A 45,031-nucleotide genomic window follows, 5' to 3' on the forward strand; every position below is an offset into this window, starting at 1 on the left:
AGCTCACCGGCCTCGAGCTGTGCGCGCGGGTCCGCGAGGGGTGGCCCGACATCCCCACGATTGTCCTGACGGAGCGCCCCGACGCCCAAACGGTCGTCGCGGCGCTGCGTGCCGGGGCCTTCGATTTCGTGACCAAGCCCGTCGACATGGACAGTGTCTCGAGTCGGCTCGCGCGTGCGCTGCAGCGGGTCGGGCTCGCGCGCGAAGTCTGCCAGATGCGGAGCACGCTGAGTCCGACCGGCACCACGCTGATCGGCGATAGTCCTGCGCTCGCGGCCACCCAGAGCCTGGTGGCGAGGATCGCCGACACCGACGTCCCCGTGCTCGTGACCGGTGAGAGCGGGGTTGGCAAGGAACTCGTCGCCCGCGAACTGCATCGGCAAAGCCGCCGGGAGTCCGAACCTTTTGTCGCCGTCAATTGCGCGGCGATTCCCAGCCAATTGCTAGAGAGCGAGCTATTTGGCCATGTCCGCGGCGCGTTCACCGGGGCCAACCGAGCCCGGGATGGACTGTTCGTAGAGGCGGGCGGGGGCACATTGTTTCTCGACGAGATCGGCGAGCTGCCGATCGAGACCCAACCCAAGCTGCTGCGCGCGCTGCAAGAGCGGCAGGTCCGCGCGGTCGGCAGCGATCGCAGCGCGGGCTTTCACGCGCGCGTCGTGACCGCGACGAACGTCGACCTCGAGACGCAGATCGGGCTGGGCCGGTTCCGCGAGGATCTATTTTACCGGATCAACGTGGTCAATGTTCACATTCCGCCCTTGCGGTCGCGCGGGCGGGACGTGCTGCTGTTGGCCCAGTATTTCCTCGATCGCGCCGCGACGCGCAGCGGACGACAGATCGAGGGGATCAGCGTGTCGGTGGCCGCCAAGCTGCTGGCCTATGATTGGCCCGGCAACGTGCGCGAGCTCGAGAATTGCATCGAGCGCGCGGTCGCCCTGGCCCGCTATGACGAGCTCACGGTCGCCGACCTACCTGAGCGGATCAGCCGCTACGAGCTGGGCGAACAACTAGACGAACAGCTGCCCGACCCGCCGGTGCCCAAGGAATGGATCACGCTCAGCGAGCTCGAGGGGCGCTATATTCGCGAGGTCGTCCGCGCGGTCAAGGGCAACAAGAGCCGCGCGGCCGAGATTCTGGGGTTGGCCCGCCGCACGCTCTACCGCCGTTTGGATCGGCTAAACGGTGACACCTCCAAATCCGACTTCCGCCCCAAGCTGCAAGAAGGTCCCTAGAGCGCCCGTGGTGCAATGCCTCGCACCGCCACGGGTTCCTAGCCTAGGCGAGCGAGCGTAGTGCCCGCTCGCCACCTTGGCGACCACCCCTACAGCTTCGCGATGAATTCGTCCGCTTGCTCTTCGGCCCACTCCTTGGTCTTGCCGTAGCGTTGTTGCAGCTTGGCCACGAGTTGCTCTCGCCGACCTTTTGCTTGCTCGAGATCCGAGTCCGTCAGCTTGCCCCACTTGGTGCGGGCCTTACCCACGAGCTCGTTCCACTTACCCTCGACTTGTGTCCAATTCATGATGGTTATCCTGCTGTTGAGGTCTAGTCTAGGCTAGGAGCCCGTGGTGCAATGCCTCGCACCGCCTCGCTTGGCCTTTTCGCCGAGGGCAGTGTTGCCGAAACTTGCAGTACGCCCGGTACAGCTGCGTTTCAGCGCCTCGCCCTCGACGAAAATTCCTGCGCGCTCCTAGGGCGACTCCTCGTGTCCCTCGTGTTCCATATCATCGACTTCGAGTTCGTTGTCGACGCGAACGACGCCGTCGACAGCAGAGGCGATCCGCTCGGCCGTGTCTTTGGCCAGCTTGTCTTCGACGATGCCAGACAGGTAGACGACGCCCTCGACGACGTCGACGTCGATGTTGAAACGTCGGACCTCGGGGTCACCGAGCAGCCGCGCGCCGACGGCGGCCGAGATCGCAGCGTCGTTGCGGGAGCTCCCGGGATTGTCGGGATCGGACTCGAGCATGAGCTTGTTGATGACCTTCTTGACGCCGGTCGTGCTCTCGGCGACGCGAGCCGCGGTGTCGGCGGTGGCCTGATCTTCAACCTGTCCGCGCAGCGTCACGACGCCGTTGAGGGCGTCCACGTCGATGTCGAAGCGCGAGACATCGGGATCTGCGCTGAGTCGCCGCCCAACCCGGGACGCGAGCGCTGAGTCATCGGTCTGAGCTGAGACCGTTTGAGTGGTCGCGCAGGCAGAGAGACCTACGGGGGCGAGGAGGATCAGCAGCGGCAGCAGGGGGATTGAGATGATTCGTTTCATGGTGCTCTCGTTTGTGTGGTTCTCGCTGAACCCGCGGTTGGGTTGTGCAAGATCAGAGCCACCAGTGCCGCACACCCTGAGTTCGATCCGGGTCATGCACGGCACTGAGGCCCAATGGCAGTGTCGCAGCTCCTCGCCCTTGGGCCTCAGCTCCGCACCTAACCCGGAACGAACTCAGGGTGTGTGGCACTAGAGCGCCAATCAGTTTGAATTCACGACGCCAGGCACATCTGGGACCGCCCCTGCCGTTGTCGGTCGGCGCTCGCAGTATGCCGGATACAGCTTCGGCCTCCCTCCTAGGCAGGAACGGCCCCAGACGCACCTGACGACGCGACTCCAAACTGATCGGCGCTCTAGCAACTGGCGCTCAGGCTGCGCACCTGCCGTCTCAACCAGCTCCGCGCTGTGTCGAATTGGCCGCATTGATCTTACCTGTGCCTAAACGTCACATATGGATCGGCGGGAACTGCTCAATTGCTGACCCGACAGGTTTGCGCGATAGCGGTGCCATCTCAGCGTGAAAACGCGCAAGCCAGATGCGAATGGTTGTGGAACACTCGAACGAGGAGAAGCTGATGACTGATCCCAACAAATCCCCCCGTGTGTTCGTGTCCATGCTGTTTGCGTTTGCAGCCGTCGCCAGCTTTGCGTTTGGCGCCTGTCGGCAGGACGACGACGTTGATGATGGGTCCGGCGCGTCGTTCGACGTGCAGAACTCGTGCGCCGACTACTGTGAGCAGCGGAAGCTGTGTAAAGACGAGACCAACGAAGAGACGTGTCGCAATAACTGCGAGGACGCCATGAGTGACTGTCAGGCTGACGAGCAAGACGAGGCGCTCGACAAGCTCGACCAGTGCGCCAACGAGAGCTGCGACGACTTTCTTGGGTGCACGATCAACGTTGGCGCGCAGTGCATATTTGGGATCTGATCCCGCCTATGCGCTCGCGGTCTGGTTGAGGGTCTCCATGACCACATTGCGCCCCGTGATCGCGGAGACCGTCAAATACCCCGAGAACAGCGCGGCCCCGATCCCGGCGGTGACCACATCCTGACCGGTCAAGTACAGGTTTGGGATCGGTGAGCGTGGGCGCAAGAACTTGCCCTCGAACCGGCCGGGGTCGTGGCTGAGCCCGTAGATCTCACCGTGCTGGTATGCGGTGAAGTGCTTGGTGCTCAGCGGCGTCGAGAGCTCGTGGTAGGCGACGGCGTCGCGGGTCTGCGGCTCGACCGCGTAGAGCTGCTCGAGCATGCGCTGGGAGAACGCGGCCTTGTAGGCTTCGTAGTCGTCACCGCGCTTCTTCCACGGCTTGGCGTCCCACTTGGCGAAGCGCTCCCACGGGGCCAGCGTGATGATCTCGATCGTGCTCTTGCCGGGGTAGCGGCGCTCGAAGTCGGGATCTTTGGCGCCGGGGAACGAGATGTAGATGACCGGGAACGGCGCGTCTTCATCTTCGGTGAAGCGCTGGACGTTGCGATCGTGATCGTACTCGTTGGCCGGGTAGATCCAGTAGTTGGCCTTGGGCAGCTTCAGCGCGGCGGCCGACTGGTTCAGGCCAATGTACAAGCTGAGGTGTGCGGCCGACGGCTCGATTTGTTGCAGCTGCGGGGCAAATCCAACCCGAGCGCGCTCGCCCGCGGGCAGCAGGGCGCCGTAGGTGTTCAGCGCTCCGGCGTTGCTGATGATCAGCTCCGCGCGCAGGACCCTGCCGTCCTCGAGCTTGACACCGATCGCCTTGCCACCCTCGATCACGATCTCGTCCACGCCCGCGTTGGTCAGCAGCATCCCGCCGCCAGCTTCGATCTTGGGCGCGATGGTCTCGGCGAAGCGGGCTGACCCGCCGATCGGATAGTTGCCACCAAAAAAGTAGTGCTTGGCGACCGAGGCGTGCATCGCGAACGCGCTCTGCTTGGGGGGCAGGCCATAGTCGCCGTACTGTCCGGTCAGCACGCCGATCAATTTGGTGTTGTCGGTGATGCCGCGCAGCACCTCGTAGGTGGTCTTGCGGGTGTGGGCCAGGTAGGGCCGGCGCATGAACGGCGCGGCCAAGAACCCGGCGACACCCGACAGCGCCTTCTCGGCGTAGAAGCTGCGGGCGGCCTTGGACGCTGCGAACACCGCGCTGACGTACTCGTCGATCGCCGCGCCGTCTTTGGCGTCGGGGAATTGCTCGCGCAGGCCGTCTTTGAAGTTCTGCACCCCCGCGCGCAGCGGGTACGCTTCATCGCCGAACACGATGCGGTCGTAGACCTCGCCCATGCCCTCCCACTTCAGCTCGCCGTCGGTGACGTGGTTGAACAGCTGGCCGAGCACGCTGCGGTCGCGGTGGACCTCGCCGACGTAGTGCACGCCCACGTCCCACTCGTAGCCCTTGCGCTTGAACGTGTGGGTGAAGCCGCCGATCACATAGTGGCGCTCGAGCACCAGCACGCGCTTGCCCATGTTCGAGAGCAGCGCGGCGCTGGCCAGGCCGCCAAGCCCGGAGCCGATCACGATCGCGTCCCACTGCTCGTCGACGTCGCTCTGCTTGTAGGATCGTCCGACCTTGGTCACGCTGGCGCCTATACCGGACCCGGGGCGCTTGGGCCACCCCCCGGCTGGCCGCGTCGCGTTTGTGTGCTCCGCCGGATGCGTGGCCTTCTGGAAGGGGAGCCTGGGCGCATGGCGATCTGGTTGCGCGGCCGCGTCGTGTTGGGCGACGATCGGGCGTGCGCCGCTTGCCAGTCACCCTGTTCGCGCTCGCGCTGTTGGCTTGCAACGGCACAACGGACACCGAGACCGGGGTTGGCGTGACGCTGGGGGCCACATCGTTGGGCGACGGTGACGGCGACGCCACCGACAGCGGCAGCACGGACGCGAGCGGCAGCGGGCCCAAGCTGGACATGCCCGGCGACGAGACCGAGGGGACGACCAGCGACACGTCTGGCGATGAATGTGCCGACATCGTCGCGACGATCCGCGACTTTCGTGTCGACCACCCAGATTTTCAGGCCTTCAGCGGCGACGTCGCCACGCCGGGGCTGGTCGAGCCCACGCTTGGCGCCGATCAAAAGCCGGTGTTCAGCGGCTTGGCCGTGGACCCGCCGCAGATGACCAGCGTCGACAACTTCGAGCAGTGGTACGCCGACGTCAACGGCGTCAACCAGTCGTTCTCGGTCGCGCTGCCGCTCACGCTCGAGGGCGACGAGCTGCAGGTGTTCGACGATCAGACCTTCTTCCCGATCGACGGGATGGGCTGGGGCGACGAGGGCCTGACCGACAGCATGGGTGGGCCGCACAACTTCTTGTTCACGACAGAGATCCACACCAGCTTCGTCTACGAGGCCGGCCAGACCTTCACCTTCATTGGCGACGATGATCTGTGGCTGTTTGTCGACGGGCAGCTGGTCATCGATCTTGGCGGCCTGCACCCGGCCCAGTCCGGCACCGCGACGCTCGACCAGCTCGGGCTGACGCCCGGCAAGAGCTACCCCATGGACATCTTTCACGCGGAGCGCCGCTCGACCGATTCGACGTTTCGGATCGAGACCACGATCGCCTGCTTCACGCCGGTCGAGTGATCCGCGTGACCGCCTTGTGATGGGGGCGCAGGCGCGGGATGCTGGGCCGCGTGACAGCTGCGAGCGAGCTCCCTTCACAGTCTGATCCCGTCACGCTGGCGTATGTCTGTGCCGAGTTCGCGATCGACGCGCCGCTGGGTGGATTTGTCAGCGAGCCGGGGTTGCAGGCCGGTGACGCGCTTCGATCCGCGAGCGATCAGGGCCGGGCGATGGTAGCGATCGGGCTGGTGTATCACCGCGTGTTCGTGACCCACGAGGTCGAGGACGACGGGCAGTTTCGAGTCGTGGAGGCCAACGTCGACCTCGCCGCGAGCTCGCTCGAGCGCGTGACGGGATCCGACGGCGAGCCGTTGTGGGTGACCGTCGCGCACGCGGATGAGCAGCTGAAGCTTGGGGTGTGGGCGCACATGATCGGCGGGATTCGGCTGCTGTTGCTCGACACGCACGCCGCGGACAACAGCGCCAAGGCGCGGGAGCTGTGCATGCGGCCCCGCTCTCCGGGCTCGGCGGCGCGGGCCCGGCAGGACGCGCTGCTGTCCAGCGCCAGCGAGCCAGTGCTTCGGGCCATGGGGATCCCGGCGCGGATCCAGCATCACGCGGGAACGCAGACAAGCCAGGTTCGCGCGCACCTGCCCAGCTGGGTGGCCGACGACGTGGTCTCAACGCTGGAGCTGCGCAGCTCGCCGATCCGCGGGGCCGATCTGGCCGCGAAGGTCGACGCGCTCAAGACCCGCGCGCTGTGGAACCTGCGGGCGCGGGCACGCGAGCGCATGGTCGAGCGGCTGTACGCCCGGGGGCTGCCGGCCGGGGACTCGGACGCGCTGTGGATCGGCTGCGCGGGGCGGCTGGGCGCCGGGCTGCGGCCGGATCTGTTGTTTCATGATCTCGCGCGGCTCGGTCGGCTGCTCGATGATCCGCTCCGGGCCGTGCGGATGGTGTTCTCGGGCGCCGCCGATGCTGACGACGCGGTCGGGCAGGCGCAGCTGGCCAAGCTCGTCGAGCTCTCGTGTGACCCGACCTTCGAGGGCCGGATCGTGTTCGTGCCCGACTGGGGGCTCGAGGTCGCGGGGCTCCTGGTCGAGGGCGTCGATCTATGGTTGGGCACCGGCACCCGCGGCCGGCCGGGTGAGAGCTGGGGCGTGCGGGCGGCCGCCAACGGGGCCTTGAACGTGTCGATCGCCGAAGGTTGGTGGCGCGAGGTCGCCAGCGAACCAGGGCATCAGCTCGGCTGGACCCTGGGTGGCGAGCGCATGTTCGACGAGCAGGCAGCGCAGGACGCCGTCGACTCGCGGATGCTGTACGCGATGCTGGAGACCGAGATCGTGCCAAGCTTCTACGACTGGGACGGCGAAGCGATCCCCCAGCGCTGGGTGCAACGCATTCGTGCCTCGATGCGGACGATCCCCGCCGCGTTCGACGGCCAGCGATAGGCGCCCTCATGCGTTCGCCCGGGCTGGGCCAGCTCCCTGCGTGGTCCCCAAAAATTACCGCTCGGAAAACGCTAGCGAGGGTGGTGTCTACCTCCGCGTGCCGAAACAACTCTTTGTGTTCCTGTGGCTGGTGGCCGTGGTTGGCTGCGCGGATCGGGCGATTGGCGGGGGCGACGAGCTGTCGGTTGACGGCCCGCCGCCTGGCGAACTCTACGGCGAGTGTATGGACGCGAGCGACTGCTTTGACGAGTGGTGTGTGCATCCCGCCAGTGAGCCGGGGTTCTGCACCTACCCATGCGCGCAGGGCTGTGAGACGGAGCTGGGCGGGAACACGACCTGTCTGACGGTCGACGGTGAAGGGGTGTGCGCGCTCGATTGCGGCGCAAACGGGTCCTGCCCGGCAGGCATGCGCTGCGAGAAGATCGAGTCGGGCGGCGATCCTCGATCGATCTGTTTTTGAGCGACGCACCCCGGCGTATCATTGGGCGATGCCTCGCCCGATCCTGCCTTGCGTGTGTTTGGTCCTGCTCGTTGGCGCCTGTACGGGCGATGACACGGTCGATGAGAGCCTTGGCTACGGGACCGGCACCGAAGAGATCGCGACGACGACCTTCACCGGGGACGGCGATGGCGACCCGGGCGACGGGGACGGGGACGGCGACGGCGATGGCGATGGCGACGGCGACGGCGACGGCGACGGCGACGGGGACGGGGACGGGGACGGCGATGGAGACGGCGATGGGGACGGGGATGGGGACGGCGATGGCGATGGCGACCCGCTCGCCGAGCGGCCCGTCATCTACCAGCTGGTCGTCCGCCACTTCGGGAACAGCAACCAAACGCGAGCGGTCGATGGCTCGCTGGCCCAAAACGGCGTCGGCAAGTTCAACGACATCGACGACGTCGCGATTGACGAGCTCGTTGGCTTTGGCGTCACCCACGTGTGGCTGACGGGCGTGCTACGCCAGGCGACGCTGACCAACTACCAGGGCTACGGCATGCCGGCCGACGACCCTGACATCGTCAAGGGCCGCGCGGGGTCGTTCTACGCGGTCCGCGATTACTACGATGTGAGCCCTGACTACGCGATGGATCCAACCATGCGCATGCAGGAGTTTGATCAGCTGGTCGCGCGGATCCACGCCGCGCAGCTGCGGGTGCTGATCGACTTCGTGCCGAACCATGTCGCGCGCAGCTACGCCTCGGTCGTGCAGCCCGACGCCGACTTTGGGCTTGACGACGATCAGAGCGTGTTTTTCGCGCCCAGCAACAACTTCTTCTATCTGCCGGGCCAGAGCCTGAGCCTGACCAAGCCGCCGGGGTGGAACCCGCCGGGGTTCAGCTTCGACGGCGCGTTTACGCCCGAGGACGGCAGCCCCGGGAACACGCCAAAGGTCACCGGAAACAACCAAAGCTCGCCGACGCCGTCGGACACCGACTGGTACGAGACCGTCAAGCTCAATTGGGGCTTTGACTTCGCCAACAATGTAGAGGCGTTTGATCCAATGCCCGACACCTGGGTGAAGATGGACGCGATCATTGCGTATTGGCAAGACCACGGCGTTGACGGGTTCCGCTGCGACTTTGCCCACTTTGTCCCAGCCCCGGCGTGGACCTGGCTGATTGAGCAAGCCCGGGCGCGGGATCCCCAGGTCTACTTCATCGCCGAGGCGTACGCGGATCTCGACGGCTTGCTGGCCGCCGGGTTTGACGCCGTCTATCACGACGCGTCCTACGACGAGCTCAAGCGGCTCTACCAGGGCAACGCGTCGCAGAGCTCGTACGCCAATGTGATGCTCGCGCTCGACGACGCCGCGCGGCCCCGGTATGCCCAGTACCTAGAAAACCACGACGAGCGGCGGATCGCCTCGCCGATCGTCCAGGGCCCCAACCCCGACGACTCCGGGTTTGGCTCGGCGGCCGCTGGGTATCAGCTGGCGCCGCTGGCCTTCCTGTACGGCAACGGGCCCGTGCTGGTCTACAACGGCCAGGAGGTTGGCGAGGTGGGCGGCGGCGAAGAGGGGTTTGGCAAGGACGACGGACGGACCTCGATCTTTGACTATTGGTCGCTCGAGCAATTGTCGAAGTGGGTCAACGACGGGGCGTTCGACGGCGGCGGGTTGGCGCCCGAGCAGGTCGCGCTGCGGAAGTTCTATGCGGACCTGCTCGCGCTCGCGCAGGACCCTGCGGTGCTGGGATCGAGCTATTGGGGGCTGGAGTACTTCAACAATCCAGGCATGTTTGGGGACTGCCCGGATGGGTTCTATACCTTCGCTAGGTTCGAGCCGGGCGCGGGACGGCTGGTGGTCGTGGTCGCCAACTTCGCGCCGGGGCAGGCGGCTGCTGGGCCGGTGCGGCTGCCCCAGGACCTGCTGGATGCCGCGGGGTTGGCCGGGGATCTGGTGGTGCGAAGGGTGCTCGATCGCAGCGGGGCGGTGGACGTGATGGTGGGTAGCTTGGCGGCGGGGGAGCTGGTGGGTGACGGGTTTGCGGCGGATGTCGCGGATCAGAGCGCGTATGTGTTCGTGATCGAGTAGCTTCTCCGTTTTCGCACCCTCGGCCGCGGGGCGCATTTGATGCGCGCGAGGTGTGGTGGGCAGCACGGCGACTCAGGGTGCGCCGTGGGCGCGGCTGATGGCGTGCCCAAGAATCCCGTTCGGGTCTATCATGCAGTCACCTGGTGACGAATTGTCTGTCGTGGAGACATCCGTGAACTGTGGGGCCGCGCGTCGGAGGCTGCTGGCCGTGTTCGTGTCTGCGTGTCTGTGCGGCTGCTTGATCGAACCGAATACTCTGTTCGATTCGGGGGGACGCGACGGTGACCACGGCGTGGGGACGAGCGAGACAGCAGGCGATCCCACGACCGGAGATGGTGACGGTGATCCCACGACCGGTGATCCCACGACCGGCGATGGTGATGGTGATGGTGATGGTGATCCCACGACCGGCGATGGTGACGACTGCAGCGATCTCGAGGCTCCCGGGAGTGATCAATGCCCTGGGGAATGCACCAGCTGTCGGGGCAACGTCTGCGTGATCGAGTGCGCGGGCGAGTCCCAGTGCGAAGGCCAAGACATCGTCTGCCCCCAGGACTACGAGTGCGAGGTCACCTGCGAGGGCACCGACGCCTGCGACACGGGCAGCGTGACCTGCCCAGATCTCTACGCGTGCACCCTGACCTGCGAAGGGGGCAACGACGCGTGCGGCGACCTCCCGATGAGCTGTGGTCAGGGCTCGTGCACGATCAACTGCGGCGAGGCGAGTGGGGTCTGCAAGGGCGCGTCGATCAAGTGCGGAGCGGGGGCTTGCAGCGCGACCTGCTTGGACCCGACACAGCCCCCCAGCATGCCAGGCTGTGACGCGGCCTGTTCTTGCTCGCCGTGCTGAGCGTCGCGTCCGGCTCGCGGGCGACTTCGTGTCTCTACGGCTGCCGCAGCGGCCCGCCGACGCCGCGGACACCCGTAGGCGCGATCGGTCCCGAGCGCGCCGGTCCTCCACTAGCGATCGCCTCATCTCGGGCCTGGGCGTACAACATCAGCCCAAGCGTGGTGATGAGAAACGCGATCGCGCCAAAGATCGGTTGCAGCAACGAGATGTATCCGATCGTCAAGATCTGTCCGCCGATCCACGCGACCGACAATCCACCCATGACGAGGTGACCCCACATGGACCACGGCCGCCGGGCGAGCGTTGCGATTGCGACCAGCGCGGGAAATACCCCGGTGAGTGTCAGCAAGAAAAGGGCGGGGACCACATAGTTGCTAAACGGCGTGCCATCCAGCGACGCTGTGCTCCACCCCAGACTGGCGCCGTCAGGTGCTGTCAGCAACGCGACGCCGGCCATGAACCCGCCGACCGCCAGCGCGAACTCCAGCACGACGATCATACCTTCGGTGGGTGAAATTCGGGCGTCCATTCCGGTAGCCTAGCGCTTCGCACCAAAGGGCTAGCCGCAACGTCTACCCCGTGCGTGCTTGGTCGCGCGCAGTGGGTGCACGCGACCAATTGCGCGACCAATTGCGCGACCGAGTGCCAGTATTAGCGAGACCGCAGGACGGTCGTGGGATCAATGACGCCAAGTGCCCGCCGCCACAACGGCGCGGATAGGGGGAGTTCGCCGCGGACCCCCGCGAGGCCCTTGTGCCAGACACTGGTGCTGAACTCGGGCCGCTCGGGCATCGGCACGCTGGGGTCGCCAAGCGCCGCGGCCACGTGCATGGAGGTGAGCCCGGCGAGGCTGGGCGCGCGCGGATGCAGCCGACGCGCGAACGCTTCGCGAGTCTCACCGTAGCGGCGCGTGAGCCCGGCGTCGCTGAGCATGTCAATTGCCGCGCGGTAGCCAACCCGGGGCAGGTGCTTTTGCGCGGCGTACTTGGGGATCACCCGGCGCCAGATCTTGGCGACGTAGAGGACCAACAATGCAGCGAGCAGGAAGAACAAGAACCCAAAGGCCACGTCGCGGCCAAAGTTGCGGCGCTCGGCGGGCTCTTCGCCGTTCTCGCCGGCTTCGTCGGTCTCGTTGCGGGCCATGTCGCCGAGCAGGTCGGCGAGATCGTCGTCCATGGGCGTGCCGGGTGGATCCAGGTTTTGCTCGGCGGCGATGTCGAGGATGACCCAGCCAACGCCCTCCAGGTAGAGCTCGGGCCAGGCGTGAGCGTCGCCGCCACGGATCACGATCGTCGAGCCGCGCCGCTCGTCTTCCGTGATGTGGTACCCGGTGCCAACCCGCGCGGGGATGCCCAGGCTGCGCCACATGTACACGGCGGCGTGGGCAAAGTGCACGCAGTAGCCAATTCGATTGCCAAACAGGAAGTCGCCGGCTGGCTCGGGCACGCCGGCGTGGCGCTCGGCAGTTGAATAGGTCAGCTCGCGGTCCATCCACAGCTTGATCGCCAGCGCGCGCATGAATGGGTCTTGGTTGTACTGCGCGGGCAGCTCTTGAATCAGCTCATTGGCGAGGTCGCGATAGCGCGGGTCGTTGGGCAGCGCCGTGTAAAATTGCCATTGCGCGTCGGTCCAGCTTGGGTCCCCAGGCGCGTGACCAATGAGCTGCTCGAGCTCGTAGTCGGGCGCGAGCGAGACGAAGCTGTACGCTCGCAAGAACCGCGCGGGGTTGGGGTTCAGCTCCGGCTTCATGGAGATCGGGGACTCCAGCGCGAACGGCTGGGCGTGCTTGGCCAGCAACACGACGTCGGCGTGGACAGTCGTGTGCAGGGCTTCTGGGGGGATCTCGGGCACGTTCGTGGGGCGGGCCGGAAATCGCCGCAGGATGTCTTTGTCGACGTCTGGCCGAACCGGGGCGACGAGGCGTGAGCCGTTGAAGTGGGACCACGCGTCCTGACGAAAGTAGAAGGCTTGGGTGGGCGGGTTGTAGTCGTCGCCAAGCAACACCACGGCCATGGGCGCGGGCTTGGTGCCCTCGGATGGTTGTTGATCCAAGTTGGGCTGCTGCTGCTGCTGGCCCTGACCGCCGCCTTGTTGGTCTTGCTGTTGTTGGCCTTGGCCCTGGCCCTGCTGGTCTTGCTGCTGCTGGCCTTGGCCCTGGCCCTGCTGGTCTTGCTGTTGCTGCTGCTGGCCGCCGCCTTGGCCTTGCTGATCTTGCTGCTGACCCTGGCCGCCGCCTTGGCCTTGCTGGTCTTGCTGCTGCTGACCCTGGCCGCCGCCTTGGCCCTGCTGCTGGTCTTGTTGCTGCTGACCGCCGCCGCCTTGACCCTGCTTGTCCTGGTCTTGCTTTTGGCCCTGACCCTCGCCGTTGTCGGGCTTCTTGTCGCCACCGGGGCCGTAGCCGTCGCTGTCTGTTGGCTTGGGCGGATCGCCGATCTGCGACTCGGTCAGGCCGAGGTCGCTGTTGGCCTGCGGCTGCGGCAGACCCTCTACCTGAAGCAACAGCAGGGCGAGCAGGACAATGGCCCCGAGCCCGCCGATCGACGCCAGCGACACGCGCCGCTCGGACTCGGCGACCAGCAAGCTCGCAAGCACGACGACCGCGATCGCGCCGATCGTCAGGAGCACGTCGGCGGGATCGTAGCCGTGCTGCCAAGCCCAGTCGGACAGCCACAGCGGGCGGGCGATCACGCCTTCGCGGTGGCTGGCGAACATGGAGGCCACGCTGGCGCCAACAACCGCGAGCTCGAGGCCGATCAGCGCCTTGTGGCGGGCGGCCATGACCCGCAGCGCGCCCGTGACCCCGAGCGCCAGCACGAAGAAGCGCATGACCGAGCTCAGCCCCAGCGTCGCGCCGGGACCAATTGTGGCGGGGATCAGGCGGATCTCGGTCACGAAGTCCGCGAACCACCACCCAAGCCCGGCGAAGCTGACGATCGCCAAGACCAGCGCGATCAGGCGGGTCTTGGTTCGCGCGAGCAGCTCGCCGCCCGCGACACCCGCGACCGCGCCGAGCATCGCGGCGACCAGCCCTGCCGAGGTGGTAATGCCCCACGCGAGCGCGAGCGCAGCCATGGCCATGGCGCCCGCGCGGATCAGGTGCCGGCTCGAACGCAGCCAGGCGACCACGCGCTCACCGATGGTCTTGGGCGGCTTGACCGGGCGGCCGGTGTGCTCGGCCTCGAGCCGCTCGAGCTCTTGCTGTAGTTCGCGTCGACCCATCGATATTGGCTCTCTTTTTGTATCGCAGACCCCAAAGGCGCGCTGGGCGATGCACGGCGCGGAGTTTGGGTCTGCGCTACTGGTTTCCCTTGGCTCCTAGCGCGGTGAGATGCCCGCCCGCGAACACGCGACCAGCGGCGCGATCGACCACGATCACGTTGCCGATGCTGGACAGCGTGCGCACGACCTCGCCGACTTGTTCGGTGGTGACCGGGGCGGTCGCGCCCGGCGGGATGTCGGGGGCGGCTTCACGGATAGCGAGCCGCGCCAGCCACTTGCGCTTGGGTGGGGGCGTGATCCCGTCGGTGCCAACCACGAAGTCGATCCGGCCGCCGCGCCCACCCACGTGCTTGCACTGCTCGGTCACGCTGGTCAGCCAGGGACCCGGGCGGCCCGGCACGAACACGACCGCGCGGCCGATGCTGGCCGCCTGACCGCGGCGCTGCAAGAACGCGCCAAGGCCCTTGCCGCCGACGGGCTCTTGGACCTCGGCCGAGCGCGCGAGCACGTCGACGGCTTGATCCTTGCGGGTCGCGTCGTCGTTGCTGCCGTCGGCGCCCAGCACCCAGTCGGTGCCCAGGGCGCCAAGCTCGACAGCCAGCCGCGCGGCGCCGGCCGCTGGCTCGTCGCTGCCGCCGGCGACCAAGTACGCGCAGGTCTGACGGATCGGGCTGAGCGCGCGCTCGGGTGCACGCACGACCAGCTGACGGGTGCGCGCGAACACCTTCCACAGCACGAAGCGGATGGGATCGCCCGGGGTGTAGGCGCGCAGATCGTAGAGCTCGCCCTCTTGCGGGCCCTCTGGGTGCGAGATGTCGTCGCCGCCGGCCATCCCGCGGATCACGTCGACGCGCTGGAGCTGACCCACCGAGGGCACGAAGCGGACCTTGCGTTGCTCGGCCACGCGCAGGCGGATCTGCGAGAGCCCAAAGATGTCGCCGATCTCGAGCTCGCGGACCACCGCGCCAACCCGGCCGCGCCGCGAGGCGATCACCTCTTCGCGCAGGCGCCCGCGCTGGGGCACGATGCGGACCTGGGCCTCGGGCTCGAGCCAGCGCCAGCTGATTGCCACGAACGGCAGCCAGCGCAGGCGCGGCAGCCAATACCCGGTGGCCACCGGATACCCGCACTCGACGTCGAGCGAGCCCTCTGCCGGGCGGTTGCGCTGACGCAGCCACAGCACCAGCGCGCCGGTCAGCGTGGCGAGCAGGCCGAGCGCCGCGATCCCAACCCCGACGGCGCCGACGACCAACAGCACCAGATCGATCTGGCCAAACCCGTAGTTGATCAGCGCGTGCGCGCAGCCCAGCGTGACCAGCAGCCCCAGCGGGGTGATCGGGAACGGGCCCATCGCGCGGGTCATGAAGCGCTTGGCCGAAGCCCAGGCCCGGCTGAGCTTGGTGTTGCGGGACGGGCGGGCTTTCGCGGAGCGGGGCACGATAGTTGCGCGAAGGCTAGCAGTATTTTTGACCCCCACAGAGACTTTGGACTTCGCCGACTGCAGCCGCTTCGCGTCTGGTCGCTTCGCTCCTCGGGGCTGGCTGTTCCACAGTATATTACCCCCACAGGGACCGTGGCACTTCGCCGACTGCAGCCGCTTCGCGTCTGGTCGCTTCGCTCCTCGGGGCTGGCTGTTCGCGGTCGCATGTTTGGCCCCCTGGAAGGGGGCTCGGGTGGCTTCGGCGAACGCTGGGGCAGGGGGATCCTCGAGCCTCCACAGACACCTTGGCACTTCGCTGGCTTTGGTCGCTGGAAGGGGGCTCGGGTGGCTTTGGTCGCTGGAAGGGGGCTCGGGTGGCTTCGGCGAACGCTGGGGTAGGGGGATCCTCGAGCCTCCACAGACACCTTGGCACTTCGCTGGCTTTGGTCGCTGGAAGGGGGCTCGGGTGGCTTCGGCGAACGCTGGGGTAGGGGGATCCTCGAGCCTCCACAGACACCTTGGCACTTCGCTGGCTTTGGTCGCTTCGCTCCTTGGGGGCTCGAGGGGATGGCTGGGGGGCGTTCGGTCGCGCTAGGGACGCTTTTTCGGGGGCTCGGCGTGATAGGGTCCGGCCTGTGACGACCTTGCCGCGGCCGTGGGCTGTTACCTTTGTGTTGGGTGCTGTCGGGTTGGCCGCGCTGTGGGTGACGGCTGGCTCGAGCAGGCCGGCTCAGGCGTCGCCGACGGAGTCGCTTCAAAATCCGCTGACCTTGGACTTTCAGTGCTCGGGCTGCCACCAGTTCGCGAACAACCCGCTCGCGGAGGATCTGCCGCCGCATGCTCCGGCGGCGTACTTTGGCACGCTGATGGCCAACGCGGCCCGGGATCCGGTGTTTTGGGCTGGGGTCGCGCTGGCCTCGGACGACTACCCCGGCGAGACCGAAGACTGCGTGCGTTGCCATGCGCCGCGGGCGTTTCTCGAGGGGCGCGGCGACGCGATCGCCATGGATGAGCTGATCCCGCCGGACTTCAACAGCGTCAGCTGCGAGGTCTGCCACCGGGCGATCGATGACGGCGTCACGCCGCCGGGCAACGCTCGCTTCGTGCTCGATGACACGCTCGTCGATGGCGAGCCGGCGCGGCGCGGACCGTGGGGGTACGTCGATCCCGAAGGGCCCCCGCTGCCGCCCCATCCGATCATTCAGGACCTCGAATTTCTGCCCAGCTCGCGGATGTGCGGGACCTGCCACGACGTCACGACGGGTCGGGCCCGCCTCGACGATCAGGGCGCGCCGATCGGCGTGAACTTCAACGAGCAGCGGACCTACAGCGAGTGGTTGGGCAGCGTCTACGCGCAGCCCGGCGACGAGGCCCAGACCTGCCAGGACTGTCACATGGCGCTCGTCGAGGTCCCGGCCGCGGGCTGCATGGAGTACGAGAACATCGGCGAGTTCGCCGAGTCCGGGGCCCGGCGACACTTGATGCTTGGCGCCAACATGCAGGCGCTGCGGGTGATCGCGGACAACTCCCCAGGGGCCAACGGCAACGCGATCGACGTCGCGCTGGGGCTGTTCGATGAATTCCTGGCGACCGCCGCCACCCTCGAGGTGCAGTTTCCGGCGGCCGTGGATCTGCAAGCTGGGATCGACGCGCTGGACGTGCGCGTGACCAACAACACCGGCCACAAGCTGCCAACTGGCTACAGCGAAGGTCGGGTGATGTGGCTCGAGGTCACGGCTCGCTACGCGGGGGAGATCGTGTGGTCTTCGGGGCTGTGGGACGGCGCTGAGATCGAGCAAGACAGTCAGCTGCGCAGCTACGAAGGCGTGGCCCAGCGCTGGGCCGACGGGACCCGCAACCACTTGCTGCTCAACGACCACTGGGTTCACGACACCCGGATCCCACCCAAGGGGTTGGTCCAGGACATTCAGACTGATCCGGTCGGTGATCGCTACGCGCCGCTGCCCGACGACACCTGGCCACACTACGATGATCACAGCTATGCGTTTGGCCCGGTGTCAGTCGTGGACGTGACGCCCGACGACGCCAGCGACGACGAGCTCGAGCTCGAGCTGCGGCTCTTGTATGTGATCAACACCCAGAGCTACCTCGACCAGCTGCGCGATGACAACGACGTCAACGACGCCGGGCAGGCGGTCCACGACATGTACATGGACGACGGGGGGCCTGCGCCGATGGTGCTGAGCACGGCCGCGGTCACCGTCCCGCTCACGGGGCTCGAGCAGCCTGATCCTGGCGATGGGGATGGCGATGGGGATCCGGGCGACGGCGACGGCGACGGCGATGGGGATCCTGGGGATGGCGATGGCGACGGGGATCCGGCCGGCATGACCAGCGAGAGCGGCGGCGAAGCGGCGGGTGGCAACGACGACGGCGGCGGGTGTGGCTGCGCGGTCGGTGGCGCGGGCGGTCCGTTGACGCTCGGGGTCGGGTCGCTGCTGCTGTTGCTCGGCGTCCGCCGACGGCGGCGTTGATCTGCCCACGAGACCCCGCAGAACGCCGTCCGCGCCCACGCCTGGCCGGAAGCTTGGATCTTGGGCCCCGGCGCCGTGATCGAATCCCCTGCGTCCTGGCACAACCAAGCCGAGCCCCCATGACCACCTCGCGCTTGATCCTGACCTTGTCCTTGTCGCTCTTCACCGGCCTGACCGTCGCCGCTTGCGATGGCGGCGGCGATGCAGATGGCGGCGGCGCCACCAGCCCCGAGGGGCGCGCCTGCGAGGTCTCGGGCGAGGCCATCACCTGCGACGAGGCCACGGGCACGGCGTCGTACTGCGGCTACATGGAGCTGTACGAGGCCCAGGACAACTACGGCGATCTGTCGCAGGGTCCGTGCATCAGCGTCGAGGAGATCGAGTGCGAGCCCGGCGACTATCGGCACGAGGGCCCGACCAGCGACCCCACCGGCGAAGATCTGTGCCCGGGCATCGACTACCACTGCCAGGTCGTTGGCGGCGAGCCGATCTGGGTCGAGCAGCTGTGCAACACACCGTTGGTGCTGCGCTTCGATCAGCGCCCGATCGAGATGATCGCCCAAGAGTCCACGCCCGCGGCGACCTTCGACATCAACATGCGCCCGAACTCGTGCATCACCACCGACTGGCCGACGGCGGCGACGCCCTGGCTGGTCGTCGACCTCGACGGCAACGGCAGCATCGATGGCGGCAACGAGCTGTTTGGCTCGGGCTCGCGGCTGACCAACGGTCGCCACGCCGAGCATGGGTTCGCGGCGCTCGCCGAGTTCGACAGCAACGCCGACGGCAGCGTCGACTCCAGCGACGCCCGGTTTGGTGAGCTGATGCTGTGGCGCGACTGGAACGCCGACCGCCTGTCGACGTCCGGCGAGCTCGAGCCGCTCGCCAACGCGGGGGTCGAGCGCCTCGCGGTAGATTATTGGGTCCAGACCGAGTGTGACGAGCGCGGCAACTGTGGGGTCCAGCGCTCGGCCTTCGAGTTCGCTGGCGGCAGCGTGGGCGAGGTCGTCGACATCTACCTCAGCTGCCAGTAGCCGGTCGTTGGTCGATCAGGTCGGCATTGCGGGCGCGAGAGCTGTCCAAGCCATCCGAACGAGCCGCTCTCGGGGGCCATGATGTCCTCGCGGACAACATGGCCCCTGGGAACGAACAAACACCCGATGTGGGCGCTAATTCGTGGGCACGATGCGGTAGATGCTGCCGTTCGCGGTGCCGATGAACACGTCACCCCAGGCGTTGCCGCCGAACCCGAGCACGTTGTCGAACACCGGCGTGTCGAGCACCTCGCCGTCGGGATCGAGCAACGTCGTCGTGGTTCCGTCCCAGGTCAGCGCGTCGACGCGGCCGTTGCAGTAGTCGCCGAAGAAGTAGGTGCCGCTCCAGGTGGGGACCTCGCAGCTGCGGTACACGTTGCCGCCGGTGACCGAGCAGTTGTTCTGACCGTGGCCGTAGTCGTGGATCGGGTAGGTCAGGCCGTCGGCGTTGACCTGGCCCGCGGTCATCGGGCTGCCGGCGATGCACGGCGCGCCCTGGAAGCACGAGAAGCCCTCCATGTCGCTCCAGCCGTGGTCCGAGCCGGCGACGACAACGGCGATCTCCTCGCGGGCGTTCTGGCCGACGTCGCCCACGTAGAGCTCGTCGGTCTCGAGGTCGAACGCGAACCGCCACGGGTTGCGGAACCCGAGCGCCCAGATCTCTGGGGCGACGCTGTCGTCACTCAAGAACGGGTTGTCGGCCGGGATCCCGTAGTCGAAGGGCCCGTACTGCGGGCAGCCCTGGCACGAGACCGGGTCCTTGTCGGCGACGCCGGTCGGCTCGACGTCGATGCGCAGCATCTTGGCTAGCAGCACGCCAAAGTCGCGGCCGGTGTTGAACTGATCGTTCGCGGCTCCGCCGTCGCCCATGCCGATGTACAGATAGTCGTCGGGGCCAAACGCGATCATGCCACCGTCGTGGTTGGGCGCTGGCTGATGCAGCTCGAGGACCACGCGCTCGCTCCCGTCGACGGCCTCGTTGGCGTTGAGGTCGATCGTGAACTCGGAGATCCGCGTCATGCTCTCACCTTGCGGCGAGTAGTTGATGTAGACGCGCGGATCGTCGGGGTAGAGCGGGTGGAACGCGAACCCGAGCAGGCCAAACTCGCTCTGGGTCGTGACGTTGACGCTCAAGAACGGGTTGGGCTGCTCGTCGCCCGTGTTCATGTCAACGACCAAGATGTCGCCGCCGCGATCGACCACGTAGAGCTCGTCGGGCTTGGTCGGGTGGCCGGTCACGAGCAGCGGCTCGCCGAGCCCGCTGGCGATCAGCTCGGTCGAGATGCCGCTCGGGTTGTCCACGGCGGTGTAGGGGCAGGGCGGGGGCATCGGGTGGGGGTCGCCGTCTCCGTCGCCATCGCCGTCGCCGTCGCCATCTCCGTCGCCGTCGCCGTCTCCGGGATCGCCATCGCCATCGCCGTCGCCGTCGCCATCGCCATCGCCATCGCCGTCTCCGTCTCCGTCTCCGTCTCCGGTCGTGTCGGTGGTGGTGGTGTCGGCGGGTGTGTCATCGTTGCAAGCGAGCGCGCCAGCGAGGCTCAAGCTCGCGAGCACACAAGAGATGCGAAGGGTATGTCGAGTCATGGCGCAGATGGTCCCTCGCGAGGGCGCGATCGCCAATGCGTGGTCGACGGGGTTGACGCACACCCACGGCCGCTGGGGTGCTCGCGGGCAAGTCGCGCGGCTCTTGCCAACGTGCACAATTCTCACGATCCACGATCTCGCGGCTGCCCCCCTCGGGCCGATTCGTGTTCGCGAGCTTGATATGCTGCACCCGATGGCGCGCAAGATGGTCCGATTTGGCTCGTTGTTGGGTTCTGCAGCGAGCCTGCTCGCGCTCGGGTGCGGCGGCCCGCAGGGTGACAGCAGCAGCAGCAACGGCGACGGCGTGAGCCTGAGCGAGACGGGAATCACCAGCGTTGGCGACGGCGACGGCGACGACAGCCCCGGCGACGGTGACGGCGACTCTGGTGACGGCGACGGTGATCCGGGCGACGGCGATCCGGGCGACGGCGACGGCGCCAAATTCGACCTTGCGAGCTTGCCCGACGCGGGCGGCGACCCGGTGCTGCCAACGATCCCCGAGACCTGCGACCAAGCGCTGATGATCGCGAGCACGGTTGGCTGTGAATTCCACGCCAACAAGATGCAGAACTTCATCGAGGAGCCAAGCTCGCTGGTGCTCGGCAACGTGTCCGAGGACAACATTGCGAGCATCAACGTCTACTTTGGCGCGAACGGAGGCGAGCAGCTGGTCGCTGGCCCCGTCGACATCCCGCCCGGCGGCACCTACGAGTACGTGATGGGCATGCCCGGGCAGCCAGGCACCGGCTCGGTCCACCGGACCGGCGGCGCGTTCAAGGTTGTCAGCGATCGCCCGATCGTGGCCTATCAGCACTCACCGATCATGGCCGAGGCCCACAATGACTCGTCCATGCTGATCCCCGATCACGCCCAGGGTCAAAACTACATCGCCGCAACCTATACCCACAATGTCTCGGGTCCGCCCTATTTCAACGTGGTCGGCATCCACGACAACACCATGGTGACCTGGGAGCCGCCGCAGGCGACAACGGCCGGACCCGGGGTCCCGGCGGTCCCGGCGTTTGGCATGGGTCAGGTCCAGATCAACGCCTATGACATGCTGCAGGTCGTCACGCCCAACGACATGTCGGGCACGATCATCACCACCAGCGAGCCGGCCTGGGTGGTCGCGGCGATGCCCTGCGTCAATGTGCCCAATGGCGTGACCTTTTGTGATCACATCGAAGAGCAGCTGCTGCCGCTCGAGTATTGGGGCATGGAGTACGTCGCCGCTCACGCGCCGCAGCGCGGCAACGAGAGCTACTACTGGCGGGTGTTCTCGGGCGCCGACGCGGTCACGGTGATCACGGATCCGCCGCAGCCCCAGACCCCGGTCGTGCTCGATCGCGGCGAGTTCATCGAGTTCTCGACCCAAGACAGCTTCATCATCCAGGCCGACGGGCCGTTCATGCCCGTGCAGTACCTCGAGGGCCAAAACGGCGGGGCGGGGACCGGGGATCCGGCCTCGTACCAAATGGTGCCAACCGAGCAATTCCTGCCTCGCTATGTGTTTGTCACGGGGTCCGGCTACGACCTCAACTACGTCCAGATCACGCGTCCGCTCGGGGCCGCAGATGTGTTCGTCGATGGTGTGCTCGTTGATGGGTATTATACCGTTGGGGCGTTCGAGGTCGCGGACTGGTCGATCGGCTCGGGCGCGCACGTGGCCGACAGCGCGGCGCCGTTTGGCGTGACGCAGGTCGGCTATACAGACGTGACCTCGTACGCGTACCCGGGCGGGCTGCGGCTGGCGAAGATCAACCCAAATCCGCAGGGCTGAGGCGCGGCGGCCTGGCGCGCAGTGTCACAATGATCCGGCGTAACCCTTGCGCGGATCAACGACCTGCGCCGCGTGCAAAGCTCGCTCAGACTAGAGGCCAAGGAGACCCTCCATGGCCCGATTTGTGACCCTTCCATTCCGACGATGCGCACCCGAAGGCGAGGTGGGTCATCGTGGCACCCCAACGCGCTGAGCCTACCCACAATCGCGACCGCAAGGCCCCGCGAGTGAGGACAGCCGACGCTGAACGAGCGGCGCAAACGGCGATTCAGCGCGGCCTCGATCGTGTGCGCGAAGGCGTGCGTCGGCGCCCGCTCACGGCCGTGGGCGGCGCGCTGCTCGCCGGGTTCGTGATTGGCAACGGCACGCCCCGCTTCGTTGCGCAGACGGCCTTGAGCATGGGCCTGCGTGCGTTACTCGGGCGCGTGTTCGCGGACGGCAGCGCGGCCCTCGATTCGCTCGACTAGCTTGACCCGGACTCCCAAGAATCAAAGCAAACGACAAGGAACGCCATGAACATCGACAATCTCACTGACATCTCGCGCTCGGACGTGCTCCGGGCGCTCGGCCTGGGCCCGCGGGCAAGCGACTACATGTGGCCGGCGCTGGGCGTGTTCGCTTCGGGGCTCGTGTTGGGTGCTGGCGCGGCGCTGCTGTTTGCGCCCAAGTCCGGCGCCAAGCTACGCGCCGAGATCCGCGACGAGCTGCGCACGCAGATCGAAGAGATCGAACGAAAGCTGGGCATGATGAAGACCGACGAGGACGAGCCCGACCCCGACGAGGTGGAAATGAACGAGGAAGAAGGACAAGAGCAGGCCGCCTGAGCGGCGTCAGTCAGTCGGCTGCGGCCGCCCCGGTTGCGGACGGCGGGTCGTGCTCGTGCGCGTTCGAGATGCGCGCGCAGGTGTCCCACACGGCCGCCGCAAATTTGGGATCCGTCGCCGCAGCCGACATCGGTCGCGGCCGCAGCATGTGCAAGTACTCCCCAGCGTGGCCCGCGAGCGCGGGGGCGCAGGCCAGATAGTCAACCGGGGCGGACGCCTCCTCGGGCGACTTGAAGGTCAGCCGCATCAGCGGATCCAGCCACGGCCGCATCCACTTGGGGGCCTCGCGCGCGAGGCTGCTGGCGACCGGGCCGGGACATAGAATGTGGACCGCCAGCCATGGGATCGGCGAGCCTTGCTCACCCTCGGCGATCAGCTGGCGCAGGTGGACCCCGAGCGCGCACAGCTCGAGCTTGCTGCGGCCATACTCGCGCATGCCGTCGCGCACGCCGTATTTGAAGTAAGCACCGATCTCCTCCACCGAGGTTGGCGGGGCCGAGCGGTGCGCTTCGGAGCTGACGATCACGACCCGAGGCTGGGCGTCGTTGGTGGCGGCGGGCCGCAGCACCCCGTCCGCGATGAAGCGCCGCAGCAGCGTGGCGTTGGCGAGCACGTGGACCGCAAACATGACCTCGTAGCCCTGCGCGGACGGGCGGTCGCTCAGCGGCATCAGCCCCGCGTTGAGCACGACCACGTCGAGCCGAATGCCGTCTTTGCGCAGGGCCCCACACAGCTGATCAATGCTGTGGAGATCCGCGAGGTCGACGTGACGCATTGTGATGTTGGGGTTGCCGGTCTCGGCGATCAGCGTGTCCGCTGTGTCCGGGATCCCGCTGCGGCAGGCCAGGATCAGGGTGGCCCCGCGCCGGGCCAGCGACCGCGCCGTGGCCAAGCCCAGCCCCGTGTTTGCGCCGGTCACCAGGCACACCCGGCCATCCATACGGATTGAAGCATCGAGCGGCTTGAGGTCGCCCGCGCGCTTGCGCCTGAGGAGCAGATCGAACGCGCCGGTCAGCGTGGCCGCGATCGGGTTTTGGTGACCGACGCCCGTGGCTTTGGCGTCTTGGGTGGAGCCGGCTGCGCGCGCTGTGTGGGGCCGATTCTCTGACTCGTTCGCTGGCATGGCGGGGATGGATGACGTCGCTGGCATCTCGCGCAGGAACCCGAGCGTATCATTGACGCCCGCGGGTGACAGGCCGAAGTCGGAGAGCTCATAGCGATGCACGCCGTGCCGATTCACCTTGTTGGCGCCGTCGTGCTCGCGCATGCTGGCGACGACCGCGTCCGTGAGTTGCAGACCCGCCGCGGCGTAGATTCGCGCGACCTCGCCAATTGGATCCTCGAGCAGGTCTGCATAGAGCACGTCGCACACGCGCAGCTGACCCTGCTCGCGGACCGAGCTTGCGCGCTGTCCAACATGGCGGATCTTCGCGAGCCAATGCTGCCCGACCTCGAGCGGATCAACCTGATCACTGAAGATGCCCCGCGCGTGCGCGACCATGCTGCAGAACGAGGCCGTGGTCGCCAGCGGGTCGCGGTGGGTCTGGACGATCGTCAGGTCAGCGAACACCTTGGCGAGCGTGTCGAGGTGCTCGAGGTGGTGCGGCGTCTTGAGCACCCACCGCAGCGCCGGCCGCTGCCACATGAGCAGCTGCATGCAGCGCGCGAGGTACTCGTACGCAAATTGGGGGTCCTGCGCCTGGGCCCACGCCGCGTAGGTGGGCACGTGCATGATCGACTCCGGGGTCTGGCTGAGAAAGCACAGATCCAAGAGCAGAATGTCTTCTTCGGGCGCGTCGTACTCGATTGGATGCACGATGAAGAAGTCCGGCGCCATGTAGCTGGCCGCGCCCTGGGCAAGTCGGGCCCGGCGAATCCGCGTGGCCGCGCCGGTCCGACCCTCGGACTGGGTTGGCGCGGGACACAGGGCCTCCCAAGATCGCAGCGCCCGCGTGTCTGGATCCGCGGCGAGCAGCCGGTGGAGCTTGGTCGTGCCCGTGCGCTGAAACCCGGCGATGGCGATCACCGGACCCAGCTCGATCTCGTTGATCTCGGGGTGTTCAGTGAACCATTGCTCGATCCGCAGCCGGGTCTGCAGCGCCTCCAAAATCCGGGTGCGCTGGACCACGGCGCCAAGCGGGTTGAGCTTGGCTTCATGGGTCATGGACCACAGCAGCTGGCGCAGCGGCTCGCGGTAGCGGGGATCCCCAAAGTCCGACAGCCCGGTCTTGTCGCGGGCGGTCTGCTCGAGCTCGTCGATCTCGAACGGCCGCGCCGCGTGAAGCTGGCCAACCCGGTTGAACCAGCGCAGCGGCGCCGGCCGATGGGGGTTGGCGTAGTCGCGCGAGGTCTCGCGCGCGCTCATGACAGCGCCTCGCGCTGCAGCTGGGCGAGGGGGACCACGCGCGTGCCCGGCTGCGGATGCTGCGTGGCGCGGACCCAGCGAAAGCACATCGTCCCCGACTCGTGGCCAAGGGTACGGATCCAGTTTGGCGAGCCGGGGTCCGCGTGGGCAACGACTATGCGCACGGATCCATCGGACTCATATTCTGCGCTGTGCTTGTTCACGTGCACCTGAAAGTGGCGGTAGTCGAGGGACTCCATCCAATAATTGTTGAGCTGAAAATTCCAGTGCTCGCACGCGGGCGGCGTGACCTCTATGACCAGGGCTTGGTCGGGCGCGAGCGCCCAGTGTGAGTGATAGTAGACAATGTTTGGATCGCCGCCGGCCGCCGTTGATCGCTCGGGGTCGAACATGGGCAATTGATTGGAGTGGGACTTGAAGTCCCGCGCCCACTTGGCGAACAACAGCGAGGCCCCCGCGACCAGCGAGCTGGTCGCGCGCAGGCCCTCGTCGAGCATGGCGGGGGTCAGCGGCTGCGGGGTCGCGTCTTGGTCAATACACTCGATCGTCAGCTCTGCCGGCTGCTCGTTCGCGCGATCCAAGAAAGTCTGACGCACCACCAAGGTCCCGCTCTCGGGCGTCATGGGCAGCCAATTGCCCGGCTGCTCCGTCGCGCTGATGATGATCTCGAAGCTGCCGTCGTCCTCCACGTGTAGCTGCGAGCCCTCGATATAGCCGGTCGGTGGCATGCCGCCGCCCTGGCCATAGTGGCCGATCATGCTGCCAAAGCTGAGGTACGCGATCGTGTTGCGCTGGCCCCGAATCCGGTACTCGAGGGCGCCGCTGATCCGCGCCGTCTGGTAGTAATTGTCGGGGTTGTCGCTGCCCATCTTCACGGTCTCGTGGACCACCCGATGCAAGACCGGCCGGGCTGGATCGGCGTATTCGACGAAGGCCTCGAGCCCCGCGCGGGTCAGCCGGGACAGGTAGCGGTAGCCCTCGGCTTGATCAAAGGGGGTCTGCGGCGTGCCCGGAAAGCTGAGCGACGCGCCAGCGGCCTTGAGCGTGTCGCAAAACTCGGCCCAGCTCTGTCCGCTCGTGATTCGGGCGGCGGCTTGGTCTTCGGGGGTCTGGCCCCGCAGCTCCATCCACCAACGCGAGGTCCGGCGATACTGATCCAAGGCAGTGATGAGTGCGCGCCGCATCGCCGCGGTTTACCAGGTTGGACACACGATCTCCACGCGCCGCGGCTTGCGGTTGATCTCGCGCACGCGGTCTTGGATGATCCGCCAATGAGCAGCGAGATCCTCAGTCGGGCGGCCGCCCTGCGAGCCTGGGCGGGCCACCAGGGCTTCGGCGCGACCACGGATCGCAGCGCTCAGACGATCGCGAGCAAGCACACCTGGGTCCGGACGCTTGGCGGTGCGGATCCCTACTTCGCGTTGTTCGCTCGCGGGGCCGCGCCGCAGCTCGAGCCGATCTCCGCGGCCGTGCGCGCGGGCGAGCTGCGCGTGACGCCAGCCGTTCGCGGCTGCATGTACTTGGTCGCGGCCGAGCACGCAGATCTGGCCCTGAGCCTGGCCTACCACGGCAGCAACAAGCGAAACCAACGCGACATCGAGAAGGCCGGCGGCACCGCCAAGCAGATCGACAAGACCGCCAAGGCGATCCTGCGCGCGCTCGAGGACGGGCCCCAGACCACCGCCGAGCTGCGCAAGGGCGCCGCGGCCAAGGCGATCGTGAGCTTTGGCGACAAGGGCAAGAAGGTGGGGCTGAGCTCGTCGCTGCCGATCGCGCTGCGCCAGCTCGAGTTCGACGGCGCGATCGAGCGGACCCCGATCGAGGGCCGGCTGGACACGGAGAGCTACCGCTGGTCGGTGCGCCAGACCAAGCTGACTCGCCACGCACCCGCGGACGCCGAGCGGGCGATCGCGGCGCTGTTCTTCGCGCACCACAGCCCCGCGAGCTTCGAGCACTTCGTGGCGTGGTCGGGGCTCGGCAAGAAGGTGGCGAAGGCGGCAATGGCCGAGCTCGACTTGGTTCAGGTCGAGGTTCAGACCCACGCCAACGAGCGCGAGCCCATGTGGGCGACCCCGGCCGCGATGAAGCTGGCCAACAGCAAGGCCAAGCCCAAGGGGGTCGCGCTGCTGGGGCTGCAGGATCTCTACTTGGTCGTGCGCGGCGGCCCGGCGGATGTGTGCCCGGCCGCCCACCTGGATCTCGAGATTCCGCGCTGGGGCCCGATGAGCGGCGGCTCGATCCGCGCGACCCAACACCCGCACCTGCGCGCGCTGCTCGTCAACGGGATGCTCGCGGGGTTTTGGGATGTCAACGCGAGCATGGACGAGCAGGTGCTCGCGTGGCTCGATGCCCCAAGCAAGACGGTCGCGCGCGCGGCCGAGAAGCAAGTTGCGGGGTTGCGCGGGTTCATGGCCACGCAGCTGGGCCACGCGAAGACCTTCTCGATCGACAGCGACGCGAAGATCAACGCGCGACTCGAGCTGGTCCGCGGACTGGGTCGCTGACTGCTTGCTACAATGCCAGGATGAGTCGTCGCTTGGGTTCCCGCTGGTGTGGTGTGTTGATCGGCCTGGCGCTCGCGGCCGCGTGTACGGACGAGCCCACCGCCGAGGGTGAGACGGGGACCGAGACCAGCGGGGACGGGGACGGGGACGGGGATGGCGATCATGGCGATGGCGATGGCGATGGCGACGGCGACGGAGATGGCGATCCCGGAGACGGAGACGGAGATGGAGATGGAGACGGCGGCCTCGCCTGCAGCGGTCACGTCGAGCTGTGCGATCGGCCCTACGACGAGGTCGTGTTCGCGGCCACCCACAACGCGCACTCCGCCTCCGACGAGGGCTTCTCGCAGTTCAACGCCAACCACAAGCGCAACATCCCGACGCAGCTTCAAGACGGAGTGCGCGCGATGCTGATCGACACCTACTACGACGCGGACGACCCCACGAAGATCGTGCTGTGCCACGGCCCGTGCTCGCTCGGCTCGACCCCGCACCTGGACGTGTTGACGAGCATGGTCGAGTTCCTGCAGGCCAACTCCGGCGAGCTGCTCACGTTGATCTACGAAGATCACGTGGACGCGGCGGATCTGGCCCTCGACTACGAGGCCACGGGCGCGATCGACCTGGTCTATACCCACGAAACCGGCCAGCCCTGGCCAACGCTAGGCGAGCTCGTGGCGGCGGACACCCGGTTGATCGTGACCGCCGAGCAGGGCGCAGCACCGCCCGCGTGGCACCACAACATCTGGGAGATCGGCTGGGATACCCCCTATGGTCCGCTCGACCCGGATGAGCTGTCGTGCGAGCTCAACCGGGGCTCGAGCGACAATGATCTGTTCTTGGTCAATCATTGGGTCAACAACGACCTCGGCCTACCCTCGCCAGCGGACGCCGACGTCGTCAACGAGTATGAGTTCTTGCTGGCGCGGGCCCAGGAGTGCCAGGCGATGTGGGACCACCCGCCAAATTTCTTGGCGGTGGACTTTTACGAGCGCGGGGATCTGTTCGCGGTCGTCGAGACCCTCAACGGGTTCTAATCAGGGTCGCAGGTGCCGTTGCAGAAGTTCTCGACGACCCCCGTGCGCAGGAATTGCTCGACCGTCAAGATCGCGTTGGGCACATCCGCCAACGCGCCGTGCGGGTCGCTGCCCTGGGTCATGGGCACGTTGGTGATCGGGATCGGCGGCAGCCCAAAGTCGTACTCGATGAACACCGAACCCGAGTAGGGCTGCTCGACCTGGTCAATCCCAAACAGCGGCCGGACCGCCGGGTTCAGCTGGGGGATACCGAGCTCGCGGGCCATGACGTGGGTGCCAAAGTTGGTGACCAGGTGATCGCCGATCGCACCCAGCATGATGACCTCGTGCGGCTGCGTGCCCGGGAGTGGATCGCTGATCACGTGGCGCGAGAACCCGGTTGGCTCGGACCGATCCCACAGGATCTGCATCAACTCGAACGCGATGCGCAGGTCCAGCTTGTCTTCGTAGGCGGCGTTCGAGAGGGTCGCGAGCGGGGTAAACGCCTCGCTGCGGTCGAGCAGCAGACCGTAGGGCTGCCCGGGGACCCCAAGCACGCCCCGCTGCACGTCGGTGGTCAGCGCCATGTAGGTCGAGCCCATGATCCCGCCCAAGCTGGCCCCGAAGAAGTAGCTGCGATCGGCATCGATCAACAACGGCTCCATGCTGGGCCCCATGATCTCGGGCGCGTCGGCGAACGACTCTCGCATCATTCGCATGGCCGAGAGCCCGTTGAACACACCTTGGCCAAGCCGATCGACGATCGTGGAGAAGTCATCGATTCGCGCGGACTGCAGAACGCTCGAGATCTGGCCCAGGTCTTGGTTCGACAGGCCCAACCACGTGGTCGCGAAGGGGACCAAGTTGTAGTCAATTGCCATGTCGCGCAGCAGCGAGTCGTCGACGTCTTGGTAGGAGCCAAACAGCCCGTGACCAAACTGCAAGAGCCCGGCCGGCTCGCTGAACGCCGAGGTTGGGATCAGGACCATGAAGGGGTATTCGGTGGTCGTGTTTGGCTCGGGGAGGCCGTCGGCGCCATAGGTGAACCGGCCTGCGGGGCCCGGCTCGTCGAGGTACAGCGGCACCAGCAGATCACCCGTGACGCGCATGGCGATGCCCGGGAAGGGGTCAATGTCGATCTTGGTGATGTTGAATTGGGGGCCGGCGTCGAACATGGCCAGGCCCTCGTCGCGGACGTGGACCAGCCGCTCGGTGATGTTGGCATCGCTGGCGGTCGTGAAGTCCCACGCCAGCTGTAGGTCCGCGCGGCCGATCCCCGCGTCGCCAAGCCGCATGAAAATGTCCGCGTAGAGGCCCCGGCGCTGCTCGATGGTGTCATCATCGCTGGGGCTGATGTCGCGCAGCGCGGCGAACCCCGAGCTTGCTTCGATCAGCGCGCCGCCCTGATCCACGAGGCCGCGGATCGCAACAATGTAGCGGGTGTTTGGATCCAAGCGCACGGCGGGCCGGATCATGAACGCGCGCCGGCCGTCGTCGCCGTGCGACATGTCGAGCTCGGCCCAGTGCGGCACGCGCTCGCCGGAGTCCGCGTCGAGCAGGATCGTTGGCGAGTCGTCCGACAGCGACACTTCAATTGTGACCGGTGTGGGCAGGCCCTGAATCGACACATTCGGGAAGTAGGTCAGCAACGCGCTCCCAGGCGAGAACCCGTCGCTGTCCAGCCACACGTCGGGATCGGGCTGGTAGCCGTCACCCTCGGGCACCAGCGCCTCCGTGAACGCGAGCCGCCGCCCGGTCGGCGAGTCGGGGTCGTCGATCGTGAACACGTTGTTCGGGAAGGGCAGGCCGCACAAGTCCGGGACCAGCGGATCGCAGTCCAGGGTGGGCCACGCGACGAAGGGATCGACCTCGGTGCTGTCGCCGTCACCGTCGCCGGTTGTGGTGTCGCTGGTCTCGGTGCCGGTTCCGTCGCTCGTGTCCGCGGGGGTGTCGTCGGTGCACGCGAACAGGATGGTCAGCGAGCTAGCGAGCAGGAGCGTCCGAGGCAGGGCAGGAGAGGTCATCGGCGGAGCATCGCACAGGGTGCCGGTGCCTGGGGAGTCTCGCCGTCAACCGTCGGTGGGCTGCCGGATTCAGGCGCGGTTCGAGTTCCTTGCTTCGACCGGCAGCTTCCTATTCGGGCGTGTGGGCACGCGACGCAGATGCTGAGGGGGTGGCCGTGACCCATGTCGCGTGTGCGATCTCACGAGTTGATGGTGCGGTTCGCGTGTACCATTGTGTCATGAGCATCCGCGCTTTCAGACGGTCTCCGATGCGAGCGACCATAGTGTCGAGCCTCGGTCCAGTGTTGGCGTGTGCTAGCTTTGACCCGTCGCCTGACATCGAGGCTGGAAGTACAGCCGAGAGTGGCGGAGTTGAAGAATCCGTGGAGTTTGATGGCCAGGGTCGTGGGCGTATATATCCGCCCATCCAGGCGGGCTCAAAAAGTGCTGTCGTCATCGGAGCCCCGCAGAGCGCGTATAGTGGAAACGTGAGAGCGGGACAGGTGTTGATCGTGATTGATGATGGCGCTGGCTACGTCGTGCCCGACTCCGTGCCAGCCCGGATCGTCGAGGACCAGACTGCCCCGATCTGCTCAGACGGCCACCGCTTCGCCTGGGAACTGGGGGCGAACCGACGGCTGGGGTCTGCGCTTGCCTTCTACGTCCAAAAGCCAGGCTCGCCGTTTAGCAGCTATGCAGGACGCCTCGCCACCTCGGCGGCGACCGCGGCTGGGAACTCCGGCCGGCTCTTGCTCTATCCCGGCTGCAGCAGTTGCGTAGTCTTTCCCAAGCCCAGCGGCGAAGACACTGTCCTCGGCACCCAGTTTGGGGGCAGTGTTGCGTTCGGTTTTTTTGGCGATCCGGCTGAAGTGCCAACTGAAAAGATGATCGTCGGGAGCCCTCTGGATGGCAGTGGAACGGTCGCCGTGATCGACGCCGAGGCCTATCGCCGCTTCGAGCAACTCAATATTGTGGGTGGAACGCGGGAGGGAACACGAGAATGCCAGTGCGACTTCAGCCCCAACTTCGGTAATGTCGACTGCCAACCATGGAGCGAGGTTCTCAACGGTGCATTCAACAACGAGGAGTTCGGCGCGTCTCTGAGTGTTGCCGACTTCGACTGCGACGGAGTCGACGACCTGGCGATCGGTGCCCCTGGTGCGGCCTTGCCGATTCAAGGCGGAGGGTTTGTGGAAGGAGCAGGGGCGGTCTATGTGTTCGCCAACGCCCCTCCCAACATCGTGGGCGGCGCGACGGTGCTGAGGCAAGGTGCCTTCGAGGTCGGCGGAGAGCCCGAGCCCTCAGATCGTTTTGGTGAGACGCTGATCGCGGGCAATTTCAACGGGGCGCGACTCTCCGTCAGCGAGCGCAGTTGCTTTGATCTCGTCGTTGCGACCCCAGGAGAAAACGACGGCATTGGTGAAATTCAGGTCTTCGAGGGGAGCCCGGACGGGTTTGTATTCGTTGGGCCAATCCTTCACCTCGAGGATACCGGCTTGAGCACAGGGGAGCCCGGAGACCGCTTCGGCCACGCGATGACGGCGGGTGACTTCAATCGCGACGGGTTCGACGATCTCGCTGTGAGCGCTCCGGGCGACTCGGTCGGCGGGTCCGTGATGGTCATACCAGGATCAGCGAATGGGCTCGTCATCGACAACGCTACTTTATGGACCCAGGCCAATGGCGACAACGAACCAGGTGACGAAGCGGGCTACTCGCTGAGTTGGACCCGAGGTCGCGTGGGTGGGGTTCGCGGTGACCTCGCGGCGGCGCTGGTTGTGGGTATTCCGGGGGAAGACAGCGACGCGGGGGCGGTCGTTGCGATCCGCCTGTCATTCGATGGGATGTTCTTTCACGGAGGCGGACCGACGTGGACGATGGCGGACTTTGGCGGAGAGGTGGTCTCAGGCGACCGATTCGGAGAGACGCTCATGCCGGCGCGCGCGATGCCGATGCGACCGTGGGAGGGGTAGCCATGAACAGCGACCGACGAATTCTGGTAGTGCTCGGGTGCTTGCTCTCGATGCTCGTGTTCGCCTGCAAACCGGATCCGATTGATTCGGACACCGCGATGGATGAGGGAACACCGCCCGATGCGGGCGTGGCCGGCGATCCATTGAACTGTGGTGAGGACAACCTCAACTGCGTGGGCCCGCTGCAGATCGGCACGTGCATCGATGGCGAGTGCCAGGGACGCCTGACGGAGTGCTATGAGCTAGGCGCGAGCTGTGCGGCGATCTGCGCGGAGATCGACGCGAGCTGCGAGGCGAGCTGCGAGGGCGTCGTCGCGTTTGGTTGGGCGGCGCCGAGCAAAGACGAGGCCCTGACCAACTGCGGTCTCGTCATCGAGGACACGCAGACGCCGCTCGCTATCACGTGCGACGCCGAACTCCCGTTCTCGGCGTACCCCGCGATCAGCTGTTGCTGCAAGCTGCCCTAGTCTAGCCCCAAATCAAGCGCTGAATTGGAAAAGGTGAGTGATTTGGGGCTAGTACGAGCCGACAGGCGAGCGTTTGGGGTGAGCGAAGGGGGCTCCGCCGCCGAAGCGAGGGGCTTTCGAAAGCCCCCTTGAAGACATAGTAGGCCCGAGTCGAGCGCGCAGCGCTTGATTCGGGTCTAGCAAACCGATCCTACACTGATCCGAGGCCCCACCCACCCCAACGACGCGGCTAGGGTTTGCGAGGATGAAGGGCGCGGGCGCAGAAGCTGCTGAGGGTCCCGAACTCCCCGCGCAGCCAGTTCTCGTGGTCGATATCGTAGACCACCGGGTCGCCCGACGTGTCCTCGGCGTGAATGCACAGCGACGCCTGCAGCTCCTCGGAATACGCCAACTGATGGTAGGTGCCTGGCCGAGCATCGCGAACGTCGCGGTACATGTCCCACGCATAGCTCAGGCCGTAGGTCGCGGAGGAGGTCACGATGTCGGCGGCGGCGAACCGAATGTGCCCGCTCTTGTCGATGCACCCACGGTTGGCGTAGAGGTGAGCCAGAACGGAAGGAGCGAGCTTCCACTTGGAGCGAGCCTCCGAGGGAAGGTCGGCGAATAACGCCGCTCGAAGCTCCTCGGGTGTCTTGGCCGCCCATTCATGAATCGACACCGCGGTTGGCGGTGCCTTCGAGTCATCCGCGCTCGGCACCAACTGGGCCTCCAGTCCATCGGGCAGGTACTGGAATTCCGTACGGGCGAACGGATTGACAAGCTTGATCCAACCCTTCTTGTTCACGGCCAGATACACGTGACGCCGGGCCACGTAGCCCCATACCGTCCATGGCTCGCTCTTCTCGAGAACATGCTCGGCGACGGGGGTGATCGGATCGCATCCCGCCGCGTCCTGAAATGACGCCGCACTCGATGCGGCCCAGGCCACCATCCATCGCTCGACATAGCTCGGCGCGGCGGATTTGCTGTTTTCGCGGTCGAGCTTCACGTATTCGACCTTCTCTTTGGATAGCGGCGCAATGAGCGGGAGCGGACCTGCGGCCTCCAGAAGCTCGTTGAGAGACCTGGCGAATGGGGAGAAGACGCACCGTTGTTCCGGCGCAACGTCAACCTTCCCGTCAACCGCGAAACCGAGGAGCTTGTGACGCGTCTTGTTCGTGCGAAACAGCGGCGACCACCGAAGACCATCCGTCGTGCTCGCGTCGTAGCGGGCCCGCGCTGCCTGCAGAACCCTGGCCCCCAGCGCCCGGTGGTCCTCCCCCTTCTTCCCGAAGGCGGCCGTGAGGGGTTTGACGTCGCTGTCATTGTCCCGGTATCCCCACTTCATCGGGGCTTCGATGTACTCCGAAAAGTGCCAGCCATAGCGGCCGAACCTCTCGTCCATACAGCCTTGCACGAGCACATCCTGGGGCAACTCACTGGCTCGGGCGCACAAGATCTCGAGCAACTTTGGCTTTAAGAACGCCTCCAGCTTCGCAAAGGGATCCTGCTCCCCGAGCGTCTGCAGATCGACGGCGGCCGCCGTTTCTTTCCAGTTTGAGAGGGGATCGGCGCCCATGCCAGAACGGTCGCATGCACGCGGAACTCGGTCAAATGTTGCGTGGCTACAGCCACCTGAATCGCGCGGATAGGACATACGATCGGGGGGAGCGTGAACGTCGTGCCGTTCATTTTCGGCGGGCGGATCGGCAGGCGAAGTGGGCCCGGGCCGGGTCGGGTGGCGATGTGGTCCGGCTTGTTGGCTATCTCGACCAAGCGCATCGCACCTCGGGAACGCGGGCAGGTCACGTTGAGCCGCAGCGAGGAGTCGGAGCGCTGGATCAACTGCACGGCGTTGGTGGTGGACATCGCCCAGGACGTGATCATGGCCCGCGCGGGTGACCTCGATGGCGACGGCGACGACGAGCTGGTGATGGTCCACGACAACGGCTTCGTGGTTGTGCTGCGACGCGCAGTGAGCCGGGCAGGGATAGCCGGGCGGCCGCGTGCGGAGTCGACGCAGGTGTCGTGTTTTTTTTGATCACCCCCCTCAATCGTTCGCGACCCACGCCTCACTCAGTGGGCGATGACCAGCCAACTCTTCCCCTCCCGCGCTTTCCTTGCTTCGACCAGCCTCCTCGCCCTGCTCGCCAGCGGGTGCGTCATCGAGGAGCCACCCAATGAGGACACCAGCGACGCGACCACGGGGGACGGCGACGGCGACGACACTACGGGGGACGGCGACGGCGACCCCGACACGGGCGACGGCGACGGCGACGGCGACGGGATCTGCCCCGGCTCCGAGGCGTTCTGCACCGAGGCCGAGTCGCACTGCGGCCCCGACGGGACCCTGGAGATCTGCCAGTACAACCCAGAGAACGACTGCATCGAGCACTTCGTGGTCAACTGCGACGCCGAGGTCGGGCCGGGCTCGATGTGCGTGACGGTCGATCCAACCGAGGCCGGCTGCACCCAGCCAGAGGAGGCGCTGATCCGCTTCGTCAACCTCTCGGACGGCGGCGCCGAGCCGACGCGCTTCAAGATCGGTGAGTGGGTCGGTCCCGAGCTCGAGTTTAGCCAGTCCGAGGGCTACCAGCCGTTCCCCGTTGGGGCCCACGACGTCTCGGCCACCAACCTCGAGGACCTCGTGCTCTCGAACGAGATCGGCTACGTGTTCGAGGCCGGCAAGAAGTACACGGTCGCGGCGATGGGCGTGTACATGGGGCACCCCAACGTGTGGATCAATGTTGACTCCCACGTTGACGAGGCCATCCCCGCCGACTTCTCGCGGATGACTGGCAGGGCGCGGCGTTCATGCAGGTCGCCAACAACGAGTCGCTGTATGTGTTCTTGACCTGCACGGGCAGCTGCAACAGCGACGAGGATCGCTTCGTGCTCGGCATGCTCGAGGACTCGTCGACCTTCACCGTCGAGCTGCTGGCTCCCTGATAGCGCGAGTTGCTCACGCCGCGGTCCCCTCGGCGACCGAGCGCTCCGTCTTCCGCCTCGAGTCTTGGCGGCAGACGGAGCGCCCCGCGTGGTTCGCCGACGCAGACCCCGGCCTGCCGCCGCGGCCCACACACGCCGCGCGCCACCTGCTGGCCAACCGTGACCACCCTGCAGCTAGCGCTTGGCGGCCGCCGCGGCTCTGATAGGTTCGGGCTTCCGGTGCCGGAGCACACCCATGCCCGTCGACGTCATCTTCCTCGAACCCAACTTTCCTCGTAACCAGCGAGAGTTTGCCCGCGCGCTGCATGCAGTGGGCGCGCGCGTCACCGGGATCGGTGAGCGACCCAAGGAGTATCTCGACGACGAGATGCGCCACTGGCTGAGCCACTACGAGCAAGTCAGCAACGTCACGGATCCAACCCAGGTCGAGCGCGCGGTTCGGTTCATGCAAACCAAGATCCGCGTGGATCGGCTCGAGGCCGCGGTCGAGGCCCACGTGATGTGTGCGGCCAAGGTCCGCGAGGCCTGCGGGATCCCGGGCACCTCGGTCGAGACCACGTTCTTGTGCCGCGACAAGCCGGCCATGAAAGAGGCGCTGCGCAAGGCTGGGGTGCCCTGTGCCCAGTCAATTGGCTCGGACGATGCCAAGGAGATCAAGGACTTCGTTCAGCGGATCGGCTACCCGGTGATCGTCAAGCCGCGCGACGCCGCGGGGGCGGCCGCGACCTACCGGTGTGACGACGACGCGTCGCTGGCCCAGGCGCTGCACGAGAGCGGCGTGGGCAGCGGGCACAGCGTCGCGGTGGAAGAGTTCATCGAGGGCCACGAAGGGTTCTGGGACACGATCACGGTCGGGGGCACGGTCGTCCACGAGTTCGTGTGCCACTACTACCCCAGCGTGCTCGAGGCGATGCGCTCGCGCGAGGTCAACCCGCAGTTCATCTGCACCAACCGGGTCGACGCAGCCGGCAGCTACGACGAGGTCAAGGCGATGGGCCGCAAGGTCCTGGGTGCGCTCGGGATCAAGACCAGCGCCACCCACATGGAGTGGTTCTACGGTCCCAAGGGGCTCAAGTTCAGCGAGATCGGCTGCCGCCCGCCGGGCGTCGGCGCGTGGGACTTGTACTGCGCCGCCAACGACGTCGACATCTACCGCGAGTGGGCCGAGGCGGTGGTGTGGCGCACCCAAAAACAGAAGCTCTCGCGTCGCTTCTCGGCCGGGATCGTCGCGCTGCGCCCGGATCGTGACGGCCGGATCGTCGGCTACGAGGGCATGGACACGGTCGAGCGCGCGTTCGGTCAGTGGATCATCGACGCCCACCTGCCGGCCGCGGGCACGCCCACCGGCCCGGTTGGCGCCGGGTTCATGGCCAACGCGTGGATCCGCATGAAGCACCCCGACTACGACGAGCTGCGGCGCATGCTCGACCTGGTTGGGCAAACGGTGAAGGTTCGGGCAGCTTGAGCTTGGCGATGGTGACCCCCACACCCCGTCCACGCGACGTCGTCTTGCTGGGAGCGCAGCGCTGGGATTCCACGCTTGGCTCGGTCGTGCGTGGGCTCGACTGCGATGGGCCGATCGCGTTGATCACCGCCGGCTGGCGCGACCGCGAGGACGAGGACGAAGAGCTGCGCAACCACTTGGCGTGCAAGACCGTCAACTTGCGCCTGTACCACCGCAGCGACGAGGTCAACGCCCGCGACGGCGACCTGGCCAAGGCCCACCGGGCCAAGCAGACCAAGCTGCGCCACAAGCAGGACTTCTATCGGATCCGGCTCGAGCACGAGCTGGCCGCGAACCATGTGATCCGTCAGCGTCGCGCGCCGCCTGAAGTGCTCGAGGAAGAGGAGGGCGCCTCGGTCGCCGCGATCCGGGCGCTCGACGCCTACCACTACGACCAGTGCGAGCGGATCCACCAAGAGTTCGAGGAGGCCGAGGGTCTGTACGAGCGCCCCGTGATCAAGGAGCACCGCGAGCAATTGGCAGAGGCGCTCGCGGGCTGCAACGCGGTGGCGATCGCGGGCGGGCACGTGGCGGCGCTGCTCAACCGCATGCGCCTGTTTGGGATCCGCGAGCTGCTGACCAACCAAAGCGTGTTCGCGTGGTCGGGCGGCGGGATGGTCGTGAGCGAGCGGATCGTGCTGTTTCACGACTCGCCGCCCCAGGGTCCCGGGGCTTCGGAGGTGCTGGGCGCGGGCCTGGGGCTGGTGCCCGGCGTGGTCGTGCTGCCGCATCCGCGCACCCGCCTGCGCCTCGATGATCGGGAGCGGGTTGGGCTGTTGGCGCGGCGCTTTGATCCTGCCCAGTGCCTCGCGTTCCCCGAGGGCGCTCACGTCACGTACCAGGGCGGCGAGCTGGTCCGGCCTTCGTCGGTCATCCGTCTGCGCCGCGACGGATCGTACGCGCCATTTGAAGCGGACCCCAGTGAAGGGAACCCCGGCGACGGGAATTCGGGCGAGGAGCAGCCGACATGACCACCGCGATCCGAGAGCTGGTCGCCGCGGGCCCCAGCGCCAACGTTGACGAGTGGATGAAGGGAAAGACCTTCCCGCTGGTCGAGGGCAAGAACGCGACGCTGGTCTGGCGCGGCGACGCCGACGAGGTCCGCCTGCGCCACTTCATCTTTGGGCTCGAGACCTCGCAGCCGCTGGCGCGGATCGAGGGCACCAACTTGTGGTACCTCGAAGTCGAGATCCCGCCGCGTTCGCGGGTCGAGTACAAGCTCGAGGTCCGCCGCGGCGAGACCAACAAGTGGATCCGCGACCCGCTCAACCCCCACCGCGCTCACGATCCCTTTGGCGCGAACTCGGTGCTGCAGGGGGCTGGCTACACGATCCCGGTCTGGACGCAGCCCGATCCCAAGGCCCGCGCGGGTCTGCTCGAGCCGTTCTCGATCCACAGCGAGGCGTTTGGCGAGGATCGGCGGGGGCACCTGTATCTGCCGCCGCGGTTTCGCCGGACCCGTCAGTACCCGCTGCTGGTGATCCACGATGGCTCCGACTACATGCGCTTCGCGGGCATGAAGACGGTGCTGGACAACCTGATCGAGCGCCTCGAGATCCCGCCGCTGATCGCGGTGTTCCTGGACTCGCCCGACCGCCTGCGCGAGTACGCCAACGACGAACGCCACGCCCGCTTCGTGACCGAGGAGCTCGCGCCGCGGCTGGCCGAGCGGCTGCCGTTGCTCGACACCCCGCGCGGCCGCTGCCTGATGGGCGCGAGCTTTGGCGGGGTCGCGGCGCTGTCAACCGCGGTCCGCTATCCGAACTACTGGGGGCGGCTGCTGCTGCAGTCTGGCTCGTTCGCGTTCACGGACATCGGCCACCAAAACCACCGGGGCCCGCTGTTCAACCCGGTGGTCAGCTTCATGAACGCCTTCCGCGAGGACCCCAAGGCGATCAGCGAGCGGGTGTTCGTGAGCTGCGGCGTGTACGAGTCCTTGATCTACGAGAACCGATCTCTGGTACCGTTGCTCGACGAGACCGGCATGCAAGTGCGCTTTGTCGAGGCCCGCGACGGACACAACTGGGAGAACTGGCGCGACCGCTCGCGCGAGGGGCTCTCGTGGCTGTTCCCCGGCCCCCTGCTGATGATCTACGAGTGAAAGAAGGACACCGTGGCTGATATCGTTCGCAACATTGGGCTCTCTCTTGGCGCTGACCTGTGCTGGCCGATCTGCTACGAGCAGATCATGCGGGGTCTGGATCTGCAGATCCCCAGCGGTGATGACACGCTGCGCTTCTCGGTCGAGCGCGTGACCATTGAACCGTTTGATCTGACCCAGGGCTGCAAGTACGACGTGGTCATTGATCGGCTCACGCACTGGTTCCACATGTCGCGCGAGTGGATCAAGAAGGCCGTGCTGATGGACGGCCTGTACGTGCTCAACAATCCGTGGTCGGTGCAGTCGATGGAGAAGCACACGGCCTACTGCGCGATGATGCGCCTGGGCATGCCGGTGCCAACCACCTGGCTGATCCCGCCCAAGGACTACGTCACGCAAAACCCGGATCTCAAGCCCACGCTGACCCGCTACGCCAAGCTGTTTGACGTGGGGCGGCTGAGCCAAAAGATGGACTTTCCGATGTTCGTCAAGCCCTACGACGGCGGCGGCTGGCGGTCGGTGCGCAAGACCGACAGCGAGGAGGATCTGCGCGACGCCTACGAGAACAGCGGCGCCGACGTCATGCACGTGCAGGCGGGGGTGTACCCCTACGACGCGTTCGTGCGCAGCATCGGGTTTGGGCCGCAGGTCCGCCACGTCAGCTACGACCCCGACAAGCCGCTGCACGATCGCTACCGCCAGCAGCACTACGACACGATCGGCGACGCGGATCTCGAGACCCTTCGCAAGATCACCCTGACGATCAACACCTTCTTTGGCTGGGAGTTCAACAGCTGCGAGTCGCTGCGCAAGGACGGCGTGTGGCACCCAATGGACTTCGCCAACGCCTGCCCGGACTCGCAGGTGACCAGCTTGCATCGCCACTTTCCGTGGTTGATCAAGGCGTATATTCGGTGGAGCGTGTTTTGTGCGGCGACCAAGCGGCCGATGCGAATGACGCTGGACTGGGCGCCCTATTATGCGGTCGCCGCCAGCGAGCGCAGCTACGCAGAGAAGCTGGACGCGTACGCCGCGATCGCCGAAGAGCGGCTCGAGACCGCGCGCTTTGAAGAGTTCTGCGCGAAGCACCTGTCGCACCTCGACGAGGTCGCCCACGAATTCTTTGGCGGGCCCGTGGCCCGCGACGCCGTCCACCAAAAGGTCGCGTCGTTGTTCCCCGATCACGAGATTGAGCAGTTCACCGAGCTGTTTTGGCAGCGGATTCAAGACTGGCGTCAGGAGACGGAGTAGCCCATGTACGAGACCATGTTCGAGAAGTCGCAGTGGTATTCAGAGCGCATGCAGGCCGAGGCCACTCTGGTCCGGTGGGGCGTCATGGGCCAGCCCGTGCTGATCTTCCCGACCGCCGGGGGCGACGCCGAGGAGATTGAGCGCTTTCACCTGGTCCGGGTGCTCGAGCCGCTGATCACCGCGGGGCGGATCAAGGTGTACTCGTGCGACAGCGTCGCGGGCCGGGCCATGGTCCACCAAGAGGGCAGCCCGCAGCATCGCATGTGGCTGCTCAATCAGTTTCACCAGCACGTGCGCCACGAAGTGGTGCCGGCGATCCGCAAGGACTGCAACAGCGACGACATTGGGATCTGGACCACGGGGGCCTCGATCGGGGCGTTTCATGCGGTCGCGGTCACCTGTCGCTGGCCGCATATCTTCCACCGCGCGCTGGGCATGAGCGGAACCTGGAACATCCTGCGCTTCTTCAAGAGCGAAGATAAATACACAGAGGACTACTTTGTGTCTTCGCCGCTGCAGTTCGTTCCCACGCTGGGGGGCGTGCACTTGGAGGAGCTGCGCAAGCGCTTCATTCTGATGGCGTCGGGGTCTGGCCGCGCAGAGGACATGAGCGAGAGCTGGGGGTTGGCGAACTTGCTGGGCAGCAAGGGGGTGCCCAATCGGGTGGACCCTTGGGGCGACGAGTGGCACCACGATTGGCCAACCTGGCGGAACATGCTGCCGAAGTACCTTGGCGAGTGGACCTCGTAGGCGTGGCCGGCGGTCTGTACGCGACCGGTTCGTCCACGGGTCGCGTCGCTCGGTGATGCGCGACCGGCTGGGTTCGAGTTCGGGTTCGGGTTCGGGTTCGGGGTGAACTCGCGGTCATTGCGTTTGGGTGCGAGTGACCCCCCAGACACGGTGCACGTTCTCGCGCATCTGCGCCGTGCTTGGCGTTCGTTGCCGGCCCCCGCGCAGTGGATCACTCGCTACTCTGACTGGGATGGACGCGTCACCGCTTGCGCTCGGCGAGGTGATGGACCTCTTGGAGGTCGGTGTATGTGTATGGCAGCTCGAGACCGTGGGCCAGCGCGAGAGCCTGAGGCTTCGGGTCTGCAACCCGGCTGCGGCTCGGTTTCTCAGCGTGCGGGTCGAGGACGTGGTCGGCAAGCAGATCAGCGAAGGCTTCCCTGGCTCGCTCGACACGCCGCTGCCAGGCGTGTTCACCAACGTCATCGAGACCCAGACAACGGTGGCGCTTGGCGACGTGCCCTACAAGGACGAGATCGTCCCTGATGGCATGTTCTCGATCGTGGTGCGGCCCGTTGGGAAGCGCAGCGCGCTGGTCGAGTTCACCAACGTCACCGAAGAGCGCCGGGCCCAGGCCGAGGCCAAAGCCACGCTCGCGGCCGCCGCCGAAGCCCGCGACAAGGCCGAGCGCTTCGCCCAGTCGGCCAAGGACCTCGACGAGAAGCTGCGTGTCATCGAGGCTCAAAAGCGAGACATCATCGCGCTCACGGCCCCGATCCTCGAAGTGGGGACCGGCGTCCTCGCGATGCCGCTCGCTGGCAACTTCGACCTGCAGCGCAGCGAGATCGTCCGCGAGAAGCTGCTCGACGTGGTCAGCTCGACCAAGGCCCGCGATGTCGTCATCGACGTCACGGGCCTCGGCTCGATCGACGAGCTCACCGCCAACGAACTGGTCCGCCTGACCAGCTCGCTCGCGCTGCTTGGCGCCCGCGCCTATCTCACCGGGATCTCGCCCGCAAACGCCCAGACGATGGTGAGCTCGAACGCGAGGATCCCCGCGGGCATGTGCATGCGCAGCCTCAAGAGCGCCCTTCAGCTGCTGGGTGAGGGCGGGCGCTCCGGGATCACGGCGCGAGGTTCAAGGTCCCGCTGAGGCCCTTGAAGTAGACCTCGAAGTCGACGGTTTGAATGACAATGACCTCCGGGTAGGTTGTCTCGACGTTGGGTGCGTTCCAGCTCAGGGTTCCGCTCGAGCCGCCACCCGTGATGTTGGCGTTGAAGGTCCACAGCTGGCCCTGGAGCATCCAGTTGGCCATGGTTGGGCGCTGGTTGATGATGTTGATCTGGCCGTCGGAGAGCAGGAGCATGGGGTGCGGAGCGTCAGAGCTACCGCTGATCGTGCCGTTGTTGTGAGCTACGAAGCTATGATTCACATCGACGGGGAACGCAGGCCCGTCGGCGTTGACGCTGGGGTCGTCGAACACGAATTCCGCGGTGACGAAGTCGTCGCAGACAGCAGAGAAGTCAGCGATCTCGAGGGTGTTGATCTCGAAGCTAGCGACGGCCGCGTCGTCGTCGAGCTGAACCGAGACGCTGCCGCCAGTGACAACCCAGCTCACGGGTTCTTCACAATCAATGAACACCGCATTGGTGACCCACGTGGTCTGCAGGGTTCCCGTGACCGTGGTGAACTCGAGCACGTCGCACACGTTGCCCCCGCCCTTGTTGTCGAAGTCGAGCTGGTTGGGGTTGTAGTCCGAGGGGCAGTTGTCCTGGTTGTTGGGGATGCCGTCGGCGTCATCGTCGAGATCTCCGTCGCCGTCGCCGTCACCCGTGGGGCCGGTGTCGCCGTCGCCGTCACCCGTGGGGCCGGTGTCGCCGTCGCCATCACCTGGCCCGGTGTCGCCGTCACCATCACCGGGGCCCGTGGGTCCGGTGTCGCCGTCGCCGTCGCCGTCGCCTGGTCCGGTGGTGTCGTCACCACCTGTCGGGTTGACGCAGACGGTGCCCGTGCAGACCAGGCCAACTTGGCAGATGCCGCTCAGGCACTCGCAGAGGTAGGTGCCTGGTTGGCAGTCCGAGTCATCGCTTCCTGCGCCACCGCAGCCGACGAAGAACCCGAGCGTGCCTGATAAGGTTAGATACAGAGACGAGCGCGCAGTCATCGCGTGTATCGTACCGGTTTGGGTTGGTGGTTTGTGCGAGATGGTCCCGCGCAGAAGTGAGCTAGCGCCGCCGTTCAGGAGACCCACCGGGGGGAGGGGCAACGATCATGGCTACGAGCGCGTCCGGTTACGCGCTGACCAATCTGGTCGAGATCGAGCGGGACCGTGAGTGGGGGCGGCAGTACGCGGTTTGGCTTCGCAGGGCCGAAGTGGGTGCGTAGTTGTGACTCGGCGGGGCGGACTCGGGCCTCGGTCTGCTGGCCGCCCGGGAAGTCTTTGAGTCCGGATCTCATCGAGTAATGTCGAACTCCGCGATCCTGTTTGGTCCATCGAGGTCCTCGTCTAGGTGCAGGCTGCGGCTGTCCAGCCAACTCGACAGCCACTCGAGCGCCTTGACCAGACGAGCGATGGTGATGGGCCCAGTCGGACTCGACACGAAGAAGCTGTGGCCAACATCAGTATCCTCGCGCTTGTGGTGCATCCACAGCCACAAAGGCCAGAACGTTGCTTGTGTTCCAGTACAAGTCCACGTGAAGGCAGTCTTTGGGGTGCATGCCATTGTCACGCAACCATTCGGTTTCGTCAGCGGTTGGATGCAAAGTAACTACCTCGAAAGGGATGTTTGGAACCGGGTCTCCGTAATCCTCGAGTTTTGCGAGGGGCATCTCAGTACGTCCAGCCTTCGTTTTGCGAGTGAGTGTTCGCTTCACTGTAATATCCACGTCGATCTCACCAACGCCGATCCCTACTCGCTGATGTGACCGGGCTCGAGCTCGAAGGGGGACGTGACGGTGACCTGGCCGGCGCGGGGCTTGGGGAATTTCCAGCGCTCGAACGCCCGGGTCATGCAGTTGGCGACGTCGAGGCCGCCCTGCATGGAGTTGTCCTTCACGACCGCGCCGGCGACCTTGCCCTCGGGCGCGATCACGAAGGAGCTTTCGGTGCAGGCCGAGTTTCGTGCCAAAGGCCGGCGGTTCATGGGTCTGCGCAAGCTCGCTCGGCAGGATTGGAACCGGTCTGCGGTGAG

Annotated in this window: 38 protein-coding genes (1 of these 38 running past the window's edge); 25 read left to right on the forward strand and 13 right to left on the reverse strand. The window is 66.4% G+C overall.

The window, feature by feature from the left end:
• Positions 1 to 1,235, forward strand: partial view of a sigma-54-dependent transcriptional regulator gene (locus DB30_RS02575; protein ID WP_052546358.1) — the 3' portion only. Its footprint begins 172 nt before the window's first position; 1,235 of the gene's 1,407 nt are visible here — the last part of the coding sequence; its start codon lies off the left edge, out of view; it ends in the stop codon at positions 1,233 to 1,235.
• An 89-nt stretch (positions 1,236 to 1,324) separates the two neighbouring features.
• Here DB30_RS02575 and DB30_RS02580 read toward each other — a convergent pair whose 3' ends face one another.
• Both DB30_RS02580 and DB30_RS02585 read right to left on the reverse strand, forming a co-directional pair.
• Positions 1,325 to 1,522, reverse strand: coding sequence for a CsbD family protein (locus DB30_RS02580; RefSeq protein ID WP_052546359.1), 198 nt, complete (start codon positions 1,520 to 1,522; stop codon positions 1,325 to 1,327).
• 168 nt (positions 1,523 to 1,690) lie between these two features.
• Complete coding sequence (locus tag DB30_RS02585) at positions 1,691 to 2,266, reverse strand: BON domain-containing protein (RefSeq protein ID WP_165703600.1); 576 nt, start codon at positions 2,264 to 2,266, stop codon at positions 1,691 to 1,693.
• A gap of 575 nt (positions 2,267 to 2,841) precedes the next feature.
• Here DB30_RS02585 and DB30_RS02590 point away from each other — a divergent pair.
• Positions 2,842 to 3,195 (forward strand): hypothetical protein, encoded by a 354-nt coding sequence (locus DB30_RS02590; protein WP_146657893.1) that lies wholly within the window; start codon positions 2,842 to 2,844, stop codon positions 3,193 to 3,195.
• A 6-nt stretch (positions 3,196 to 3,201) separates the two neighbouring features.
• Here the strand turns inward: DB30_RS02590 and DB30_RS02595 are convergent, their stop codons facing one another.
• Positions 3,202 to 4,818 (reverse strand): phytoene desaturase family protein, encoded by a 1,617-nt coding sequence (locus DB30_RS02595; protein WP_052546362.1) that lies wholly within the window; start codon positions 4,816 to 4,818, stop codon positions 3,202 to 3,204.
• Positions 4,819 to 4,973: 155 nt separating this feature from the next.
• On the opposite strand from DB30_RS02595, the gene DB30_RS02600 reads away from it, so the two are divergent.
• The 5 genes from DB30_RS02600 (at position 4,974) to DB30_RS02620 (ending at position 10,642) form a co-directional block, all read left to right on the forward strand.
• Positions 4,974 to 5,825: a fibro-slime domain-containing protein gene (locus DB30_RS02600; protein WP_052546363.1), complete on the forward strand. Its 852-nt coding sequence runs from the start codon at positions 4,974 to 4,976 to the stop codon at positions 5,823 to 5,825.
• A 50-nt stretch (positions 5,826 to 5,875) separates the two neighbouring features.
• Positions 5,876 to 7,255 carry a glycosyltransferase family protein gene (locus DB30_RS02605; protein ID WP_146657894.1) on the forward strand — a complete coding sequence of 460 codons (1,380 nt, stop codon included), beginning with the start codon at positions 5,876 to 5,878 and terminating at the stop codon, positions 7,253 to 7,255.
• A 97-nt stretch (positions 7,256 to 7,352) separates the two neighbouring features.
• On the forward strand, positions 7,353 to 7,715 hold the full coding sequence (locus DB30_RS02610) for a hypothetical protein (RefSeq protein WP_052546365.1): 363 nt from the start codon (positions 7,353 to 7,355) through the stop codon (positions 7,713 to 7,715).
• A gap of 28 nt (positions 7,716 to 7,743) precedes the next feature.
• Entirely contained in the window at positions 7,744 to 9,792 is a 2,049-nt protein-coding gene (locus DB30_RS02615; protein ID WP_146657895.1) for an alpha-amylase family glycosyl hydrolase, read from the forward strand.
• A 160-nt stretch (positions 9,793 to 9,952) separates the two neighbouring features.
• Positions 9,953 to 10,642, forward strand: coding sequence for a hypothetical protein (locus tag DB30_RS02620; RefSeq protein WP_153258192.1), 690 nt, complete (start codon positions 9,953 to 9,955; stop codon positions 10,640 to 10,642).
• A 34-nt stretch (positions 10,643 to 10,676) separates the two neighbouring features.
• On the opposite strand, the gene DB30_RS02625 is transcribed toward DB30_RS02620, so the two are convergent.
• From DB30_RS02625 to DB30_RS02635, 3 genes are all read right to left on the reverse strand, one after another.
• Complete coding sequence (locus DB30_RS02625; protein WP_146657896.1) at positions 10,677 to 11,171, reverse strand: hypothetical protein; 495 nt, start codon at positions 11,169 to 11,171, stop codon at positions 10,677 to 10,679.
• A gap of 122 nt (positions 11,172 to 11,293) precedes the next feature.
• Positions 11,294 to 13,861, reverse strand: a complete 2,568-nt coding sequence (locus tag DB30_RS02630; RefSeq protein WP_052546369.1) for a transglutaminase-like domain-containing protein — start codon at positions 13,859 to 13,861, stop codon at positions 11,294 to 11,296.
• A gap of 76 nt (positions 13,862 to 13,937) precedes the next feature.
• Positions 13,938 to 15,299: a DUF58 domain-containing protein gene (locus DB30_RS02635; protein ID WP_052546370.1), complete on the reverse strand. Its 1,362-nt coding sequence runs from the start codon at positions 15,297 to 15,299 to the stop codon at positions 13,938 to 13,940.
• A gap of 617 nt (positions 15,300 to 15,916) precedes the next feature.
• On the opposite strand from DB30_RS02635, the gene DB30_RS02640 reads away from it, so the two are divergent.
• Together DB30_RS02640 and DB30_RS02645 are read left to right on the forward strand one after the other, a co-directional pair.
• Complete coding sequence (locus tag DB30_RS02640) at positions 15,917 to 17,776, forward strand: multiheme c-type cytochrome (RefSeq protein ID WP_146657897.1); 1,860 nt, start codon at positions 15,917 to 15,919, stop codon at positions 17,774 to 17,776.
• Positions 17,777 to 17,895: 119 nt separating this feature from the next.
• Complete coding sequence (locus tag DB30_RS02645; protein WP_052546372.1) at positions 17,896 to 18,810, forward strand: hypothetical protein; 915 nt, start codon at positions 17,896 to 17,898, stop codon at positions 18,808 to 18,810.
• A 135-nt stretch (positions 18,811 to 18,945) separates the two neighbouring features.
• Here the strand turns inward: DB30_RS02645 and DB30_RS02650 are convergent, their stop codons facing one another.
• A complete protein-coding gene (locus DB30_RS02650; RefSeq protein WP_153258194.1) occupies positions 18,946 to 20,394 on the reverse strand; it encodes a PQQ-dependent sugar dehydrogenase in 1,449 nt (482 codons plus the stop codon).
• Between the two features lie 193 nt (positions 20,395 to 20,587).
• Between DB30_RS02650 and DB30_RS02655 the strand changes: the two genes are divergently transcribed.
• The 3 genes from DB30_RS02655 (at position 20,588) to DB30_RS02665 (ending at position 22,998) form a co-directional block, all read left to right on the forward strand.
• The gene (locus DB30_RS02655) at positions 20,588 to 22,174 is read left to right on the forward strand and encodes an IgGFc-binding protein (protein ID WP_153258197.1); all 1,587 of its coding nucleotides are present in this window, start codon (positions 20,588 to 20,590) and stop codon (positions 22,172 to 22,174) included.
• Positions 22,175 to 22,401: 227 nt separating this feature from the next.
• On the forward strand, positions 22,402 to 22,641 hold the full coding sequence (locus DB30_RS02660; protein WP_146657899.1) for a hypothetical protein: 240 nt from the start codon (positions 22,402 to 22,404) through the stop codon (positions 22,639 to 22,641).
• Positions 22,642 to 22,686: 45 nt separating this feature from the next.
• Complete coding sequence (locus DB30_RS02665; protein WP_052546376.1) at positions 22,687 to 22,998, forward strand: YtxH domain-containing protein; 312 nt, start codon at positions 22,687 to 22,689, stop codon at positions 22,996 to 22,998.
• Between the two features lie 10 nt (positions 22,999 to 23,008).
• Here the strand turns inward: DB30_RS02665 and DB30_RS02670 are convergent, their stop codons facing one another.
• Entirely contained in the window at positions 23,009 to 25,363 is a 2,355-nt protein-coding gene (locus tag DB30_RS02670) for an SDR family NAD(P)-dependent oxidoreductase (RefSeq protein ID WP_052546377.1), read from the reverse strand.
• The gene (locus DB30_RS02675; protein ID WP_146657900.1) at positions 25,360 to 26,547 is read right to left on the reverse strand and encodes a DUF1214 domain-containing protein; all 1,188 of its coding nucleotides are present in this window, start codon (positions 26,545 to 26,547) and stop codon (positions 25,360 to 25,362) included. The genes DB30_RS02670 and DB30_RS02675 overlap by 4 nt, the downstream gene beginning before the upstream one ends.
• 87 nt (positions 26,548 to 26,634) lie before the next feature.
• On the opposite strand from DB30_RS02675, the gene DB30_RS02680 reads away from it, so the two are divergent.
• The gene (locus tag DB30_RS02680; RefSeq protein WP_052546379.1) at positions 26,635 to 27,867 is read left to right on the forward strand and encodes a DNA glycosylase AlkZ-like family protein; all 1,233 of its coding nucleotides are present in this window, start codon (positions 26,635 to 26,637) and stop codon (positions 27,865 to 27,867) included.
• Between the two features lie 20 nt (positions 27,868 to 27,887).
• Positions 27,888 to 28,904 (forward strand): phosphoinositide-specific phospholipase C-related protein, encoded by a 1,017-nt coding sequence (locus DB30_RS02685; protein ID WP_146657901.1) that lies wholly within the window; start codon positions 27,888 to 27,890, stop codon positions 28,902 to 28,904.
• On the opposite strand, the gene DB30_RS02690 is transcribed toward DB30_RS02685, so the two are convergent.
• Positions 28,901 to 30,907 (reverse strand): hypothetical protein, encoded by a 2,007-nt coding sequence (locus DB30_RS02690; protein ID WP_052546381.1) that lies wholly within the window; start codon positions 30,905 to 30,907, stop codon positions 28,901 to 28,903. The two genes, DB30_RS02685 and DB30_RS02690, sit on opposite strands and share 4 nt — an antisense overlap.
• A 482-nt stretch (positions 30,908 to 31,389) precedes the next feature.
• Between DB30_RS02690 and DB30_RS02695 the strand changes: the two genes are divergently transcribed.
• Together DB30_RS02695 and DB30_RS02700 are read left to right on the forward strand one after the other, a co-directional pair.
• Positions 31,390 to 32,859, forward strand: coding sequence for an FG-GAP repeat protein (locus DB30_RS02695; RefSeq protein ID WP_052546382.1), 1,470 nt, complete (start codon positions 31,390 to 31,392; stop codon positions 32,857 to 32,859).
• Positions 32,860 to 32,861: 2 nt separating this feature from the next.
• A complete protein-coding gene (locus DB30_RS02700) occupies positions 32,862 to 33,326 on the forward strand; it encodes a hypothetical protein (protein ID WP_052546383.1) in 465 nt (154 codons plus the stop codon).
• 229 nt (positions 33,327 to 33,555) lie between these two features.
• On the opposite strand, the gene DB30_RS02705 is transcribed toward DB30_RS02700, so the two are convergent.
• Complete coding sequence (locus DB30_RS02705) at positions 33,556 to 34,884, reverse strand: hypothetical protein (protein WP_052546384.1); 1,329 nt, start codon at positions 34,882 to 34,884, stop codon at positions 33,556 to 33,558.
• Between the two features lie 93 nt (positions 34,885 to 34,977).
• Between DB30_RS02705 and DB30_RS02710 the strand changes: the two genes are divergently transcribed.
• The 9 genes from DB30_RS02710 (at position 34,978) to DB30_RS02745 (ending at position 42,992) form a co-directional block, all read left to right on the forward strand.
• Entirely contained in the window at positions 34,978 to 35,346 is a 369-nt protein-coding gene (locus DB30_RS02710; RefSeq protein ID WP_052546385.1) for a hypothetical protein, read from the forward strand.
• 45 nt (positions 35,347 to 35,391) lie between these two features.
• The gene (locus DB30_RS02715; protein WP_052546386.1) at positions 35,392 to 36,159 is read left to right on the forward strand and encodes a DUF4397 domain-containing protein; all 768 of its coding nucleotides are present in this window, start codon (positions 35,392 to 35,394) and stop codon (positions 36,157 to 36,159) included.
• Positions 36,120 to 36,254 carry a hypothetical protein gene (locus tag DB30_RS42695; protein WP_276204325.1) on the forward strand — a complete coding sequence of 45 codons (135 nt, stop codon included), beginning with the start codon at positions 36,120 to 36,122 and terminating at the stop codon, positions 36,252 to 36,254. Before DB30_RS02715 ends, DB30_RS42695 begins: the two co-directional genes overlap by 40 nt.
• A gap of 235 nt (positions 36,255 to 36,489) precedes the next feature.
• Complete coding sequence (locus tag DB30_RS02720) at positions 36,490 to 37,719, forward strand: ATP-grasp domain-containing protein (RefSeq protein ID WP_052546387.1); 1,230 nt, start codon at positions 36,490 to 36,492, stop codon at positions 37,717 to 37,719.
• A gap of 8 nt (positions 37,720 to 37,727) precedes the next feature.
• Positions 37,728 to 38,729, forward strand: coding sequence for a Type 1 glutamine amidotransferase-like domain-containing protein (locus DB30_RS02725; RefSeq protein ID WP_146657905.1), 1,002 nt, complete (start codon positions 37,728 to 37,730; stop codon positions 38,727 to 38,729).
• A complete protein-coding gene (locus DB30_RS02730; RefSeq protein ID WP_052546389.1) occupies positions 38,726 to 39,859 on the forward strand; it encodes an alpha/beta hydrolase-fold protein in 1,134 nt (377 codons plus the stop codon). The genes DB30_RS02725 and DB30_RS02730 overlap by 4 nt, the downstream gene beginning before the upstream one ends.
• Positions 39,860 to 39,871: 12 nt before the next feature.
• Positions 39,872 to 41,110, forward strand: coding sequence for an ATP-grasp domain-containing protein (locus DB30_RS02735; protein ID WP_052546390.1), 1,239 nt, complete (start codon positions 39,872 to 39,874; stop codon positions 41,108 to 41,110).
• A gap of 3 nt (positions 41,111 to 41,113) precedes the next feature.
• Positions 41,114 to 41,860: an esterase family protein gene (locus tag DB30_RS02740; protein WP_205632890.1), complete on the forward strand. Its 747-nt coding sequence runs from the start codon at positions 41,114 to 41,116 to the stop codon at positions 41,858 to 41,860.
• A 232-nt stretch (positions 41,861 to 42,092) separates the two neighbouring features.
• Positions 42,093 to 42,992: an STAS domain-containing protein gene (locus DB30_RS02745; RefSeq protein WP_052546391.1), complete on the forward strand. Its 900-nt coding sequence runs from the start codon at positions 42,093 to 42,095 to the stop codon at positions 42,990 to 42,992.
• On the opposite strand, the gene DB30_RS02750 is transcribed toward DB30_RS02745, so the two are convergent.
• Entirely contained in the window at positions 42,964 to 44,004 is a 1,041-nt protein-coding gene (locus tag DB30_RS02750; RefSeq protein WP_052546392.1) for a hypothetical protein, read from the reverse strand. The genes DB30_RS02745 and DB30_RS02750 overlap by 29 nt on opposite strands.
• A gap of 745 nt (positions 44,005 to 44,749) precedes the next feature.
• The gene (locus DB30_RS02755) at positions 44,750 to 44,983 is read right to left on the reverse strand and encodes an AgmX/PglI C-terminal domain-containing protein (RefSeq protein WP_146657907.1); all 234 of its coding nucleotides are present in this window, start codon (positions 44,981 to 44,983) and stop codon (positions 44,750 to 44,752) included.
• Positions 44,984 to 45,031 lie beyond the last annotated feature (48 nt).

This window comes from Enhygromyxa salina, assembly GCF_000737335.2.
GTDB classification, from domain to species: domain Bacteria; phylum Myxococcota_A; class Polyangia; order Nannocystales; family Nannocystaceae; genus Plesiocystis; species Plesiocystis salina_C.

Coding starts and splice junctions, on each gene's coding strand:
- DB30_RS02580 (WP_052546359.1), bottom strand. CDS start 1,522: ATGAATTGGACACAAGTCGAGGGTAAGTGGAACGAGCTCGTGGGTAAG.
- DB30_RS02585 (WP_165703600.1), bottom strand. CDS start 2,266: ATGAAACGAATCATCTCAATCCCCCTGCTGCCGCTGCTGATCCTCCTC.
- DB30_RS02590 (WP_146657893.1), top strand. CDS start 2,842: ATGACTGATCCCAACAAATCCCCCCGTGTGTTCGTGTCCATGCTGTTT.
- DB30_RS02615 (WP_146657895.1), top strand. CDS start 7,744: ATGCCTCGCCCGATCCTGCCTTGCGTGTGTTTGGTCCTGCTCGTTGGC.
- DB30_RS02625 (WP_146657896.1), bottom strand. CDS start 11,171: ATGGACGCCCGAATTTCACCCACCGAAGGTATGATCGTCGTGCTGGAG.
- DB30_RS02630 (WP_052546369.1), bottom strand. CDS start 13,861: ATGGGTCGACGCGAACTACAGCAAGAGCTCGAGCGGCTCGAGGCCGAG.
- DB30_RS02645 (WP_052546372.1), top strand. CDS start 17,896: ATGACCACCTCGCGCTTGATCCTGACCTTGTCCTTGTCGCTCTTCACC.
- DB30_RS02650 (WP_153258194.1), bottom strand. CDS start 20,394: ATGACTCGACATACCCTTCGCATCTCTTGTGTGCTCGCGAGCTTGAGC.
- DB30_RS02655 (WP_153258197.1), top strand. CDS start 20,588: ATGGCGCGCAAGATGGTCCGATTTGGCTCGTTGTTGGGTTCTGCAGCG.
- DB30_RS02665 (WP_052546376.1), top strand. CDS start 22,687: ATGAACATCGACAATCTCACTGACATCTCGCGCTCGGACGTGCTCCGG.
- DB30_RS02670 (WP_052546377.1), bottom strand. CDS start 25,363: ATGAGCGCGCGCGAGACCTCGCGCGACTACGCCAACCCCCATCGGCCG.
- DB30_RS02675 (WP_146657900.1), bottom strand. CDS start 26,547: ATGCGGCGCGCACTCATCACTGCCTTGGATCAGTATCGCCGGACCTCG.
- DB30_RS02680 (WP_052546379.1), top strand. CDS start 26,635: ATGAGCAGCGAGATCCTCAGTCGGGCGGCCGCCCTGCGAGCCTGGGCG.
- DB30_RS02685 (WP_146657901.1), top strand. CDS start 27,888: ATGAGTCGTCGCTTGGGTTCCCGCTGGTGTGGTGTGTTGATCGGCCTG.
- DB30_RS02690 (WP_052546381.1), bottom strand. CDS start 30,907: ATGACCTCTCCTGCCCTGCCTCGGACGCTCCTGCTCGCTAGCTCGCTG.
- DB30_RS02700 (WP_052546383.1), top strand. CDS start 32,862: ATGAACAGCGACCGACGAATTCTGGTAGTGCTCGGGTGCTTGCTCTCG.
- DB30_RS02705 (WP_052546384.1), bottom strand. CDS start 34,884: ATGGGCGCCGATCCCCTCTCAAACTGGAAAGAAACGGCGGCCGCCGTC.
- DB30_RS02715 (WP_052546386.1), top strand. CDS start 35,392: ATGACCAGCCAACTCTTCCCCTCCCGCGCTTTCCTTGCTTCGACCAGC.
- DB30_RS42695 (WP_276204325.1), top strand. CDS start 36,120: ATGCAGGTCGCCAACAACGAGTCGCTGTATGTGTTCTTGACCTGCACG.
- DB30_RS02720 (WP_052546387.1), top strand. CDS start 36,490: ATGCCCGTCGACGTCATCTTCCTCGAACCCAACTTTCCTCGTAACCAG.
- DB30_RS02725 (WP_146657905.1), top strand. CDS start 37,728: ATGGTGACCCCCACACCCCGTCCACGCGACGTCGTCTTGCTGGGAGCG.
- DB30_RS02730 (WP_052546389.1), top strand. CDS start 38,726: ATGACCACCGCGATCCGAGAGCTGGTCGCCGCGGGCCCCAGCGCCAAC.
- DB30_RS02740 (WP_205632890.1), top strand. CDS start 41,114: ATGTACGAGACCATGTTCGAGAAGTCGCAGTGGTATTCAGAGCGCATG.
- DB30_RS02745 (WP_052546391.1), top strand. CDS start 42,093: ATGGACGCGTCACCGCTTGCGCTCGGCGAGGTGATGGACCTCTTGGAG.
- DB30_RS02750 (WP_052546392.1), bottom strand. CDS start 44,004: ATGACTGCGCGCTCGTCTCTGTATCTAACCTTATCAGGCACGCTCGGG.
- DB30_RS02755 (WP_146657907.1), bottom strand. CDS start 44,983: ATGAACCGCCGGCCTTTGGCACGAAACTCGGCCTGCACCGAAAGCTCC.